The 57,671-nt window shown below is 41.3% G+C and carries 43 protein-coding genes and 1 pseudogene (2 of these 44 only partly in view); 28 read left to right on the top strand and 16 right to left on the bottom strand.

From position 1 onward, the window contains the following. The 12 genes from QQK05_RS10845 to lpxC all read left to right on the top strand — a co-directional run. Window positions 1–789: the 3' portion of a UDP-N-acetylmuramoyl-L-alanyl-D-glutamate--2,6-diaminopimelate ligase gene (locus tag QQK05_RS10845; RefSeq protein ID WP_284298460.1), read on the top strand. It extends 753 nt beyond the left edge of the window; 789 of the gene's 1,542 nt are visible here — the last part of the coding sequence; its start codon lies off the left edge, out of view; its stop codon occupies window positions 787–789. Continuing rightward, window positions 786–2,186 carry a UDP-N-acetylmuramoyl-tripeptide--D-alanyl-D-alanine ligase gene (locus tag QQK05_RS10840; RefSeq protein ID WP_284298458.1) on the top strand — a complete coding sequence of 467 codons (1,401 nt, stop codon included), beginning with the start codon at window positions 786–788 and terminating at the stop codon, window positions 2,184–2,186. Before QQK05_RS10845 ends, QQK05_RS10840 begins: the two co-directional genes overlap by 4 nt. Then, window positions 2,186–3,268, top strand: a complete 1,083-nt coding sequence (mraY, locus tag QQK05_RS10835) for a phospho-N-acetylmuramoyl-pentapeptide-transferase (RefSeq protein ID WP_284298456.1) — start codon at window positions 2,186–2,188, stop codon at window positions 3,266–3,268. Before QQK05_RS10840 ends, mraY begins: the two co-directional genes overlap by 1 nt. Before the next feature lie 13 nt (window positions 3,269–3,281). Continuing rightward, window positions 3,282–4,637 carry a UDP-N-acetylmuramoyl-L-alanine--D-glutamate ligase gene (gene murD, locus QQK05_RS10830; RefSeq protein WP_284298454.1) on the top strand — a complete coding sequence of 452 codons (1,356 nt, stop codon included), beginning with the start codon at window positions 3,282–3,284 and terminating at the stop codon, window positions 4,635–4,637. Window positions 4,638–4,645: 8 nt separating this feature from the next. Beyond that, window positions 4,646–5,818 (top strand): cell division protein FtsW, encoded by a 1,173-nt coding sequence (gene ftsW, locus QQK05_RS10825; protein ID WP_407704888.1) that lies wholly within the window; start codon window positions 4,646–4,648, stop codon window positions 5,816–5,818. Continuing rightward, a complete protein-coding gene (gene murG, locus QQK05_RS10820; protein WP_284298450.1) occupies window positions 5,818–6,903 on the top strand; it encodes an undecaprenyldiphospho-muramoylpentapeptide beta-N-acetylglucosaminyltransferase in 1,086 nt (361 codons plus the stop codon). Before ftsW ends, murG begins: the two co-directional genes overlap by 1 nt. Next, window positions 6,900–8,348, top strand: coding sequence for a UDP-N-acetylmuramate--L-alanine ligase (murC, locus tag QQK05_RS10815; protein WP_407704884.1), 1,449 nt, complete (start codon window positions 6,900–6,902; stop codon window positions 8,346–8,348). Before murG ends, murC begins: the two co-directional genes overlap by 4 nt. After that, entirely contained in the window at window positions 8,348–9,274 is a 927-nt protein-coding gene (locus tag QQK05_RS10810) for a D-alanine--D-alanine ligase (protein ID WP_284298446.1), read from the top strand. The genes murC and QQK05_RS10810 overlap by 1 nt, the downstream gene beginning before the upstream one ends. A gap of 2 nt (window positions 9,275–9,276) precedes the next feature. Further along, complete coding sequence (locus tag QQK05_RS10805) at window positions 9,277–10,044, top strand: cell division protein FtsQ/DivIB (RefSeq protein WP_284298444.1); 768 nt, start codon at window positions 9,277–9,279, stop codon at window positions 10,042–10,044. A gap of 3 nt (window positions 10,045–10,047) precedes the next feature. Further along, window positions 10,048–11,283, top strand: coding sequence for a cell division protein FtsA (ftsA, locus tag QQK05_RS10800; protein WP_284298443.1), 1,236 nt, complete (start codon window positions 10,048–10,050; stop codon window positions 11,281–11,283). A gap of 68 nt (window positions 11,284–11,351) precedes the next feature. Next, window positions 11,352–12,521 carry a cell division protein FtsZ gene (gene ftsZ / locus QQK05_RS10795; RefSeq protein WP_284298441.1) on the top strand — a complete coding sequence of 390 codons (1,170 nt, stop codon included), beginning with the start codon at window positions 11,352–11,354 and terminating at the stop codon, window positions 12,519–12,521. Between the two features lie 124 nt (window positions 12,522–12,645). Further along, window positions 12,646–13,563, top strand: coding sequence for a UDP-3-O-acyl-N-acetylglucosamine deacetylase (gene lpxC, locus QQK05_RS10790; protein WP_284298439.1), 918 nt, complete (start codon window positions 12,646–12,648; stop codon window positions 13,561–13,563). Between the two features lie 77 nt (window positions 13,564–13,640). Here the strand turns inward: lpxC and QQK05_RS10785 are convergent, their stop codons facing one another. Next, window positions 13,641–14,045, bottom strand: a complete 405-nt coding sequence (locus tag QQK05_RS10785; RefSeq protein ID WP_284298437.1) for a DUF721 domain-containing protein — start codon at window positions 14,043–14,045, stop codon at window positions 13,641–13,643. Window positions 14,046–14,134: 89 nt separating this feature from the next. Between QQK05_RS10785 and QQK05_RS10780 the strand changes: the two genes are divergently transcribed. The 3 genes from QQK05_RS10780 (at window position 14,135) to mutT (ending at window position 18,338) form a co-directional block, all read left to right on the top strand. Next, window positions 14,135–15,037, top strand: a complete 903-nt coding sequence (locus QQK05_RS10780) for a M23 family metallopeptidase (RefSeq protein WP_284298435.1) — start codon at window positions 14,135–14,137, stop codon at window positions 15,035–15,037. Window positions 15,038–15,137: 100 nt separating this feature from the next. Next, window positions 15,138–17,837, top strand: coding sequence for a preprotein translocase subunit SecA (secA, locus tag QQK05_RS10775; RefSeq protein ID WP_284298433.1), 2,700 nt, complete (start codon window positions 15,138–15,140; stop codon window positions 17,835–17,837). Window positions 17,838–17,945: 108 nt separating this feature from the next. After that, window positions 17,946–18,338, top strand: a complete 393-nt coding sequence (gene mutT / locus QQK05_RS10770) for an 8-oxo-dGTP diphosphatase MutT (RefSeq protein ID WP_284298431.1) — start codon at window positions 17,946–17,948, stop codon at window positions 18,336–18,338. 48 nt (window positions 18,339–18,386) lie between these two features. Here the strand turns inward: mutT and yacG are convergent, their stop codons facing one another. The 9 genes from yacG to QQK05_RS10725 form a co-directional block, all read right to left on the bottom strand. Then, window positions 18,387–18,623, bottom strand: coding sequence for a DNA gyrase inhibitor YacG (gene yacG, locus QQK05_RS10765; RefSeq protein WP_284298429.1), 237 nt, complete (start codon window positions 18,621–18,623; stop codon window positions 18,387–18,389). Between the two features lie 94 nt (window positions 18,624–18,717). After that, window positions 18,718–19,464 carry a cell division protein ZapD gene (gene zapD, locus QQK05_RS10760; protein WP_284298427.1) on the bottom strand — a complete coding sequence of 249 codons (747 nt, stop codon included), beginning with the start codon at window positions 19,462–19,464 and terminating at the stop codon, window positions 18,718–18,720. 98 nt (window positions 19,465–19,562) lie between these two features. Next, window positions 19,563–20,189 carry a dephospho-CoA kinase gene (coaE, locus tag QQK05_RS10755; protein ID WP_284298426.1) on the bottom strand — a complete coding sequence of 209 codons (627 nt, stop codon included), beginning with the start codon at window positions 20,187–20,189 and terminating at the stop codon, window positions 19,563–19,565. Between the two features lie 16 nt (window positions 20,190–20,205). Further along, window positions 20,206–21,093 (bottom strand): prepilin peptidase, encoded by an 888-nt coding sequence (locus QQK05_RS10750; protein WP_284298424.1) that lies wholly within the window; start codon window positions 21,091–21,093, stop codon window positions 20,206–20,208. Window positions 21,094–21,167: 74 nt separating this feature from the next. Continuing rightward, window positions 21,168–22,400: a type II secretion system F family protein gene (locus QQK05_RS10745; protein ID WP_284298423.1), complete on the bottom strand. Its 1,233-nt coding sequence runs from the start codon at window positions 22,398–22,400 to the stop codon at window positions 21,168–21,170. A 59-nt stretch (window positions 22,401–22,459) separates the two neighbouring features. Continuing rightward, window positions 22,460–24,163 (bottom strand): type IV-A pilus assembly ATPase PilB, encoded by a 1,704-nt coding sequence (pilB, locus tag QQK05_RS10740; RefSeq protein WP_284298421.1) that lies wholly within the window; start codon window positions 24,161–24,163, stop codon window positions 22,460–22,462. Window positions 24,164–24,280: 117 nt separating this feature from the next. Further along, window positions 24,281–24,700 (bottom strand): pilin, encoded by a 420-nt coding sequence (locus QQK05_RS18640; protein WP_322790570.1) that lies wholly within the window; start codon window positions 24,698–24,700, stop codon window positions 24,281–24,283. A 206-nt stretch (window positions 24,701–24,906) separates the two neighbouring features. Further along, entirely contained in the window at window positions 24,907–25,770 is an 864-nt protein-coding gene (nadC, locus tag QQK05_RS10730) for a carboxylating nicotinate-nucleotide diphosphorylase (RefSeq protein WP_284298419.1), read from the bottom strand. After that, complete coding sequence (locus QQK05_RS10725; RefSeq protein ID WP_284298417.1) at window positions 25,771–26,292, bottom strand: retropepsin-like aspartic protease family protein; 522 nt, start codon at window positions 26,290–26,292, stop codon at window positions 25,771–25,773. Window positions 26,293–26,324: 32 nt separating this feature from the next. On the opposite strand from QQK05_RS10725, the gene ampD reads away from it, so the two are divergent. From ampD to QQK05_RS10675, 10 genes and pseudogenes are all read left to right on the top strand, one after another. Further along, on the top strand, window positions 26,325–26,879 hold the full coding sequence (gene ampD, locus QQK05_RS10720; RefSeq protein ID WP_284298415.1) for a 1,6-anhydro-N-acetylmuramyl-L-alanine amidase AmpD: 555 nt from the start codon (window positions 26,325–26,327) through the stop codon (window positions 26,877–26,879). A gap of 156 nt (window positions 26,880–27,035) precedes the next feature. Next, a pseudogene (gene ampE, locus QQK05_RS10715) lies at window positions 27,036–27,770 on the top strand (regulatory signaling modulator protein AmpE); the annotation flags it as partial. A gap of 301 nt (window positions 27,771–28,071) precedes the next feature. Further along, a complete protein-coding gene (gene pdhR / locus QQK05_RS10710; RefSeq protein WP_284298413.1) occupies window positions 28,072–28,821 on the top strand; it encodes a pyruvate dehydrogenase complex transcriptional repressor PdhR in 750 nt (249 codons plus the stop codon). 96 nt (window positions 28,822–28,917) lie between these two features. After that, on the top strand, window positions 28,918–31,593 hold the full coding sequence (gene aceE, locus QQK05_RS10705) for a pyruvate dehydrogenase (acetyl-transferring), homodimeric type (RefSeq protein ID WP_284298411.1): 2,676 nt from the start codon (window positions 28,918–28,920) through the stop codon (window positions 31,591–31,593). Between the two features lie 17 nt (window positions 31,594–31,610). Further along, a complete protein-coding gene (gene aceF, locus QQK05_RS10700; protein ID WP_284298409.1) occupies window positions 31,611–33,278 on the top strand; it encodes a dihydrolipoyllysine-residue acetyltransferase in 1,668 nt (555 codons plus the stop codon). 167 nt (window positions 33,279–33,445) lie between these two features. Then, window positions 33,446–34,879, top strand: coding sequence for a dihydrolipoyl dehydrogenase (gene lpdA, locus QQK05_RS10695; protein ID WP_284298407.1), 1,434 nt, complete (start codon window positions 33,446–33,448; stop codon window positions 34,877–34,879). 479 nt (window positions 34,880–35,358) lie between these two features. Next, window positions 35,359–38,604: a TonB-dependent receptor gene (locus QQK05_RS10690; protein ID WP_284298405.1), complete on the top strand. Its 3,246-nt coding sequence runs from the start codon at window positions 35,359–35,361 to the stop codon at window positions 38,602–38,604. 73 nt (window positions 38,605–38,677) lie between these two features. After that, on the top strand, window positions 38,678–40,579 hold the full coding sequence (locus QQK05_RS10685) for an alpha/beta hydrolase family protein (RefSeq protein WP_284298403.1): 1,902 nt from the start codon (window positions 38,678–38,680) through the stop codon (window positions 40,577–40,579). A 371-nt stretch (window positions 40,580–40,950) separates the two neighbouring features. Next, the gene (locus QQK05_RS10680; protein WP_284298401.1) at window positions 40,951–44,202 is read left to right on the top strand and encodes a TonB-dependent receptor domain-containing protein; all 3,252 of its coding nucleotides are present in this window, start codon (window positions 40,951–40,953) and stop codon (window positions 44,200–44,202) included. A gap of 136 nt (window positions 44,203–44,338) precedes the next feature. Beyond that, on the top strand, window positions 44,339–44,692 hold the full coding sequence (locus QQK05_RS10675) for a hypothetical protein (RefSeq protein WP_284298399.1): 354 nt from the start codon (window positions 44,339–44,341) through the stop codon (window positions 44,690–44,692). A gap of 86 nt (window positions 44,693–44,778) precedes the next feature. On the opposite strand, the gene QQK05_RS10670 is transcribed toward QQK05_RS10675, so the two are convergent. Beyond that, window positions 44,779–47,592, bottom strand: coding sequence for a bifunctional aconitate hydratase 2/2-methylisocitrate dehydratase (locus QQK05_RS10670; protein ID WP_284298397.1), 2,814 nt, complete (start codon window positions 47,590–47,592; stop codon window positions 44,779–44,781). Between the two features lie 447 nt (window positions 47,593–48,039). Here QQK05_RS10670 and acnB point away from each other — a divergent pair, with 447 nt between their 5' ends. Then, a complete protein-coding gene (acnB, locus tag QQK05_RS10665; RefSeq protein WP_284298395.1) occupies window positions 48,040–50,628 on the top strand; it encodes a bifunctional aconitate hydratase 2/2-methylisocitrate dehydratase in 2,589 nt (862 codons plus the stop codon). Window positions 50,629–50,790: 162 nt separating this feature from the next. Further along, the gene (locus tag QQK05_RS10660; protein WP_284298393.1) at window positions 50,791–52,581 is read left to right on the top strand and encodes a choice-of-anchor I family protein; all 1,791 of its coding nucleotides are present in this window, start codon (window positions 50,791–50,793) and stop codon (window positions 52,579–52,581) included. Between the two features lie 64 nt (window positions 52,582–52,645). Here the strand turns inward: QQK05_RS10660 and ccmE are convergent, their stop codons facing one another. Genes ccmE through ccmA form a run of 5 tightly spaced genes read right to left on the bottom strand, consistent with a single transcriptional unit; the run spans window position 52,646 to window position 55,449 of the window. Next, window positions 52,646–53,131: a cytochrome c maturation protein CcmE gene (gene ccmE, locus QQK05_RS10655; RefSeq protein ID WP_284298390.1), complete on the bottom strand. Its 486-nt coding sequence runs from the start codon at window positions 53,129–53,131 to the stop codon at window positions 52,646–52,648. A gap of 18 nt (window positions 53,132–53,149) precedes the next feature. Continuing rightward, the gene (ccmD, locus tag QQK05_RS10650) at window positions 53,150–53,368 is read right to left on the bottom strand and encodes a heme exporter protein CcmD (protein ID WP_284298388.1); all 219 of its coding nucleotides are present in this window, start codon (window positions 53,366–53,368) and stop codon (window positions 53,150–53,152) included. Next, entirely contained in the window at window positions 53,368–54,111 is a 744-nt protein-coding gene (locus QQK05_RS10645; protein WP_284298386.1) for a heme ABC transporter permease, read from the bottom strand. The genes ccmD and QQK05_RS10645 overlap by 1 nt, the downstream gene beginning before the upstream one ends. A gap of 1 nt (window position 54,112) precedes the next feature. Further along, window positions 54,113–54,802, bottom strand: a complete 690-nt coding sequence (ccmB, locus tag QQK05_RS10640) for a heme exporter protein CcmB (RefSeq protein WP_284298384.1) — start codon at window positions 54,800–54,802, stop codon at window positions 54,113–54,115. Between the two features lie 2 nt (window positions 54,803–54,804). Beyond that, on the bottom strand, window positions 54,805–55,449 hold the full coding sequence (gene ccmA / locus QQK05_RS10635; RefSeq protein WP_284298643.1) for a cytochrome c biogenesis heme-transporting ATPase CcmA: 645 nt from the start codon (window positions 55,447–55,449) through the stop codon (window positions 54,805–54,807). Window positions 55,450–55,754: 305 nt separating this feature from the next. Between ccmA and QQK05_RS10630 the strand changes: the two genes are divergently transcribed. After that, window positions 55,755–57,671 carry the 5' portion of a heme lyase CcmF/NrfE family subunit gene (locus QQK05_RS10630; RefSeq protein WP_284298382.1) on the top strand. It continues 84 nt past the right edge of the window, so the window shows 1,917 of its 2,001 coding nt (coding positions 1–1,917); the start codon lies at window positions 55,755–55,757; the stop codon falls past the right edge of the window.

Raw genomic sequence — 57,671 nt, 5'->3', positions numbered from 1 at the left:
GGTGATGATGAATTTATTCAAACGTGGCTAAAGCACTCACAACAACGTTCACTAATCGTTTATGGCTCAACGGAATCGGTAAAACAGTATAGTCATTATTTATTTGCATCAAATATCGAGTGTCATGACGCAGGAACTCAGTTTACGTTAAGTACAGAAAGTGCTGAGTACGCAGTCAATTCACCATTAATTGGTCAGTTTAATGTTGAAAACCTTTTGGCTGCAATCGCAAGTTTGAGTGCACTAGGATTTGAGCTGGATAGTATTGTTAAAGCCGTTAGCAAGCTATATGCAATAGATGGCCGAATGGAGTTATTTGCCAAAGCGAATAAACCATCTGCAGTAGTTGATTATGCGCATACGCCAGATGCACTAGAAAAAGCACTTAAAGCGTGTCGAGCTCATTGTTCAGGTAAGCTGCATGTTGTTTTTGGTTGTGGTGGTGATCGCGACAAAGGTAAACGTAGTGAAATGGGCGAAGTTGCAGAAACTTATGCTGATAGTGTTGTTATCACCAATGACAACCCGAGAACTGAAGCGCCAGAGATGATTGTGGCTGATATTTTGAAAGGTTTAACTAAGCCAGAGAAAGCCATGATTGTGTTAGATAGAACACAAGCCGTAAACACCGCACTAAACCATGCTGCCGCTGGCGATATTGTGCTACTTGCAGGAAAAGGGCACGAAGACTACATCATCATTGGTGAGCAAAAAATTGATTATAACGAACGTAAGTTAGTTAGTGATTACTACGCAAATGATATCGATAATTTCGGAGCAAAATCATGATTCCATTATCATTAGCAACATTAGCCCAAATCACGAATGGAACATCAGTTGTCGCCAATGCGTCAGCTGATATCGATGATATTGACTCAATCGTGACGGATTCGCGTAGTTTAACTGAAGGTGATGTTTTCCTGGCCTTAAAAGGCCCTAACTTTGATGGTCATAAGTTTTGTCAGCAAGCAAAAGACAAAGGTTGTAGAGCCATTATTGTCAGTGAACAGCAGTCGATCGATATTGCTCAGGTTGTGGTTGAGGATACGCGTATCGCGCTTGGCCAAATTGGCGCATATATCAAAGCACAAGTGGCACCAAAAACGGTAGCAATTACAGGAAGTAGTGGTAAAACAACGGTTAAAGAAATGGTGTATGCCATCCTTTCTCGTTTAGGTAATGTGCTTGCAACTAACGGGAACTTCAATAATGACATTGGTGTACCGTTAACGTTAATGAGATTAGCACCAGAGCATGATTTTGCCGTCATTGAACTAGGCGCTAACCACTTAGGTGAAATTGCTTACACAACTAATTTAACTAAACCAGATGTCGCCGTAATCAATAACATCGCTGCTGCTCATCTTGAAGGCTTTGGTGATTTATGTGGCGTAGCTAGAGCAAAAGGTGAAATCTTTGATGGGTTAGATGAAGCTGGAATCGCTATTTATAACCAAGATACGCCTTATGCAGGTAAATGGTTGTGGCGTTTAGAAGATAAAAACGTCTTAAAAGTATCCTGTACCCAAGCATCTGACTTCTACCCAACTGATGTTGTGATTGATGACAACGGTTGTGCCAGTTTTAAATTGAATACACCCACTGGCGCAAGTTACATCGAGTTGCCAATTCCTGGTAAACATAATGTTTGTAATGCCCTGATGGCGGCAGCAATTGCAATTCAGTTTGGCGCAACAGTTGATGATATTCGTCTTGGTCTTATCGATATGGTGCCCGCTAAAGGTCGTTTAAACGTTCATACACCAAAAGCTAACTTTAAATTAATCGACGACAGCTACAATGCTAATGTTGAATCGGTCAAAGCCGCAACCGAATTACTATCGAACTTACCAGGCAAACGAGTCTTAGTGCTCGGCGATATGGGCGAGCTTGGTAAAGAAGCGAGGCAATATCACCATGAGGTCGGAGCATATGCAAAATCATTAAATGTTGATGGTTTGTTTACGTTAGGCGTGCTGAGCCAAGCCGCAAGCCATGCATTTGGTGAAAACAGTTTTCATTTTGATAATAGGGCCAACTTATTGGCTCAATTACAGCAGTATTTGAATAATGAGGAGCAAAGTATTTCTGTGTTAGTAAAAGGTTCACGCAGTGCGCGTATGGAGTTAGTTGTACAAGACGTACTTGAGTGGCAGACAAACTTAGCAGCAGAGGAGCAAGCATAATGTTACTTTGGCTAAGTGAATACTTAACGCAATATTACTCTGGCTTTAACGTTTTTTCATACCTCACGTTTAGAGCAATTGTCTCAACACTAACCGCTTTAACGGTATCACTGTATTTTGGTCCTAAGCTAATTCGTGCATTACAGAAAATGCAAATTGGTCAAACGGTACGTGATGACGGTCCAGAGAGCCATCTATCAAAATCAGGAACGCCGACTATGGGTGGTTTACTGATTTTAGGTGCTATTGTCTTTAGTGTCCTGTTATGGGGAGACTTGGGTAACTATTACGTTCTTACAGTACTCTTTGTCGTTGTAAGCTTCGGCGCTATTGGATTTGTCGATGATTACCGAAAAGTGATCAGAAAAGACTCAAAAGGGTTGATAGCTCGCTGGAAGTATTTCTGGCAAACCGTAATCGGCTTAGGGACCGCTATCTTTTTATATGCTATGTCTCAAGATCCAAATGAAACGGCGTTATTATTGCCATTTATTAAAGATGTAATGCCGCAACTTGGGATGCTTTATATCTTACTAACATACTTTGTTATTGTTGGAACCAGTAATGCAGTGAACTTAACAGATGGACTGGATGGTTTAGCCATTGTACCTGTTGTGCTTGTTGCTGGAGCCTTTGCTGTATTTGCGTATGTGACCGGTAACGTAAACTTCTCAGCTTATCTCCATATCCCTTATTTACCACTAACCTCTGAGCTTGTTGTTGTGTGTACAGCAATTGTCGGTGCGGGTTTAGGGTTTTTGTGGTTCAACACTTATCCTGCACAAGTGTTTATGGGCGATGTTGGCTCGCTAGCACTAGGTGCAACGTTAGGGATTATTGCCGTTTTAGTTCGTCAAGAACTCGTCCTATTTATCATGGGCGGCGTGTTCGTTATTGAAACCTTATCGGTTATTTTGCAGGTAGGCTCATATAAATTACGTGGTCAGCGCATATTCAGGATGGCACCTATTCATCATCACTACGAGCTAAAAGGCTGGCCTGAGCCACGTGTCATCGTTCGATTTTGGATTGTGTCATTGATGTTGGTATTAGTTGGTTTAGCAACTTTAAAACTCCGTTAGAAAAGAAGAACAAATGCTAGATTTACGCTTTTTACAAGACAAACAAATACTCGTACTGGGAGCTGGGCTCTCAGGGATGTCTTGTGCGAAATTTTTAGCAAATAATCAGCTTAACTTTGATTTAAATGACTCACGTGCTAACGCTGTGGATAGAGAACGTTTTATCAACGAATTTCCGCGTGCGGGCCTAGTGTTAGGCAAGTGGGATACCGAGTTAATTGCCAAAGCGGATATTATTTTAGTCTCACCTGGTATTGATACGTCTATTTCTGAAATAGAAAATAATGTGTCACCTGCATGTGAAATGTTTGGTGACGTCGAGCTTTATTATCGACTGAAGCAAACGCCAACTATTGCGATAACGGGCTCTAATGGCAAATCAACCGTCGTAAGTTTAGTTGCGCACATTGGTAATGCATTAGGCGTTAACACACAGTTAGCCGGCAATATCGGTGTGCCACCACTTGATCTTATTGAACAAGAAATTGACTTTATAGCGCTAGAATTGTCTAGTTTTCAGTTAGAAACGCTCGCTAGCATGAATGCAGTATCGGCGACATTGCTTAATCTGTGTGATGATCACCTTGATCGTCACAAAACCATGGCGAATTACCGTAACATCAAGCAACGTATTTACCAGCAGACACAAACTGCCGTCGTTAATCGAGATGATGAAGCCAGTGCTTATGATGGCGACAATAAAACGTTGAGTTTTGGCACTTCTGCGCCAAATGATGGTGCGTTTGGCTTATCTGAAGTCGAGGGCAAAACCTACCTAATGTTTGGCAGTGAAGCATTAATTTCGACTGATGAACTGCCGGTAACCGGTAAACATAATGCGGTTAATTGTTTAGCTGCGTTAGCATTAGGTTTTGCTGCAAATTGGCCGCTAGATAAGATGGTGCAGGCACTTACCAGCTTCGAGGGCTTAGCACATCGATGTCAGCGTGTTATGACAACAGACAGCAAGCATTGGATAAATGATTCTAAGGCAACGAATGTAGGTGCAACAATCGCTGCCATTGAGGGCTTAGCAAACGATGAGCATAAGCTGATTCTTATTGCCGGAGGGCAAGGCAAAGGCGCAGACTTTTCTCCTCTAACCGAAGTGCTCAACAAACACATCGATAACATCATTGTTTTTGGTGAAGACAAGTCACTACTAGCGGCGGTTGTTCCTCAATCAATAGCGCTTACAGATGTCGCTTCGCTTGATGAAGCGGTGTCCGTTGCCAATAACATGACGGAAACTGGTGACACAATATTGTTTTCACCAGCGTGTGCAAGTTTTGATATGTTCAAAAACTATGTTGAGCGTGGTAATGCATTTACTCAACTAGCGCAGGAGGTAAGCCAATGCAAAGCTTAGTTTCTGCAATGAATATGCCTGCGCTACCGAAGTGGTTAGGACAAAGTGCCAATACTGTTACCTTCGATCGCCATTACATACTGTTGGCTGTTGCTATGTATACCATCGGATTAATTATGGTGGCTAGTTCGTCGATGCCTGTTGCAGAGCGACTATTTGATAATCCATTCCATTTCGTTATCAGGCATGGCGTATACATTGTTCTTAGCTTATTTATTGGTGCGGTGGCGTTGTTTATTCCTATGTCACAGTGGCAGAAACAAAGCGGTTATATGTTACTTGCGGCCATAGGTTTATTAGTACTCGTTCTACTTATTGGGCGCACTGTTAACGGCTCACAGCGCTGGATTGTACTAGGGCCGATTACCGTGCAAGCAGCGGAACCTGCAAAATTGTTTTTCTTTGCATATTTAGCTGCCTATTTAGTGCGTCGTCGTGAAGAAGTCATGGAGAATATTAAAGGCTTCGCAAAACCACTTATTGTCTTTGGTGTTTTGGCATTCTTGCTGTTGATGCAGCCTGATCTGGGCACCGTGATCGTGATGTTTGTGACGACTTTTGGTTTATTGTTCTTGGCCGGTGCTAAGTTATGGCAATTTATCGCCATTGCAGGTGTCGGTGTGATGGCGATTACCGCCCTAGCGGTATTTGAAGAATATCGTTGGCGTCGTATTACCAGTTTCTTAGATCCTTGGGCAGACCCATTTGGTAGTGGATACCAGTTAACACAGTCGTTGATGGCGTATGGACGAGGTGAGCTCACAGGACAAGGTTTAGGCAACAGTATTCAAAAGCTTGAATACTTACCTGAAGCGCATACCGATTTTGTTATGGCGGTTCTAGCGGAAGAGTTTGGCTTTTTCGGCGTCGCAATCGTTTTATGCCTGAGCTTATGGTTGGTTTTTAAAGCGCTTTATTTAGGTCGTAAGGCGATTACGAAAGAAAAATATTTTGAAGGCTTTTTTGCATTTTCAATTGGTATTTGGATGAGCTTTCAAACCGCAGTAAATATAGGTGCTAGCGCGGGAATCGTGCCAACAAAAGGTTTAACAATGCCGTTAATTAGTTACGGCGGTAGTTCGATGATTATTATGACGTTGGCGTTTGTTGTTTTAATTCGCATCGATCATGAAATTAGGTTGCAGAGTATTCAAGCAACGAGTAAAGGAGGGCGTAAGTAGTGGCAAAACGTCCTACAATTTTAATTATGGCTGGTGGTACTGGCGGGCACATCTTCCCGGGTATCGCTGTAGCACAAGCTTTACAAGAAAAAGGCTGGCAAGTGCATTGGTTAGGCACGTCTGACCGAATGGAGGCTGACATCGTGCCGGCACATGGTTTTGATATTTCATTTATCAATATTGCGGGTGTTCGAAACAAAAGTTGGTCTGAACTGGTTAAGGCACCATTTAAGATCATGCAGTCGGTTATTCAGTCTTGTAAGATCATAAGAAAAGTACAACCTGATGTTGTATTAGGCATGGGAGGCTACGCGAGTGCACCAGGTGGTGTTGCGGCGTGGTTAATGAGTAAGCCTTTAGTTTTACATGAACAAAATGCTGTCGCAGGCATGACAAATCGCTATTTAGCGAAAATGGCGTCTAGTGTGTTAGCCGCTTTTCCAGGTGCATTTGCAAGCCATAAAAAGGCGATGGTCGTCGGTAATCCGCTACGTAGAGATATTGTTGAGCTTGAACCGAGTATCCCTGAGCAGGCGAGTGAAACGAAAAAAGTATTAGTTGTTGGTGGTAGTTTAGGTGCAAAGATTTTAAACGATACAGTGCCGCAATCCCTTGCTCAAATTAAGGTACAAAATATTCAGGTTTGGCACCAAAGCGGTAAAGGTCATTTATCGGCAGTTGAACAAGCTTACGAGAAAAGTGAACTACCGATAGAAAACTTTAAAGTGACAGAATTTATTGATGATATGGCGGAAGCTTACCAATGGGCTGATGTTGTGATTTGTCGAGCGGGTGCATTAACTGTATCTGAATTAGCAATGGCTGCGACACCGGCGATTTTTGTTCCGTTACCGCATGCCGTTGATGATCATCAAACAAAGAATGCTATGTATTTGGTTGATCGAGGGGCTGCTAAGCTGCTGCCACAAAAAGATTTAACCAGTACGCAATTAGCGCAAATGCTAAATAGTTTATTTATCTCGGACAAAGTCATTGAGAGTATGTCTAAAGCTGCCCATGATGCAGCTCATGCTGATGCAACGATTAAAGTCGCTGATATTTGCGCAGGGTTTTATAAAAAATGAGTACACAAATGAATAAAAACGCCCCAATTAAAGTGCCAGAAATGCGCCGTGTAAAACGCATTCATTTCGTAGGCATTGGTGGCGCAGGCATGGGTGGCATTGCTGAGGTTCTATTGAATGAAGGCTATCAGATCTCGGGATCTGATATTGCACGAAATGCTGTTGTTGAGCGCTTAACTGGGTTAGGTGCGCAAGTTGAGATCGGTCACAAGGCAAGTAACATTGATCAGGCAAGTGTTGTCGTAGTCTCTACCGCGATAGACACAAACAACCCTGAAATTATTGCAGCACAAGAAAAGCGTGTCCCTATTGTTCGCCGTGCAGAAATGCTTGCCGAGCTAATGCGTTTCAGACACGGTGTCGCGATAGCGGGTACTCATGGTAAAACAACGACGACCAGTCTAACTGCTAGTATTTTCGCACAAGCAAATTTAGATCCGACATTTGTTATCGGTGGACTTTTAAATAGTGCCGGCACTAATGCGCGTCTTGGTACAAGCCGCTACTTAATTGCTGAGGCCGATGAGAGTGATGCGTCATTCTTGCATTTACAACCTATGGTTGCTGTCGTTACAAATATCGATGAAGACCATATGGAAACCTATCAAGGTGACTTTGAAAAATTAAAAGATACCTACATTGAGTTTCTACATAATCTACCATTTTACGGTTTAGCTGTGGTGTGTATCGATAACCCGGTCGTAAGAGAGTTATTACCGCGTATCAGTAGACAGGTGATTACTTATGGTTTTAGTGAAGACGCTGATGTAAGAGCAGTGAATTATCAACAGTCAGCGGATGTCACAGGTTTTGAAGTGATTAGAGAAGGGAAAGAGAATCTATCTGTGTCACTAAACCTGCCTGGTAAACATAATGTGTTAAATGCATTAGCGAGTATTGCTGTGGCAACCGATGAAGGTGTTGATGATGCCTCAATTATTGGTGCATTAAGCCAGTTCCAAGGTATTGGTCGCCGCTTTGAACAGCTTGCACAATTAAAAACGAAAGTTGGTGAGATTACATTGGTTGATGACTATGGTCATCATCCAAAAGAAGTTGAAGTGACTATTGACGCCATGCGCAAAGGATGGCCAGAAAAACGATTAACTATGGTTTTTCAACCACATAGATATTCACGTACGCGTGATTTATACGAAGAATTCGTCGAGGTGTTATCGAAGGTCGATGGTTTGTTATTACTTGATGTATACAGTGCTGGCGAAGCGCCAATTGCTGGTGCAGATAGCAAGTCTTTAGCACGTAGCATTCGTCAACGTGGTCAAGTAGAACCAATTTATGTCTCTGACTTAACTGAGTTACCTGAGTTGTTAGATAACCAATTAACCGCTGACGACATGGTGATTACTCAAGGTGCGGGTAATATTGGCGCAGTTGCGCGAAACCTTGTTAAAGATGCTCGATTTAATCTTAAGGGGGGCAAATAATGGCCAACCTATTAACTCAAAAATTAGCTGTACTATTTGGTGGCAACTCTGCTGAGCGTGAAGTGTCTTTAGCCTCCGGCGAGGCTATTGCGAAGGGATTAGCGGAAGCTGGTTTTAGTGACGTGAATCTTATCGACACCAAAGATTTTGATCTACACAGACTTGTCGAAATGAATGTTGACCGTGTATTTATTGCGTTGCACGGCCGAGGAGGTGAGGATGGTAGTTTACAGGGAGCACTTGAATTTTTAGGCATTCCATATACTGGTTCTGGTGTTTTAGGTTCTGCGCTTGCAATGGATAAGATAAAAACCAAGCAAATTCTTCAATCTGTTGGTTTACCAACGGCCGCTTTTGCCATTGTTGAAAAAGCATCGTTTACCGAAGCAGAAGCTAAACACGTACTTGAAACGCTTGGTGGAAAAGTGATGGTTAAGCCAGCGTGTGAAGGCTCTAGTATCGGTATGTCGATAGCATCGACTGATGCGGAGTTAACTTCAGCATTAGAAAATGCGTTTCAATTTGATGATGAAGTATTAGTTGAAGCTTGGATTGATGGTTTGGAATATACAGTTGCAATACTGGGCAGCGAAGCGTTGCCGGCTATTCATATGCAAACTCCGAATGATTTTTATGATTACCAAGCTAAATACCAATCGACAGAAACGCAATATCATTGTCCGGCAGGTTTAAGTGATGATGATGAAAAGGTACTCAGAGATTTGGCTGAACGAGCCTTTAAAGCGGTAGGAACGTCAGGTTGGGGGCGTGTTGATTTTATGCGTAATCGAGAAGGAGCTTGGCAGATTTTAGAGGTTAATACGGTACCAGGTATGACTGAAACATCTTTAGTGCCTAAGGCTGCTAAAGTGCATGGTTTGAGTTTCAGCCAACTAGTTAGACGCATTGTAGAGTTGAGCGAGTAAAGATGACAGCAACAACATCAACAAATAAAAAAGCTGTGCACTGGTCATTTTGGCTAGGCTTTGGCTTTTTCATTGCTGTTGTTGTCGGCTTAATTAGCTTTTGTATTTACTTCGTTGAAGAGATGTCAAAAGACGAAAAAGTGCCTGTAACAAATATTACCGTAATAGGTGAAATGCCTTATACGACGAATGCAGACATTGACTCAGCATTAGAAAATGTAAATTTAAGCAACTTCATAAACTTGGACGTTAACCAAGTTCAAGCCGTTGTGAGTAAGTTGCCTTGGGTTTACTCGGTTTCTGTCCGTAAACAGTGGCCTAATTCATTGAATATTTATGTGGTTGATCAGACACCGGTAGCGTTATGGAATGCTGATTTTTTGATTAATCAATACGGTGAAGTATTTCAAGCTGACAGTGCGCGCCTTACGAGTAAACTTCCGTCTTTTTTTGGACCAGAAGGAAGCGAGCAAACTGCATTAGCAAACTTTAGGAATTTTAATAAGTTGCTAGCGTTTAGCGACTTGGCAATTGATGAGTTGGTGTTAACCGAGCGTTTTTCATGGCAACTGACATTAAATGATGGCATTAACTTAAATTTAGGTCGTGAAAACAGAATTGAACGCATTCAACGATTTGTTGATGTTTACCCTCAAATAATTGAGCAAAAACAAGAAAATCAACAAGTCGATTATGTAGATTTAAGATATGACACAGGGTTAGCTGTAGGCTACAAAACTGTGCTTGATAATAAGAAACAAAGAGCTTAACAAATGGCAAAAGTAACAGAAAGAAATTTGGTTGTTGGCCTCGATATCGGGACTTCAAAAATTTCTGTCGCGGTGGGCGAAATTACTCCAGACAACAAATTAAGTATTGTTGGTGTAGGCAATCAGCCGTCGCGTGGCATGGATAAAGGTGGCGTTAACGACTTAAACCTCGTTATTCAGTCGATTAAACGTGCGATTAATGAAGCAGAATTAATGGCTGATTGTCATATTAGCTCAGTTTATCTTGGTATTTCTGGCAAGCACATTAGTTGTCAGAATGAAAATGGTATGGTGCCAATCAATGATAAAGAGGTTACACAAGAAGATGTCGATAATGTAATTCACACTGCTCGTTCGGTACCTATTTCAGCAGAACGCCGTTTATTGCATGTATTGCCTCAAGAATTCAGCATTGATGTTCAAGACGGTATCAAGAGTCCAATTGGCATGTCTGGTGTTCGTATGGAAGCCAAAGTGCATATTGTTACGTGCGCTAATGATATGGCTAAGAATTTAGTGAAGTGTGTTGAACGATGTGAACTGAATGCGGATCAATTGATTTTTTCTGCCTTAGCTTCAAGTTATGCGGTAGTCACAGAAGACGAAAAAGAACTAGGTATCTGTGTTGTTGATATTGGTGCAGGAACAATGGATATCTCGGTTTTTACCGGTGGTGCATTGCGTCACACCGCGGTGATACCTGTTGCAGGTAATCAAGTAACGAGTGATATTGCAAAAATCTTTAGAACACCGTTAAGTCATGCTGAAGATATTAAAGTCCAGTATGCGTGTGCATTAAGAAACTTGGTTTCAATGGAGGAAAACATTGAAGTTCCGAGTGTAGGTGGACGTCCTGCACGTTCAATGTCACGCCACACCTTAGCTGAAGTTGTAGAACCTCGTTATCAGGAGCTTTTTGAGCTTATTCACGAAGAGTTGCGTGAAGCGGGATTAGAAGAGCAAATCGCAGCAGGTTTTGTATTAACTGGTGGTGCAGCCAAAATGCAAGGTGTCATCGAGTTTGCTGAAGAAATTTTCCAAATGCCTGTGCGTTTGGCTCAACCTCATGAAGTGGTTGGATTAAAAGAATACGTTAATGATCCGACGTATTCGACTGTTGTTGGCTTGTTGCATTACGGCGTTCTTGCTGCTGAACAAGACAACAAAGAAGGGAAGGATTCAGAAGGTGTGACAGGGTTGTGGTCACGCCTGACTGCCTGGTTTAAAGGCGAGTTTTAATAACGCTTAGGCGTAAAAGAATAATTTTGATTTTGGTAGAAACGTTGTAAAAAACGGAGAGAGTAAATATGTTTGAATTAATGGAAGAACATAACGAAGAAGCAGTAATAAAAGTCATCGGTGTAGGTGGCGGCGGTGGTAACGCTGTTGAACACATGGTGAGTCAAACCATCGAAGGTGTAGAGTTCATTACTGCAAATACGGATTCACAAGCACTGAGAAATTCTTCAGCGAATGTTACATTGCAAATGGGGAGTGACGTAACTAAGGGTTTAGGCGCTGGCGCTAACCCTGAGATTGGTCGTCGAGCTGCAGAAGAAGACCGTGAAACAATTAAACAAACCCTAGAAGGTGCCGATATGATTTTTATCGCTGCCGGTATGGGTGGTGGCACAGGTACAGGTGCAGCACCAGTAGTTGCTGAAGTTGCAAAAGAAATGGGCATTTTAACTGTTGCTGTTGTGACTAAACCATTCCCGTTTGAAGGCAAAAAGCGTATGAACTACGCAGACCAGGGGATTGAGTTCTTATCAAAGAATGTTGATTCATTGATTACTATACCTAACGAAAAACTATTGAAAGTTTTAGGTCCTGGTACTTCATTATTAGATGCATTTAAAGCGGCGAATAACGTTCTTTTAGGTGCGGTTCAAGGTATTGCTGAATTAATTACGCGTCCTGGTTTGATCAATGTTGACTTTGCTGACGTAAGAACGGTGATGTCAGAAATGGGAACGGCAATGATGGGCTCGGGTATCGCATCAGGTGAAGATCGAGCTGAAGAAGCTGCAGAGGCCGCTATTTCAAGCCCTCTATTAGAAGATGTTGATTTGGCAGGTGCGCGCGGTATCTTAGTAAATATTACGGCTGGCATGGACATTTCGATTGATGAATTTGAAACTGTCGGTAACGCTGTCAAGGCTTTTGCATCTGAAAATGCAACGGTTGTAGTGGGTGCTGTAATTGATCCTGAAATGAGCGACGAACTTCGTGTAACTGTTGTTGCTACAGGTATTGGCGCAGAGCGCAAGCCTGATATTACGCTAGTTAATCCAGCGCCAGCGGTTGAGCCAGTAGCAGTAGGTGGAGATTTTGTTCCTAGCCCACAACCTGAGACGGCACAAGCGCCAGTAACGATGGCTGAGCCAAATGCTCAAGTACAGCCACAAAAAGTGACAGCGCAAGAGCTTGATAATTACTTAGACATTCCTGCGTTCTTACGTAAGCAGGCTGACTAAAAAATTAGGCCAATCGGTTAAGTTTTGATCTTACTGGTTGGATCTGTTATATTATGCGACCGCTAAATTTTGGCGGGGTAATTGCTTTGTATTTTGCAAAGCTATTGAAGCGAAAAGGTAACAAATGACTAAACAACGTACTTTAAAAGATAGCGTTTCAGCAATCGGTGTGGGGTTACACAAAGGCGAGAAGGTGCAGATCACTCTCCGTCCTGCTCCTGCGAATACTGGTATTGTATTTCGTCGTGTCGATCTAGATCCTGTTGTTGATATTAAAGCCACTCCAGAAGCTGTGGGTGAGACGACGCTGTGTACCTGTTTAGTTAACGAGCAAGGTGTTCAAATTTCTACCGTTGAGCATTTGCTAGCTGCAGTTTCAGCGATGGGCTTAGACAATTTAATTGTCGACGTAGATTCGCCTGAAATTCCGATTACGGATGGCAGTTCACTACCTTTTGTATATTTGATCCAGTCAGTAGGTATTGAAACCTTAAATGCACCGAAACGTTTCTTGAAAATCACGAAACCAATTCGTGTTGAAGAAGGTGATAAGTGGGCTGAGTTAACACCTTATGAAGGTTTCAAAGTTAATTTTGCGATAGACTTCGATCACCCAGTTATTGCTAATACAACGCAAACCATGACAATGGATTTATCGAGCTGCTCGTTTGTGAAAGAAATTTCACGTGCAAGAACGTTTGGCTTTATGAAAGATATCGAGTTTTTACGTTCGCACAACCTAGCGTTAGGCGGGAGTTTAGAGAATGCTATCGTACTTGATGAGTACCGCATGCTTAACCCTGATGAGTTGCGTTACGACGATGAATTCGTAAAACACAAAATTTTAGACGCAATCGGTGATTTATACATGGGTGGCGTAAGTATTTTAGGTCAACTTAATGCATTTAAATCTGGCCATGCGTTAAATAACATTTTATTGCGAGAAGTATTCAAACGTACTGACGCATGGGAATGGGTTACGTATGAAGAAGATGCGCCGTCGCCTATTACATACCAAGAAGTAAATCCTTCAGTTATTTAACAAGGATTAAGAAAAAACCGCTAATCAGCGGTTTTTTTAGTTTATGAGGCTGGTATTGGACTACATTTAGCTAGTCATTATTTTGATTTGTTGGCATGAGCCGCTAATCGTTCTAGTTTCTGTTTTAGACCATCTGGTGCATTCTTTGCGACTTCAATGAGTTCCGAAGCCGATTGTTTCGACATTTGTTTTTGAGGTTTTTCAACTTCTGGCTTTTTGACTGGCGCTTTGTTTAAAAATGGCATAACAGAAATTTCTACTTTTGAAATTTTGCCATGAGTTTGTTGGCTAAATGCCTGCGCAATTTGAAAGCGCTCAAATTGAAACCGTTGAGACCATACTGACGATTTAACTTCGATGACAATGGTGTCTTCTTTAATATTGCCAAGGTGCCACGCATCGAGTGGAATATCTGGGCAGATATCTGAAACTATGTCAGATAAACAGGCTAAAGAGTTGGTTTTTGAAGCAATTTGTGCCAAAGTGCCCTTTGAAGAATCAAACAGAGATGATAAATCGACGGGTTGCTTTGTTTTTCGGTACATTGCATAAGAAGTAAGAAAGTTATTTTATGAGTTTAACACTACTATATCGTGGAAAAAACGTTAGATTTAATGTCAAGTTAAATAAATTACATTGGCTGTCTGCACTGGCTGCATTCGCTCTTGTTTCTGGCGCTGTTTTACACCTGGTTATTACTTCGAATGACGAACCTATCCAGAGTACGTTACCAAAGTTGGCAAAAGCGCCAGCAAAACCGTTGCCGACAAGTAAGCAAGACCAAGCACAAATCACCGCATTAACGATGAAACTAGCTGAATTGCAAAGCCAAGTTTTACGTTTAAATGCGTTGGGTGAACGCCTTGCTGATGAAAATGAAATACCTGAAAAAGAATTCAATTTCGAAGCTGCGCCACCAAGCGGTGGGCCAATGCAATCGTCGCCACCTCCCGGTAAATCTCTCGCTCAACTTCTAAATGAAATGACTCAGTTGCAATCTGAGCTTGATCATGAAGAAAAACAACTTAAAATGCTTGAATCTTTGACTTTGGGTCACCATATAACTAATACAAGTTATTTATCTGGTCGTCCGATAAAGAAAGGTTGGCTTTCTTCTTATTACGGAACGAGAAAAGATCCATTTACAGGTAAGCCAGCACTTCATAAGGGAGTTGACTTTGCCGGCAAGGAAGGGGCTGCCGTTATAGCAACCGCTTCCGGCGTAGTAAGTTGGTCTGGTGAAAGATATGGCTATGGCAATTTAGTGGAAATCAACCATGGTAATGGAATGAAAACTCGCTACGGCCATAACAAAACACTTTTGGTAGACGTGGGTGATGTCGTAAACAAAGGCGAGGTCATTGCACAAATGGGTAGTACAGGACGTTCAACCGGACCTCATGTACATTATGAAATTCTGCGAAATAACAAGCAGATTAACCCGATTAAGTACGTATATCGCAAAGCGAAATAGCGATTACATAAACGAGATTATGTGATCGGTTTTTACCGATCATTTTTATTTTTAATAATGCAAATTGTAGAGATTCCTCTTCACAACATGGTTTGACAAGATGTTTTTAAAGTTAGCAACAAAAATTTTTGGTAGTCGAAATGACCGACTTATCAAACGAATGCGTAAAGATGTTAAAAAAATAAATGCGCTAGAATCTGAGTTTGAAGCACTCAGTGATGAGGAATTAAGAGCGAAAACCGCTGAGTTTCAAGAGCGAGTTAAAAATGGTGAAAGCCTAGAGGCTATTTTGCCTGAAGCATTCGCAGTTGTTAGAGAGGCAAGTAAACGCGTATTTGGTATGCGTCATTTCGACGTACAAATGATCGGCGGTATGGTGTTAAACCAAGGTAAAATCGCTGAGATGCGCACAGGTGAGGGTAAAACCTTAACTGCAACATTACCTGCATATTTGAATGCGTTGTCAGGTAAAGGTGTTCATATTGTTACCGTCAATGACTATCTAGCAAAGCGTGATGCCGATTGGTCACGCCCATTGTTTGAATTTTTAGGCCTAACCGTTGGCTGTAATATTCCTGGCATGATGGGGCAAGACAAGCAAGACGCATATCAAGCCGATATTACCTACGGTACGAATAATGAGTTTGGCTTTGATTATCTTCGTGACAATATGGCGTTTTCTCCAAGTGAGCGTGTTCAGCGCCCACTTAACTTTGCAATTGTTGATGAAGTCGACTCAATATTAATTGATGAAGCAAGAACACCATTGATTATCTCAGGTGCCGCTGAAGATAGCTCTGAACTATACAAAAAAGTGAATGGCATTGTGCCAGAGCTTGAGCAACAGAGTGAAGAAGACAAAGACGAAGAAACAGGTCAGTCAGAAGACTTTGTTGAAGGTGACTTCACCGTTGATGAAAAATCAAAACAAGTATACTTGACTGAACGTGGTCAGGTACGTGTCGAAGAATTGATGCAGAAACTTGGATTAATTCAAGAAGGCGAATCTTTATACGCTGCTGCGAACATTTCTATTTTACACCACGTAATGGCCGCATTACGTGCTCACAAATTATTTACAAAAGACGTCGATTACATTGTTAAAGACAATGAAATTGTCATTGTTGACGAGCATACAGGCCGCACAATGGAAGGCCGTCGTTGGTCTGAAGGTTTACACCAAGCTGTTGAAGCAAAAGAAGGTGTAAATATTCAAAATGAAAACCAAACATTAGCGTCTATTACATTCCAAAACTTTTTCCGTATTTACGACAAGCTAGCGGGTATGACAGGTACAGCTGATACCGAAGCATTTGAATTCAATCATATTTACGGTTTAGAGACGGTAATCATTCCAACCAACAAGCCTATGGTTCGTGATGACCGCGCCGATTTGATTTACCTTACTCAAGAAGAAAAGTTTGAAGCGATTCTAGAAGACATCAAAGATTGTGTTGATCGTGGTCAGCCTGTCTTAGTTGGTACAATCAGTATCGAAACCTCTGAATTCTTATCTAGCTTCCTGAAAAAGTCGAAGATTAAGCATAAAGTACTGAATGCAAAATTCCACGCACAAGAAGCTGAAATCGTTGCTGATGCAGGTAAAGTTGGTGCGGTAACTATTGCTACCAATATGGCTGGTCGTGGTACAGATATCGTGTTGGGTGGTAACTTGGATTCTATGATTGCTAAGTTACAAAACCCAACAGAAGAACAAATTGAGAAAGTGAAAGCAGAATGGCAAGAGCAGCACGACAAAGTGCTTGAGCTTGGTGGCTTACATATTATCGCAACAGAACGCCATGAGTCTCGTCGTATAGATAACCAATTACGTGGTCGCTCTGGTCGTCAAGGTGATAAAGGTTCAACACGTTTCTACCTTTCAATGGAAGATGGCTTAATGCGTATCTTCGCTTCTGAACGTATTGCAAATATGATGCGTAAGCTTGGTATGGAGCGCGGTGAAGCAATTGAGCACCCTTGGGTAACGCGCTCAATTGAAAATGCGCAGCGCAAGGTAGAAGGCCGTAACTTCGATATTCGTAAACAATTACTTGAGTTTGACGATGTATCAAACGACCAACGTAAAGTTATTTATGAACAACGTAATGGGTTGATGGATGAAGAGTCAATCGAAGATGTTATTGAGTCTATCCGCCATGACGTTTTAGATGGCATTATCAGTCAACATATTCCGCCTCAGTCTTTAGAAGAGATGTGGGATGTACCAGGCTTAGAAGAGCGCTTAAAAGGTGAATTAACGCTAGATTTACCAATTGCTCAATGGCTAGAAGAAGATAAAAAGCTGCATGAAGAAACATTGCGTGAAAAGATTATTCAAATAGCTGATGAACAATACGCTGAGAAAGAAAAAGCAGTGGGCCCAGAAGTCTTACGTCAGTTTGAAAAAGCCGTTATGCTTCAAAGCTTAGACTCTCACTGGAAAGAGCATTTAGCAGCGATGGATCACTTGCGTCAAGGTATACATTTACGTGGCTATGCACAGAAAAATCCAAAGCAAGAATACAAGCGTGAATCATTTGATCTATTCTCAGAGATGCTTGAAAACTTGAAATTTGATGTAGTCGGTATTCTTTCTAAGGTTCAAATCCGTGAAGAGTCTGATGTTGAAGCTGTAGAAGAGCAACATAGAAAAGCCGAAGAAGCGCCTAAGGAATATAACCATCAGGAAGCTGAACCAGCAACGGTTCAACAGCGTCAGCCGCGAGTTGGTCGAAACGATCCATGTCCTTGTGGTTCAGGTAAGAAGTACAAACAATGTTGTGGTAAGTTAACCTAAAACGACTTTGTTAATGAATCTTAATGCCAGTCTTTGACTGGCATTTTTATGTCAGGCCGGACGTAATTAATGTCAGGCTTTCTACTCGAAAATTAAATAGGACGATATATGTCATTAGTCCACGTTGCTGTTGGTGTAATTAAAAGTGGTGAACAGTATTTCTTAACTAGGCGTTTAGAAGGTACCCACCAAGGCGGTAAATGGGAATTTCCAGGCGGTAAGGTTGAGAGTGGTGAAAGTGTTTATCAAGCACTTCATAGAGAGCTTGAAGAGGAAGTTGCCATTGATGTTTTAAGCTGTATACCACTTATAACGATTGAACATGATTATGGTGATAAGCATGTTAAACTTGAGGTCTTTGTCGTCGATAATTTTAATAATGAACCACAAGCGCAAGAAGGGCAGGAAGAAGGGTGGTTTAGCTATCAGGAAATGCTAGCGCTCGACTTTCCAAATGCGAATGTTGATATCTTGGAAGCCTTAGCAAAATATCACGATTAGTTAATGTAAATCCCCTGTGTATATTCAGGGGATTTATACTCTGAAACGCTACTCGGGCTCTACAAAAAATTTGTTGTGTTGTAAAAACTCACCTTCAAGTGCATCTAACATTTCTTCAGTCATTTCAACTTCGGGCGTAACTTGCTGAGAGATTTTATTGCTCTCGTCTGCCCACTCACCTAAATCAATCAATTGACAGCGTTTTGAACAAAAAGGTCGAAACTCATTTTCGGGCTGCCAAGTGACTTTTGTTTTACAGGTTGGACAATCTACGATCAATGTCATTGTTTGATCCTATGAAATAAAACTATGGGCATAATTATAACGTAATAAGGTGGTGCACTAAAGCAGTCGATGGGTGGGAATTAATGATTGATAACTAGCATTTTGCTAGGTAAAACTTCGTCGCACTGTTGGAGTAACGTCTACCGCTCTGCTCGCATGGCAGCATAAATCGAATTGAGTATCTAAAGCGATTACCACTTACCGTTGGGTAGAATTGAGCGTTAGCATCTAGTTCAATACGCAAAAGGAGCAGTCCTTCTCCACTGTCTTGGTAAAAACCGCTCTCTGTTTCGACGCATTCAAAGCCACTTCGTTGCCTAATAAAAACTAACACTAAAGCAATGGCTTCTTTGAGTTGCATTAGGGTTGAAAGCCAAGCTTCTATTGTCTTTGTTGATGTTGTCGCAGGTTGGTGTAGGAAAAACTGTAATTGCGGTAAGTCGAAACTAGCACTACCACCTTGAATTGCAAACCGTTGCTTTACCGCAGAGAGGAATTTGTCATCTTTTAATTGCCACCAGGGTAGTTTAGTACTGCGCAATTGATTGACTAAAGCAACGGTTTTTCGAAGATTTTGCTCTAACGCTGACGCATCAACATCTGATCTTTGTGACCAAAGAACAAGATTTTGCTCAAGCTTTTCTAAATCTTTGATTAAATCACCGCGAATATCATTTCTTTCGAGACTATCAAGAATTGCAAAAAGTGAGGTAAATAGAACGGAGTAACCTTGCTGCAATTCGAGCTGTTGAGCACTTTCTACCTGGCCAAAGAGATGCTCTAGCTTTAGGTAGTTTCTTATTCGCTCGTTGAGCGGATGCTCGTATAAAATTCTCGACATAACAAGGTGTTAATTAAAATATTGCAGTTATATTAACCATTAACGAAAAAAATCGCTAATCTTTATTTTATCCAATAAATTTAAAAGGACAATCCTTGTTATTTTAGCAGTTCTATCTTGCTTTGGGCTTGTTGAGTGAATAATTGATTGAGCTCATCAACTTGTTGCTGAATATTTTCAACAGTACAATCCTGATTTCTGATTATATAATCGGCCTTTGCTAGTCGTTTCTCGCGGGTTATTTGGCTTGATATAATACTTTTTATCGTGGCTTCGCTAGAGCCATCCCTCTTAGTAGTTCGATTGACTTGAGTGGCTTCATCTACGTCAATAACTAGGACGTTGTCGACATATTTCTCTAAACCATTCTCGAGTAATAATGGTGCCACTAATAAACAATAAACACTTTGGGTCTTTGAAAGTTGCTCAAGCATTTCGTGTCGAATCGCAGGATGGAGTAATGCGTTTAACCATTGTTTCGCGTGCTCGTCGCTAAACACTTTTTCCCTTAACTGTGTCCGGTTAAGTGAGCCATCTGCGAGCAAAATATTGTTACCAAACTTTTCAACAATAGCAGCTAATGCTGGCTGACCTGGCTCTACTACTTGGCGGGCGACTTCATCAGCGTCAACGACGTCTATTTTTTTGTTGATAAACAGGTTAGCAATGGTTGTTTTACCACTGCCTATTCCACCTGTTAACCCTACGATATATTTGTTATTCATCGATTCTTATAATGTGTTATTGGACGATAAAGCCTAAATACCATTGCCAAATATCATTACCCCACAATAATGTGATCCAGCCCGCTACAGCAAGGTATGGACCGAATGGGATTGGCTTTTCCCGACTGTGTTGTTTAAACGCAATTAAACTTAACCCTATGACTGCTGCAACGACAGATGCCATTAAAATGTGTAATGGTAATAACTGCCAACCAAACCACGCACCGAACATCGCAACCAATTTAAAATCGCCATGCCCCATACCTTCTTTACCGGTAAGTAATTTAAACACCCAGAATACTGAAAATAAGCTCATGTAGCCTGCAACCGCTCCGATGACAGCATCACTCAATGAAATAAAGGTACCATCTATATTCACTAGCAAGCCTAGCCACAGCATGGGGTAAACAAGCTGGTCGGGAAGGAGCATATGGTCAAAATCAATCATGGTGAGACAGATTAAGTACCAGGTTAGCAATATTACCCAAAAGCTTGTCCATGTTGGGCCAAAGTGATACGACACGGCAACGCTTAGTAATGCTGTCGCTAATTCAATAATTGGGTAACGGCTCGAGATATTAATTTTGCAGTTGCTACATTTACCTCTTAACCATAACCAACTAATAACAGGTATGTTTTCATAAAATCGAATTTTATGATTACAGTTCGGACAGCTAGAATCCGGTTTAGCTAATGTTAGTTCAGGAAACTTTCTCTTAGGAATATTCTTGACTTCATCACCAAGAAATTCTCGACAATCGTTGTACCATTCTTTTTCCAACATTTTGGGAAAACGATAAATAACGACGTTCAAAAAACTACCGACCATTAATGAAAAGACAAAAACCAAGGTGTAAAAAAAACTCGGAGATTGCTCAAGCAGAGCAAGGGTTTCAGAAAACATAGGTAAACTCATAGTGTATTCGGGTAGTAAAAAGGGCTAGCGGCACGCCCTAGCCCTTCAATTAATGTTATTAGTTAAACAACTTGACCAATTTGGAAGATTGGCAGGTACATAGCGATAATTAGGCCGCCAATTACCACACCTAATACAGCCATAATCATTGGCTCTAATAAGGCCGTTAAATTGTCTACGGCATTATCAACTTCTTGTTCGTATACTGAGGCTACTTTTGCCAACATGTCATCGACAGCACCAGATTCCTCACCTATCGCAACCATCTGAATAACCATATCTGGAAAGATATTACTGTTACGCATCGCTAAATTCATTTGCATCCCCGAAGAAACTTCAGAGCGTATGTCTAATATTGCTTCGCGAAAAACCGCGTTACCAGACGCGCCAGCAGCAGATTCTAAAGCATCGATCAAGGGTACACCTGCGGCAAAGGTTGTCGCCAATGTACGCGCGTATCGTGCAATAGCAGCTTTATGCAAAATGTCACCAACGACGGGAAGTTTAAGGATATTTTTATCTACATTGTCACGAAGTTTTTGGCTTTTTCTGTGTGCATTTTTAAATGCCCAACTAAATGCAAAAAGACCGGCTAGTACTATATACCAGGTAGATTGGAGCACTTCAGAAACCTTGATGACCAAAAGTGTAAACGCAGGTAACTCAGCACCAAAGCTGTCAAAAATCTCCTTGAAAGTAGGTACTACGAAAATCAACAATATAGCTGTAACGATAACGGCGATAACGACAACGGCAATTGGATAAGTAAGTGCTTTCTTTATTTTGGCTTTAAGTGCTTCTGCCTTTTCTTTATATGTTGCAATACGGTCGAATATAGTCTCTAACGCACCTGATTGTTCGCCAGACTTGACTAAATCACAGTATAGGTCATCAAACTCGGTAGGATACTCGCGTAAACACTCTGAAAGCGGTAAACCTGATTGTAATTTATCACCGATGTTCGCTAGCAACTTTTGCATATTACCATTTGCATGGCCTTTACCAATCATTTCAATGGTTTGTACTAACGGTACACCTGCTCCTAGCATAGTTGCAATTTGTCGGGTTATGGTTGTAATGTCAGCAGAGGTTAGCTTTTTGTCTCCACCACCAAGTAATGGCTTGCTCTTCTTCCTTATTCGACCTGGTGTTACACCTTGCTTTCGTAGCTGAGCTTTTAGCTCCATAATGCTACTAGCTGAAAGTTCACCGCTAATTTTTTTGCCTTTACGGTTAACCCCTTGCCATTGAAATACATCAAGCGTTTTTACATTTTTGGTTTTTGCTACAGCCATATAATTACCTAATGCTTATTTCCTATAATCGAAAGTAGCTACTGCTGCTCGAGCGTTAGCTAACCACTTGTCACTCGGTTGACTTCTTCTAGACTTGTCACACCGTGCATTGCTTTGAGCAAGCCTGATTGTCGAAGATTGTTAAATCCTTCTTTTTGACATTGTTCAGCAATATCTAATGAATTACCACCTTCCATTATAATCGATGATAATCGTTCGCCTATTTTTATGACTTCATAGATACCCACACGGCCTTTATAGCCGCCAGTACACTGATCACAGCCCACCGCTTTGTATAATTTTACATTAGGTAATTGCTCGTGAGTAAACCCTTGCTTGAGAAGTTCCTCTTCAGGGATGTCTTCTGGCTCTTTACAGGCCATACATAATCGACGTGCAAGTCGTTGAGCGATGATGATACTAACTGAACTCGCTACGTTGTATGACGGTACACCCATATTGAGTAAACGCGTCAATGTCTCTGCAGCTGAATTCGTATGTAACGTAGATAATACCAAGTGACCAGTCTGTGCAGCTTTAATTGCTATCTCAGCGGTTTCAAGGTCACGAATCTCACCAACCATGACAATATCGGGATCCTGACGCAAGAATGAACGCAATGCACTAGGAAAGGTTAAGCCTGCTCTTGTATTTATTTGTACTTGGTTGATACCTTCAAGGTTAATCTCTACAGGATCTTCCGCCGTTGATATATTTCTCTGGTCCGTGTTGAGTATATTTAAACCCGTGTACAACGATACGGTTTTCCCTGAACCTGTTGGACCTGTAACAAGAATCATCCCCTGAGGTTGCGCAAGTGCATCCATATAGATTTTCTTTTGTGCAGGTTCATAACCCAGCATATCAATACCTAGCATCGCACTGGAGCTATCCAGGATACGCATTACGATTTTCTCACCCCACATGGTTGGGAGTGTACTAACACGAAAATCGATTGATTTTTTCTTTGACAATGCAAGCTTTATGCGACCGTCTTGTGGTACACGTCGTTCCGCAATGTCGAGTTTTGACATAACTTTTAAACGTGCCGCCATTCTTGAAGATAGGGTTACAGGTGGCCTAGCAATTTCTGTTAAAATGCCATCGATACGAAAACGAATCCGATATGATTTTTCATAAGGCTCGAAATGTAAGTCTGAAGCACCTTTTCTTATAGCATCTAATAAAATTTTATTAATATATACAACGATAGGGGCATCATCTTTGCCATCTTCGCTACCATCATCGTCTTGACGCTCTTCTTCAACATCGATTCCCGCTAATTCCTCGGTATCCATGTCTGATATATCAAGCGCATCGGTGTCTTCTTCTAAAATTCTTTCTATAGCGGTCGACAGACTGTTTTCATCTGCCAAGATTAATTCCGTGGTATAGCCTGTGTTAAACTGAATTTCTTCTAATGCGTCCAAGTTCGTTGGATCAGACATGGCGACAAAAAGGACTTTGCCACGCAAATAGATCGGCAGGGCATTATGCTTTCGAATAAGTTTCTCGTTACGAATACCTTCGGGAATTAAACTGGTATCGAATGCATCCAGGTCGATATATGGATAACCAAAGCTCTTTGAGAATATGTTAGCAACTTGACCTGCATTTAAATGCTTATCTTCAATTAAATAGCGTACGAAGGGTTTCTTTTGACTAATAAACCCAGAGCTAATGTCGTCAAGTTGTTCATCTGTAACTAGCTGATGTTTAGCTAACGCAGACAATAAACTAGATTGTTGATGAAGTCCTTTCATTTTTAGTTATTGATCTTTGAAAGATTTAATCTTGATTGTGACATAAAAATGTCAATTAGACGATATCTAGACACAAAAAAAGCAGCCGTAGCTGCTTTTTATCAGAAGTTTGTTTTGTTAGTTACACTCTATCCAACCTTCAGTACAAGCATTTGTACCAGCACCAGTGCCTGTAACTGCCCATGTGATTCGTGTAGCTTCTAAAGTAGGTGTTACGTCAACTGTAGAGTCACCATTACCGTCAATGTTGCCTAAGTTCATGCTAATTACACCGTCTGCAACTGCAGTCACAGCGCCGTTAACAGCTGGAATGCCTTCAGCGCCAGCGTCACATGTGCCTAACTGACCACCGCTAACCTGTGCACATAATGCAACAGCAGTCTTGTACGTTTGTACTTCATTAAATACACTTTGTGCGGTAGCGCTACGAGTGTACTGTTGATATTGTGGAATAGCTACTGCAGCTAAGATACCGATGATCGCTACAACAATCATCAATTCAATAAGAGTAAAACCCTTGTTGTTTTTGGCTTTCATTAAGTTTTTCATAATAGTACTTCCATTATTTATTACGGGGGCTTTCGCTATAGTGATACAAAATTTTTAAAATGTAAAATTTTGTGACGCATTTTTTATCATTTTTTTCTATTTGTATTAAAAACAACCGAAAAGCATCGAAAAATCTCAATTTTTAGGGGATTTACTCTAATATTGTGCCGGTGATTGTAAGAAATTTCGGCAAATTAACTAAATCTCATCGACAAATCTACTGCTTGAACATGTTTGGTTAGTGCACCAACAGAAACAAAGTCGACACCAGCTTGTGTGTATGTTCTTAGCTTTTCAAGCGTCATGTTGCCGGAAACTTCGAGTTTTGCCTTGCCTCGTGTCAAGGTAACTGCCTCTTCGATCATAGTCGGCGTAAAGTTATCTAACATAATGATATCTGCGCCTGCAGTAAGGGCTTGTGTTAATTCATCAAGTGACTCTACTTCAACTTCAACGTTTTTATTTGGGTGGTTTGATTTAGCTGTAGCTACAGCTTTATCGATACCACCACACGCGGCAATATGGTTTTCTTTAATTAAAAACGCGTCAAATAACCCGATGCGGTGATTAACACCACCGCCACATTTGACTGCATATTTTTGAGCGCTTCGCATGCCTGGAAGTGTTTTACGAGTATCAAGTAGTTTTGTTACGCTACCTTCAAGTTGCTCAACGTACTTACTAACGACCGTAGCTGTACCTGATAATGTTTGCAGGAAATTAAGCGCTGTTCTTTCACCTGTCAGAATAAGGCGAGCGTTACCCGTTAATTCGAATAATGTCGTATTGGCTTTAACGACTTGTCCATCGTTTACATACCATGTGATTTTAGTCGTTGTCCCAATTGATTCATCAAGTTGCCTAAACACTTCATTTACCCAGTCAACACCGCACACGATACAATCTTCTCGTGTGATAACTGTCGCATTTGTTTGATTGTCTTCAGGGATTAAACACGCAGTGATGTCAGCGTTAGCATCCACCTGTCCACCCAAATCTTCTTTTAGTGCCCATGTGACGGTTGTAGAGATGTCGTTTTGTAGCTCTGGGGTTTGCATTTATCTTTGCTCTCGTATGATTAATTGGTTACCAGTCTGGCTAAATTCAACTTGCTTTAGTGCACTCATGCCTAGCAAGATTTCTTCCGAATCCATTCCCGGGTTAATATTAGCCGCGACATTATACAGAGTTATCTCGCCAATACTAAGGGTAGATAAGGTGGTGCGATAAACTTTTATTCGGCCATTTGCGGTATTTACCATGTAGCTGCCTTGTGGTTCTAAATATAGCTGGTCTGCAATATGTGCAGGGATGGAAACTGACGTTGCGCCAGTATCCAATAGAAATGTAACAGGCTGCTGATTAATTTGGCCGTTAAGTACATAGTGACCATAGCGATTTTGAAGTAACTTGACGCTTACTTGTCCCCTTGAAGAATAGTTGCTTTCTACTGATTGATTAGGGTTGTATTGTTGGCCAAGCAATTCATCAAATAAAAATGCAACTAGACCAAGGGCAATAATCCAACTTAGCCAAGTGAATGCCCGTCCAATTTTGTTTGTATCTGGCTCTTGGTTCATAATATATTCTTTAAAACTTTCAATTACTTTAAATGATGACAAGCTTAATAATCAACAATGGTTGGATATCAGACGTCGAACACCAACCTTCACCTCATTATACGCCCAGAGAGACAAAAGAAGAGATTAATTTACTTGTTGTCCATAACATTTCATTACCACCCAATGAATTTGGCGGATCATATATCACAGACTTATTCTTGGGGACATTAGATCCCCAAGCGCATCCTTATTTTGGGTCGATATACAAATTAGAAGTTTCAGCGCACTGTTTAATTCGGCGTGATGGTCATATTATTCAATACGTCTCCTTTGATGATAAAGCTTGGCATGCAGGTATTTCTAGTTTTAATGGTCGCGACAAGTGTAATGATTTCTCTATCGGTATTGAGCTTGAGGGAGCAGACGATATTCCTTATACTTCTCTTCAATATCAACAGCTTGCACTTCTTACTAAAGCGTTGCAAAAGCACTATCCTATAGTGGACGAACATATCGTTGGTCATAATGATATCGCACCAGGAAGAAAAACTGATCCTGGAGATGCATTTGATTGGCAAAAGTTTTATCAATTATTATCTGATTAACGCTAAAATAGTATTAGAGCGTTATGGAACCTACTTATGAATTTAATTAGTTTGTTAATTGCATTATCAGCGCAAAAAAGTCTGTCTTCAAAAGTTTGGCAGTTTAGTTTTTACTTTGAGCACCTACTCGACATTTAAAAAAAGCTAGGCGTCGTTAGTTCGAGTAATAAAGAATTAAATAATTTCCAAGTTTGTGTCATCGTCTTGCTACCAGTCATTATTTGCTATTTATTGTTAGCCTTAATTGATGACACGATATTATATTTAATCGTTTCAACCGTATTACTTATCATCGCCTTTGGCTGTGTAAAAACGCGAGCGGCGTATAAATGCTTTTTACAAGCAGCAAATCGTGACGAACCAACCACCTGTGAACTTACCTTATTGCAGCTGCAAGAAGATAAAAATCTACCTCGAATGCCATTCGGTGAGACCATGGTGTGGTTAAACTATCGTTATTATATTGCACCCATGTTGATTTTTGTTGCCTTTGGCGCAACAGCAGCTTTGTTATATCGTTTACTTATCACAATTCATGAAATGACTGAACGTGACGATCAAGAGTCCTATTATGTAGCTGATGACACACACAGTAAGTTTCGATCATTATTTGCTGTAATAGATTGGCCAATGGTGCGCTTAGTGTCATTTGCTTATATGTTAGTAGGGCACTTTTCGAAAGCGATGCCAACCTATTTGGAATCTTTTTTCGACTTCGACCTTCCTGCACATAGATTGCTAACTAATGTCGCCAAACAGTCTGAAGACTTCATGGTCGATGAGGATGATTGTGTGTCAGAGCCATGCTTATTAGTTAAGCTTGCAAAACGAACATTGATGTTAATGCTATCAATTGTTGCCGTTCTGACCATTACTGGCGTAATCAATTAAACGCTCTGCTCATAATAAGGCAACATACTCATGTTGCCTTCCATTGAAAGTCCACTAAAAATCGCGCTGTATATTACATTTTATAATGCTTTCCTCAATGGTCTGACCATTCGTTGTAGATGCTTTTTTAGCGATAGATTTAGAGTAATTTGGATAATTACTCTAAAAAAGTCATTGGCTTTGTTGTTAAGTTAAGGTAGATTAGCAAAAATTTTTAGGCGTATTTGCCGATTTTTTTATCGATAATTCCAAATGGTAAGACCAATTTACCATTTGTGTATTTGAGCCAATAGGTAACGCTATGTCACTGAAACAAGCTAAATTGTCTGATGTCATTCAAGAGAAACTTGAAGCCATGATTATTGAAGGTAGCTTGGAAGCTGGGCAAAAGTTGCCTCCGGAACGTGAATTAGCAGCTCAGTTTGAAGTATCTAGACCCTCATTGCGTGAAGCTATCCAAAAGCTAGAAGCAAAGGGATTAGTTACCCGTAAACAAGGTGGTGGGACATTTGTTGCCAATAACATACTAAGTGGCTTATCTGATCCGCTTTTTGACTTGATGTCGAAAAACCCTGAATCTCAATTCGATTTGTTGGAGTTCCGACATGGAATTGAAGGAATGGCAGCCTACTACGCCGCAATGCGAGGCACAAAAGCCGACTTTGAACTTATCGAAAAAAAGCATTTGGCTATTGGTGACGCTCAAATTGAAAATGATTATCGCGCTGAAGCTACTGCGGTTTTTGAATTTTATAGTGCAATTTGCGCAGCGTCACACAACGCAATCATTTTGCAGATGGCGAAATCAATGGCGCCACTGTTAATTGATAATATTGCTAAAAATTTAACAATATTGTCGAAAAGACCAGATACATTTGAACGTATCGCTGATTACCGAAAACGGTTACTTGAAGCAATTGTCAGTGGCCAGCCTCAGAAAGCATGGGGTGCAAGCCATAGACACCTTGCTTTTATAGAAGAAGTACTATTAAAGCTCACTCAAGAGCAAAGTCGTATGGAGCGCTCAATGCGCCGAATGCAAAGATATTAATAAAACATGATAAAGATTTGAGATAGCTTGAGAAAAATTGTCTATCTTTAAACTATTTATCACGACTACATAAACAAACGGAGACTAAGTAAAATTATGTCTGAGCTCCCTAAACACGATATAGATGCAGCAGAAACTCAAGAATGGCTTGAGTCAATTGAAGCTGTATTAGAAAACGAAGGTGCGGACCGCGCTCATTTCTTATTAGAGAAATTAATTGACCGTGCTCGTCGTGGTGGTACTCATTTACCATTTGATGCGACAACAGCCTATGTAAATACCATTCCTCCAGGACAAGAGCCTCACATGCCAGCTGATCAAACAATTGAAGCACGTATTCGTGCCGCAATTCGTTGGAACGCAATGGCGTTAGTATTACGAGCATCGAAGAAGAATCTTGAGTTAGGTGGTCACATTGGTAGTTTTGCTTCGTCTGCAATGTTATACGATGTTGGTTTTAATCACTTCTTTAAGGCAGCAACGCCTGAAAATGGTGGTGACTTTATTTTTGCTCAAGGCCACATTTCTCCGGGTATTTACGGTCGTGCATTTTTAGAAGGTCGTTTAACTGAAGAGCAAATGGATAACTTCCGTCAAGAGTGTGACGGTAAAGGTTTATCTTCATACCCACACCCACACTTAATGCAAGACTTCTGGCAGTTCCCAACAGTTTCTATGGGCTTAGGTCCACTACAAGCTATCTATACTGCTCGTTTCTTAAAGTACTTAACTAACCGTGGCATTAAAGACTGTTCAGCTCAACGCGTATACTGTTTCCTAGGCGATGGTGAGTGTGATGAGCCAGAATCATTAGGTGCTATTGGTTTAGCGTCTCGTGAAGGTTTAGATAACCTAACGTTTATCATTAACTGTAACTTACAGCGTTTGGACGGTCCTGTTCGTGGTAATGGTAAAATTATCCAAGAACTTGAAGGCACATTCCGTGGCGCTGGTTGGGAAGTGATCAAAGTAATTTGGGGTTCATACTGGGATGCTTTATTGGCTCGTGATACTTCAGGTAAGTTATTACAGCTTATGAATGAAACCGTTGATGGTGAATACCAAAACTGTAAAGCAAAAGGCGGTAAATACACGCGTGAAAACTGGTTCGGTAAGTACCCAGAAACTGCATCTATGGTTGCTAATATGTCTGATGAAGACATCTGGCGTTTAAACCGTGGTGGTCATGACCCAGTTAAAGTTTACGCAGCTTACGACAAAGCCGTAAACACTAAAGGTCGCCCAACGGTTATTTTAGCTAAGACAGTAAAAGGCTTTGGTCTAGGCCAATCTGGTGAAGCGCAAAATGTTGCTCACAATGTTAAGAAAATGGACATTGAATCAATTAAGCAATACCGTGACCGTTTCAACATGCCTATTTCGGACGATCAAATTGAAGATTTACCATTCTTCAAGTTCCCTGAAGATAGTCCTGAGTACCAATACATGAAGTCTCGTCGTGAGGCGTTAGGCGGTTCATTACCAGCGCGTCGTGAGCAATCTGAAGATGAATTAGAAATTCCTTCAATGAAGGCGTTCGAAGCGATTACTAAAGGTAGTGGCGATCGTGAAGTTTCTTCAACAATGACTTTTGTTCGCGTATTAAATAGCTTATTAAAAGACAAGAAGATTGGTAAGCGTATCGTACCAATTATTCCTGACGAAGCACGTACCTTTGGTATGGAAGGCTTATTCCGTCAAGTAGGTATTTACGCTAACGAAGGTCAAAAATACGTTCCACAAGACGCTGACCAAGTTGCTTACTACCGTGAAGACAAGAAAGGTCAGGTACTACAGGAAGGTATTAACGAGTTAGGTGCAATGGCATCTTGGGTAGCGTCAGGTACGTCTTACTCAACATGTAATGCAACGACTATCCCATTCTATATCTACTACTCAATGTTTGGTTTCCAACGCGTTGGTGACTTAGCATGGGCAGCAGGTGATAGCCAAGCACGTGGTTTCTTATTGGGTGCAACGGCAGGTCGTACAACACTTAATGGTGAAGGCTTACAGCACCAAGATGGTCATTCACACGTTCAAGCAGGTTTGATTCCTAACTGTGTAACTTACGATCCAACTTACGGTTACGAAGTAGCGGTTATCGTTCGCGATGGTTTACGCCGTATGTATGAAAATAATGAAAATATTTTCTACTACTTAACGTTAATGAACGAAAACTACCAACACCCAGCGATGCCTGAAGATAAAGATATCGAAGATCAAATTATCAAAGGTATTTATAAGCTTGAAACCGTTGATGCGAAGAAGGCATCGGCAAACGTTCAGCTTATGGGTTCAGGTACTATCTTGTTACAAGTGCGCGAAGCGGCTCAGATTCTTGCTAACGACTACAACATCTCAAGTGATGTTTACTCAGTAACTTCATTCAATGAATTAGCACGTGAAGGTCAAGAAGTTGTTCGTCAAAACATGCTTAACCCTGAAGCTGACCAGCAAGTGCCATACATTGGTAAAGTGATTACTGCGGATAAAGGTCCAGCAATTGCTGCAACAGACTACGTTAAAGCATACTCAGACCAAGTGCGTGCATTTATTGACACAGATTACCGTTGTTTAGGTACTGATGGTTTCGGTCGAAGCGATAGTCGAGCAAACTTACGTACACACTTTGAAGTTAATGCTGGTTACATCGTAGTAGCAGCGTTATACGAATTAGCAAACCGTGGTGAAGTTGACCGTAAGGTTGTTACTGAAGCCATCGCTAAGTTCGACATTGATGTTGCTAAAGTGAACCCACTTTACGCATAAGGCTAGAGGATCAAATAATGTCAGATATTCAAGAAATTCTAGTCCCAGATGTTGGTGGCGAAGAAGTTGAAATTATCGAAATCTGTGTTGCTGTAGGTGACACGTTAGAAGCCGATGAAGGTATTGTTACGGTTGAAACAGACAAAGCTTCGATGGATATCCCTGCTCCAATTGCAGGTGAGTTAGTTTCATTAAGCGTTAGTGTTGGTGACAAAATCAAAGAAGGCGACAAAATAGGTGAGATGAAAGCTGAGGGCGCAAGTGCACCTGCAGCAGAACCTGAAGTTGAGCAAGCACCAGCGCCTGTGGCAGCAGAACCTGCTCCAGTGGCTGAGCCTACGCCAACAGCAGCGCCTGCACCAACTTCTGGTGGCGCAAGTGAAGTCATCACGATTGAAGTACCAGATATTGGTGAAGATGGCGAAGTTGACGTCATCGACGTTATTGTTGCGGTTGGCGATGAAATTGCTGAAGAAGACGGTTTAATCACATTAGAGACTGATAAAGCAACAATGGACGTACCTTCTACGCATGCAGGTACAGTTAAAGAAGTACTTGTATCAGTAGGTGATAAGGTAAAACAAGGCTCACTTGTTATTAAACTTGAAACAGCTGGCGGCTCGCCTGTTGAATCTGCACCAGCGCCACAAGCTGAAACGCCTGCACCAGCAGCTCCTGCACCTGCACCAAAAGTTGAAGCGCCTAAAGCTGCACCGGTACCACATCATCCACAAGCAGGTGATGCAAAAGGTAATGGTAGTATCTTTACATCACCGTCAATTAGACGTTTAGCTCGTGAGTTCGGTGTTGATTTAACACTTGTCAAAGGTACTGGTCGTAAAGGTCGTATCTTGAAAGAAGATGTTCAGTCATACGTTAAATATGAGCTTTCACGTCCGAAAGCCAATGCTGGTACTTCAGTTGCAGGTGGTTCTGGTGGTTTACAAGTTATTGAAGGTCGCAAGGTCGACTTCTCTAAATTTGGTGAAATTGAAGAAGTACCGTTAACACGTATTCAGAAAATTTCAGGTCCAAACTTACACCGCAACTGGGTAACTATTCCGCATGTTACACAGTTTGATGAATGTGATATTTCTAACGTTGAAGCTTTCCGAAAAGAGCAAAACGTTATCTGTGAAAAACAGAAAATGGGCTTTAAGATCACACCATTAGTGTTCATTATGAAGGCTGTTGCAGACGCACTTCGTGCTTATCCTGTATTCAACTCAAGCCTAAGTGACGATGGCGAAAGCTTAATCATGAAGAAGTACTGTCACATTGGTGTTGCCGTAGATACGCCAAATGGTTTAGTGGTACCAGTTGTTCGTGATGTCGATCAAAAAGGTATTTACCAACTATCAAAAGAGTTACTAGAGATTAGTGCAAAAGCGCGTGAAGGCAAGTTAAAAGCAGCTGACATGCAAGGTAGCTGTTTTAGTATCTCAAGTTTAGGTGGTATCGGTGGTACTGCATTTACGCCAATTGTAAATGCGCCAGATGTTGCTATTTTAGGTGTATCTAAATCTGAGATGAAACCTAAGTGGAATGGTAAGGACTTTGAACCACGCTTAATGCTTCCTTTATCATTATCATACGATCACCGTGTGATTGATGGTGCGGTTGCCGCGCGCTTTATCGTACACTTATCATCGGTAATGTCGGATATCAGAAAACTAGTACTTTAATTCAAAGTGTTGTTTGTTGACTGAAAAGTTTACAAACAACTTTTGTTTTTATTGATTAAAAGATGGCGAACAGTCGAGAGTTTCAGTAAACTGCTCGCCAGCAAAAGACGAATCGTTACCGCGAAAAATAATAAGGTAACAGTGAAACACAAAATATTGAGGTTAGCATGAGCAACGAGATTAAAACTCAAGTCGTAGTTTTAGGTTCAGGTCCTGGCGGTTATTCTGCAGCATTTCGTGCGGCAGACTTAGGTTTAGACGTAGTATTGGTAGAAAAGTACAGCAGCTTAGGCGGTGTATGTTTAAACGTTGGTTGTATTCCATCTAAAGCGTTATTACACGTTGCTAAAGTGCTTGATGATGCAAAAGATATGGCATCACATGGTGTGACTTTCGGTCAACCAGAAATCGATTTAGAAAAAATCCGTCAATGGAAAGATAAAGAAGTAGTTGGCAAGCTTACACAAGGTGTAGGCGGTATGGCTAAAATGCGTAAAGTTAACGTTGTTACGGGCTACGGTAAATTCACTTCAGACAAAACAATTGAAGTTGAAGGCGCAGATGGCAAAACAACAGTAACATTTGACAACGCGATTATCGCTTGTGGTTCTTCAGTAGTAAACTTACCTTTCATTCCAGAAGACGACCGTATCATCGACTCAACTGGCGCACTTGAACTTAAAGACGTTCCAGGTGAAATGTTAGTACTTGGTGGTGGTATTATCGGCTTAGAAATGGGTACGGTATACAGCTCTTTAGGTGCAAAAGTTTCTGTTGTTGAATTTGCTGACCAATTAGTACCTGCAGCAGATGCTGACGTTGTGAAAATTTACACGAAATACAACAAGCCACGTTTCGAATCAATCATGCTTTCAACTAAGGTTGTAGCAGTAGATGCGAAAGAAGATGGTTTATATGTCACTTTCGAAGGCAAGAACGCACCAGAAGGTCAGGTACGTTACGACAAGATCTTAGTTGCTGTTGGTCGTAAGCCAAACGGTCACTTAGTTGATGCTGATAAAGCTGGTGTTAACGTAGACGAGCGCGGTTTCATTAACGTATCTAAAGAGATGCGAACAAATGTTCCACATATCTTCGCTATCGGTGACGTTGTTGGTCAACCTATGCTTGCTCACAAAGCGGTACACGAAGCACACGTTGCTGCCGAAGTAATTTCTGGTAAGAAGCACGAGTTTGACCCACGTTGTATCCCTTCAATTGCTTACACAGACCCTGAAATTGCATGGGTTGGTGTAACTGAGCGTGAAGCAAAAGAGCAAGGCTTAAACATTGAAGTTGCTAACTTCCCGTGGTCTGCATCTGGCCGTGCAATCGCTTCAGCACGTACTGAAGGTAAAACGAAGTTAATCTTCGATAAAGAATCAGGTCGTGTATTAGGTGGTGCTATTGTAGGTATCAACGCTGGTGAAATGTTAGGTGAAATTGGCCTAGCAGTTGAAATGGGTGCTGATGCTGAAGATGTAGGTTTAACAATCCACGCTCACCCAACATTAAACGAATCAATTGGTTTAGCGGCTGAAGTATTTGAAGGTTCAATTACTGATTTACCAAATGCTAAAGCAGTTAAAAAGAAAAAGTAAGCTAGCAGTATATAGCTGAAATTAGTTACCTGCAGTTGGTAACCTAATGTAATTTTAAAGCATCGCTTAGGCGATGCTTTTTTGTTACTAAACAGATTGAAATTAATCAAGTGTGCTCGCCAAATAGCCAATTTTGTCTGTCTCTATGAAAACTTTCTGCTTATCTGCATGAAATTTATTCATTCATAATTTTTCCTTACTTCCAGCCCAAGTCAGTAAATATCTAGCTCTTAGATAGTAGCGTCTAAAAAATAACGTTTTTATGAATAAATATACGGCTTTTTTAGCTTGTTATTGATGTAAAAATAACGTTAAATTAATGTGAAAATAAAAGTTACAAATTTTTAACATTTATGTCAGAATTGTGCTTTAACAATTAATTAACAATATTGTTAGAGTCATAAATCGATACAAATCGATAACCGTGTAAAAGCAACTTTTACACAAAATAATAAAAACGTTCAGGGAGTAATAACTATATGAACAAGCTTAATAATGTCGCTAAGGGTATTAAATTAGCGCTTATGCTTGGTGCCGCATGTAGTGTCAATGCTTACGCTCAAGATGCTCAAGAGCAAGCAATTGCCGTTCAAGCTGCAGCAAATGAAGTTAATGAAGATCCATTACTAGAAGAAGAGTCGGAAGAGCGCATCGTCGTTACCGGTTCTCGTATTCGTCGTAGTGAATTTGATACAGCTTCTCCAGTACAAGTCATTAGTGGTGAGATTTCGCGCGAATTAGGTCTATTCGACGCAACAGAAATGTTACAAAACACTAACCAAGCTGCTGGTAGTCAAATTGATAACACCTTTGGTGGTTTTGTTTTAGATAATGGTCCAGGCGCTGCAACTATCGGTTTCCGTGGTTTAGGTGCAGACCGTACGTTGGTTCTTATCAATGGTCGTCGTATGGCACCAGCTGGTGTTGGTGGCGCGCCAACAGTACCAGATTTGAACTTGATTCCAGCAGTAATGATCGAGCGTATTGAAAACTTATACGACGGTGCATCAACTGTTTATGGTTCTGATGCAATCGCTGGTGTAGCTAACGTAATGTTACGTCAAGATTTCGAAGGTTTCGAAATTCAAGGTTCATACAACCAACCTAAAGGTGATGGTGGTCAAGAGTCTGTATTATCTGCTATGTGGGGTAAAACTTCAGACAATGGTTACATTTCGATCGGTGCAGAATACTATGACCGTAAATCTCAATCGTTAGCAGACAACCCTTTTGTTAAAGGTTGTGAGGAGCGTATTTGGGAAACAGAAAGTGGTGATATCATCACTCGTAACAGTGGTTACGGCCCAGTAGCTCGTGGCGACGATACATGTGACATTTTCCCATTAACAAACCGTATGTTCATTGAAAACGGTTTCTGGGGTTCTGTATACAGCACACCAGGTTACACAAATACTGGTATTCCAGGTTGGACTGAATCAGGTGTCCCAACTTCATTAATCGGCTTCCTTCCTACGTGGATTGGCGGTGACTCGGATGGTGACGGCATTGACGATACAGCATTCCCTGATGGTAATGGTGATGGTTACCGTGACGTAGATTTCCAAGATCCACGTTATGCTTTCGAACAATCTGATTACTACAAATCAGGTGACTACTTAGGTAAAAATGAGCGTATCTCTGTTGTTGCAAATGGTGAATACAACTTCCAAGATGAAAACGATACAACTGTATACTTCGATGCATTATATGCAGAGCGTAACTCAGATCAGTTTTCTCCAGGAGCTCAATTATTCCAGTTTGTAGGTGCAGATAACCCATACAACCCTTGTAACCCTAATGGTATCGACGGTATTGATTGTTTTGGTGTGTTAGGTGTAGGACCTGCTGGCCCACTACGTGTTCAACCAATTATCAACATCCGTGGTGACCGTGATTCACATAAAGTTGATGTATCACAATACCGTTTAGTTGGTGGTGTTACAGGTAACTTACCTGGTCTAGAGTCTATTGGCCTAGAAAACTGGTACTACGACTTCTACGCTTCATACAGTGCATCTTCTGGTGATTACGTTACACGTGGTATTAACGAAGAGCGTTTAATTTACTCTTTAGACACATCTGTATTGAACGCTGATGGTTCAGTAACTTGTGGTACTGGTTCTGATGGTTGTGTACCAGTAAACTTATTCGCTGACAACATTTACCAAACTGGTGGTGGTACATTTACTGCTGCTGAATACGATTACTTAATGTCTGATCGTGTTGTTAACACTAAAGTTAACCAGTTTGTTGTTAATGGTTTTGTTGGTGGTGATTTATTCACATTACCGTGGAATAACGAAATTGTTGGTGGTGTATTTGGTCTTGAATACCGTAAGGACGAGATTGAATCTAACAACAATGAAGTTGCTCGAGAAGGTCAGTTATGGGGTTGGTTCTCTGATAAGGGTGCTAACGGCGATCGCGACTTAAAAGAATTCTTTACTGAAATCGAAATGCCACTAGTTAAGGGCAGACCAGGTATTGAAGAGTTCACTTTCACTGCATCAGGTCGTTTATCAAAAGAGACTTACTACGATACAGCTGAGACATACAGCTTAAAAGCTATCTACCGTCCAGTTGAGTGGTTCACTTTACGTGGTACAAAAGGTACTTCTTACCGTGCGCCGAACTTACGTGAACGTTTCTTAGAAGGTACTACTGGCTTCAACACTGTATCGGATCCATGTGTGGTTCCATCAGATGCGCGTGATTCTGACCCATTGGATCCAAATGCACCTGATACATACAATGCTTCTAACGATAGCCGTTCACAAGGTACTTTAGATGCGTGTTCTGCTGATGGTGTAGATCCTACAACATTAGGTTTAGGTCAAAACGGTACTGAGAAGTTCAATTCAAATAACAGTGCTGAGATCGTAACTGGTGGTTCAACTGTACTTTCAGAGGAAACGTCTACAGCGAAAACATACGGCTTTGTATTTGAACAACCGTTCAGTGAAGAGTTTGACTTAACATTCTCAATCACTCGATTTGATATTGAAGTTAAAAACTCAATTGCTGAACCAAGTGCAGGCTACAGTATCGGTCAATGTTACTCTGCAGACGGTAATGATGCTTTCTGTTCGCGTTTAAATCGTGACGAAAACGGTCAAATTAGTTTTGTTGACGCTAGCTTCATTAACGTTGGTTTAGAAACGTCTAAAGGTATGGACTACAACATTTACTATGCTCAAGATTTCTTAGTAGGTGAGCAGAACTTAAGTGTTTCTTTAGACTTACAAGCTACACGTATGACAGAAGCGTTATTCTCAGTATTAGATACTGTTGATGATAACCAAGGTGAGCCAGAGTATCCTGAATGGCGTGCAAGTGCACAACTTTCAATTGGTTACGATGACTTCCGTTTCAACTGGTTCACTCAGTTTATTGGCGAAGGTCAAGATGACTGGTTAAGTGATCCAGAAGAAAACCAATTTGAAGAAGGCACAAATGGTTGTCGCGGTCTATATACTGATGCAGCACAAACACAACCGTTGTTATGTCGTCCAGTTGGTTACACAGAAGACTACTTCTTACACAACATGTCAATCAGTTACTCAACAGATGACTTCCGTGTAGCAGTAGGTGTTCGTAACGTGTTCAACGAAGCTCCACCTAAGGTAGATCCGAGTGGTTCATTCTCTAACACTAACATTCCGTTAGGTGTTGGTTATGACACATTTGGTCGTATGCCGTACATTAACTTCTCGGCAGTATTTTAAGCATTAGCTTAATTCGGATAAATGGCCTCGTATGAGGCCATTTATATATTTTGAAGAAAAAGTGAAGCAGGTTATGAAAAAAGTTTTTCATTTAATTTTAACTGCCGCTCTGTTATGTGGCACTTCAACTCAGGCATTAGCGACTTCAGCAGAAGAAGCAGTAGAAGCATTTTCTATTTTGCCCATGATACGCAGCGTGTCGGTTTCTCCTGATGGAAAACAACTCGCGATTGTAAGAGCAAGCACCAAAAATGGTGATTACTACATCGAAATTAGACAAACCAAAGACCTATCGAAAGAGCCAGTTAAATTAGGTGCAAGTAAAATGTTGGTCTCTGGTGTTAGTTGGTTAAACAACGAAAAAATTTCTGTCTCATTCAGACAAATTTTAAGAGATGGCGCCCGTAGTTATTGGGTAAACCAATTTGCGATTACCGATACTGATGGTAAAGGCGGCTGGTTAGTACCATTCCAAAGTAAAAAGAATATCCGTGGTTACAATATCATTGATTCTTTACCAAATAACCCGGATGAAGTACTTGTTGAAGTTGATATCAACAATAACTTTATCCCTGATGTTGTTCGTATGAACATCAAAACAGGCCGCACAAAAACCATCATGCGTGGTAACACTAAGCGAAGTGGCGGTTTCTCAGCGGATGCTGACGGTGAAATTAGAACCGCAACCGGTTGGAACGCGTCGGAAGGCACGATTGATTTATTCGCTAGAAAGAAAGGCGATGAAAACTGGCAATTAATTTTCCAAAACTCACCAAAAGATCGTGAGAATTTTGATTTTGTCGGATTTAACGATGAAAACCCAAATGAGATTTGGGTGAATGCTAACCGAGGTGAAAACACCACTGGCATATACTTATACAACTTGGAAACAAAGCAATACTCTGACCGTTTGTTTGGGTTAGAAAGTGTTGATGTTGGTGGCGTAATGTTTGACCGTTTTGGCAAGAGCTTAGGTTTTTCTTATACAACCAAACAGCCAAAACGTTACTTCTTAGACGCTGAAATGAAATCAATTTATCAAGGTATCGAAGACCTATTCAAAGGTGAATTCGTTTCTATTTCTAGCTACTCAGATGATTTAAACCAATTAGTTATTCGAACAGCGTCGGCAAAAAATCCAGGTACGTACTATTTATTAAGTTACCAACAAAAGCTTAATAAAATTGGTGACGTTTCACCACAAATCAAGCCTGAGATGTTGTCAAACGTTAAGTATATTTCATATAAAACTCGTGACGGCTTAAAACAAAAAGCCTATGTAACATTGCCTTCTACAGGTAAAGCACCATATCCAACAGTGGTTATGCCACATGGTGGCCCATGGTCTCGTGATGTAAACATTTATGACGAGTGGACGCAGTTACTTGCTAGCCAGGGTATCATGGTTATTCAACCTCAATTCAGGGGTTCTGAAGGCTACGGTATGAAGCACTGGAAAGACGGTGACAAAGAGTGGGGCCTTAAAATGCAAGATGATATGGACGACTCTGCGTTGTATCTTGTTAAGAAAGGTCTAGCGGACAAAGATAAACTAGCGATGTTCGGTTGGAGTTACGGTGGTTACTCTGCGTTTGTAGCATCACTTCGTGACAACAATATTTATCAATGTTCAATTGCTGGCGCAGGTGTAAGTAACTTAGACCGTATTAACTCTACGTTGAACGAAAGCCGTTTCTTACGTGAACTACAACGTCCAACAATTGAAGGCATTTCACCAGTTAACCACGTTGACAAAGTGAATATTCCAATTCTTGTTGTTCATGGTGATATCGACATTCGTGTGCCAGTCAAGCACAGTCGTGAATTTGTTGCTAAGCTGGAGAAGCTTAATAAAGATCACAAATATGTAGAATTGAAAGACGCTGATCACTTCTCAGATACATTATTCTACGATCACAAGAAAGAGTTTTATGGTGAGATGTTAAGCTGGTTTACCAACAAGTGTAACTTCTAATACTAATGAATCTTCTGTAAAAAAGCTGGCTGATGCCAGCTTTTTTGTTTTCTGCACCTCACATCTATTTATTTACCGCACATTTTTTTTATTCGTATATCCTTCTCTAAGTTTCATGATTTAGCTATTTAAAACAATGCTTTGCATTGGGTTTTGTTGTTATTTATGAAAGTTATCTCCAATTAATTGCTTAAAAATTGATAGTTTTTCTTGAAATTGTCTATTGTATACAATCTAATGTATACAGCTGATAACTTGTTATTAACATTTTGCTGTCGTTAATTGAAAGGAATCAGCCCTACGTCAAATAAATAGATAAATGCACTATGCGTGCAAAAAATAATAAAAATCGTTCAGGGAGTAATAACTATATGACCAAGTTAAACGATGTAGCTAAGGGCATAAGGCTAGCTATTGTGCTCGGTGCTGCGTGCAGTACAAACGCAATTGCAAACGCAGATGACGAGCAAGCTATCGCTGTACAAGCTGCTGCACAAGAAACTTCACAAGATTCAAATGACTTGTTAGAAGAAGAATCGGAGGAACGAATTGTCGTTACTGGTTCGCGTATCAGACGAAGTGAGTTTGATACTGCTTCACCCGTTCAAGTTATCAGTGGTGAAATCTCACGTGAAATGGGACTTTTTGATGCAACTGAAATGCTACAAAACACAAACCAAGCAGCTGGTAGTCAAATTGACAACTCATTCGGTGGCTATGTATTAGATAACGGTCCTGGTGCAGCGACAATTGGCTTTCGTGGTCTTGGCGCAGATCGCACGCTTGTGCTTATCAATGGCCGAAGAATGGCACCGGCTGGTGTGGGTGGTGCGCCTACCTCTCCAGATCTCAACTTGATACCTGCTGTAATGATTGAGCGTATCGAAAACTTGTATGATGGTGCTTCGACTGTTTATGGTTCGGATGCTGTTGCTGGTGTTGCCAACGTGATGCTAAGACAAGATGTTGAGGGTTTTGAACTTCAAGGTTCATACAATCAGCCTAAAGGAAACGGCGGCGAAGAAACTGTGCTGTCAGCAATGTGGGGTAAAACGAGTGATAATGGCTTCTTTACTATCGGTGCTGAATATTACGACCGAAAGCAGCAATCACTCGCAGACAACCCTTTCGTGAAAGGCTGTGAAGAGCGTATTTGGGAAACTCAACACGGTGATATATTAACGCGTAATAGCGGCTACGGCCCAACAGTTGATGGTGATGATACCTGTGATATCTTTCCATTAACTAACCGTATGTATATAGATAACGCATTTTGGGGGTCGGTATATAACACACCAGGTTTCACTAATACAGGTATTCCGGGCTGGAGTGACCACTTTGTACCATTCGATTTAGCAGGTTTATTACCTACATGGGTAACAGGTGATTCAGATGGTGATGGTATCCATGACACCGCGTTCCCTGATGCCGATGGAGATGGCTTTAAAGACTATGATTTGCAGGACCCAAGATATGCATTTCAACAGTCAGATTACTATAAATCCGGTGATTATCTAGGCAAAAATGAGCGAATCTCAGTTGTCGCTAATGGCGAATATAACTTCCAAGATGAAAATGACACGAGAGTATATTTTGATGCCTTATACGCACAACGTAATTCAGATCAATTCTCGCCTGGCTATCAAAACTTTGAATGGGTTCCACCAAATAACCCGTATAACCCATGTAACCCAGATGGTTTAAATGGTGTTGACTGTTACGGCGTTCTTGGTTTTGGTAATGACGGTGCTAAGTGGGTTCAACCTATCATTAACATCCGTGGCGATAGAGATAGCCACAAAGTGGACGTATCACAATATCGTTTAGTGACGGGAGTTACTGGTAACCTAACAGGATTAGAATCCGTTGGCTTAGAAAACTGGTATTACGATTTATACGCATCGTATAGCGGCTCGTCTGGTGAATACATTACGCGCGGTATTAATGAAGCAAACTTAGTTCACTCATTGAATACCTCAGTGTTAAATGATGATGGCTCAGTGACTTGTGGTAACGGCTCAGATGGTTGTGTGCCAGTAAACTTGTTTGCAGATAATATCTATCAAGTTGGTGGTGGTGAGTTAACACCAGCTGAATATGATTACTTGATGTCAGACCGTATTGCTGATACCGAAGTTAACCAATTAGTTGTTAACGGCTTTATTGGTGGTGACTTATTTACACTACCTTGGAATGACAACATTGTTAGTGGTATTTTCGGTATGGAATACCGCCGAGATGAAATTAAAACTAACAGTAACGATGTTGCGACCGAAGGCCTTTTATGGGGCTGGTTCTCAGATAAAGGAGCAAACGGTTCTCGTAATTTAAAAGAGGCATTTACTGAGATCGAACTACCATTGATTTCTGGTCAAACAGGCATTGAGGAATTGACGTTAACTGCATCAGGACGACTTTCTAAAGAGTCTTATTATGACACCGCTAGCACATATAGCCTTAAAGCGATTTATCGCCCTGTAGAATGGTTTACATTACGCGGTACTAAAGGTACATCGTATCGTGCACCAAACCTAAGAGAGCGCTTCTTAGAGGGCACAACTGGCTTTAACTCAGTGACTGACCCGTGTGTTGTTCCTGACTCTGCTCGTATTTCCGATCCACTAAACCCTGGTGCGCCGGATGTATATAATGCTGAAGAAGATACACGTAGTACTTCAGTCCTTGAAGCCTGTATTGCTGACAACCTTGATCCTACGTCACTGGGTTTAGGCCAAGATGGCACAGACAAGTTTACGTCGTCTAATAGTGCTGAGATTGTGTCTGGTGGTTCGACATTACTGACTGAAGAAACATCAACAGCGAAAACGTTTGGTTTTGTCTTTGAGCAACCGTTTAGTGAAGAGTTTGATTTAACATTCTCACTGACTCGTTTTGACATTGAGATCAAAAACTCAATCGCAGAACCAAGCGCTGCATACAGTGTTAACCAATGTTATTCAGCAGACGGTAACGACGCATTCTGTTCTCGATTAACACGTGATGAAGATGGCAAAATTAATTTTGTCGATGCAAGCTTCATCAATATTGGTTTAGAGACGTCAAAAGGCTTCGATTACAACATCTATTACGATCAAGACTTCCTTGTTGGCGAGCAAAACTTGAATGTAACGCTAGATATTCAAGCAACTCGAATGACAGAAGCGATTGTCGATGTTTTTGGCTCTGTTGATGATAACAAAGGTGAGCCGGAGTTCCCTGAGTGGAGAGCAAGTGCTCAATTGTCGTTCAAGTATGATGACTGGAGATTCACCTGGGGTACACGATTTATCGGTGCTGGTCGTGAAGACTGGTTAGACGATCCTGAAGATGGTGAGTTCATCGCCAATACTCGTGGTTGTCGAGGTTTATATAATGACGAAGCGCAAACAGACCCACTATTATGTCGTGAGAAAGCATTTACCGAAGATTACTTCTTACACAATGCATCTTTAAGCTACAGTAGCGGTGATTATCGTGTTGCAATTGGTGTACGTAACGTATTTAACGAAGCGCCACCAAAAGTTGATCCTAATGGCTCATTCTCAAACACCAATATTCCATTGGGTGTAGGGTATGACATTTTTGGACGTACGCCTTATATCAACTTCTCGGCGGTATTTTAATTTAGCATGATGTATAAAAATGGTGCCTTTGGGCACCATTTTTAATTAACCGCTTATACACTCTGGCTTCTCGTCAGTTAACTTTTTATAATCAAAACCAGCATCATGCTGGTTTTCTTTTATTTAGGAGCTGAAAATGAAGAAAGTTGTTGTTGGTATTCTCTTCACCGTTTTACTTTCATCTTGTAGCCAAACGATTACTCCATCGAATGGACAATCTCAGTGGGACTTTGATCACCAAGTTCAATTTAAACAGACTAAACTAGAAGATAATTATTATCATATTGAAGTCATCCCCAACTCCAATATTGGATTTGATCGACTTGCAACCTTTTTGATTCGTCGTTCATTGGATGTTTGTAATGCTTATGGCTTTAAGCTTGAGGTGCTAACAGGAGTGGAATCTTTTACTGATAGAAAGGCTCATCCAAACAAAATATTTGGCTCTTTAGCGGCTAATTTAGCGTGTCCAGTTAAACAGGATAACTAGGATTTACGAGATAAAAATTAACGATATTGTCGGCAACAAAAAAGGCTACCAGAGGTAGCCTTTTTTAGTTATTCGATAGAATAAACTTAGCTTGGATCTGCAATTTTCACTGCAACAGCGCCAGATGCTGGTACTGTCATCGCTTCCGTTGGTGGAGCGAAGCGTGTTAAATCGATACCTTCAACAGCCGCTGTGTACTCATCCATCGTCGGGAAACGACCTAAGATAGTTGAAAGTACAACTAATGGTGTTGAACCTAGTAAAGATTCACCTTTCTTCTCAGCGCTATCTGCTACAACACGGCCTTGGAATAGGCGAGTTGAAGTAGCAATAACTGTATCACCTGGTTCAGCTTTTTCTTGGTTACCCATACATAAGTTACAGCCTGGGCGCTCAAGGTATAAGATGTTTTCGTAAGTCTTACGAGCTTCACCTTTCGGGTTCTCATCATCGAATACGAAACCAGAGTACTTAGCTAAGATATCCCAATCACCTTCAGCTTTTAACTCGTCAACGATGTTGTACGTTGGTGGAGCAACAACTAATGGTGCGTTGAATTCAATTGAACCGTTTTGCTTCTCTAAGTTACGGAACATTTGCGCGATGATTTGCATGTCACCTTTGTGAACCATACAAGAACCAACGAAACCTAAATCTACAGGCTTGCCGTCGTAGTATGAAACAGGGCGAATTACGTCGTGCGTGTAACGCTTAGAAACGTCTTCGTTGTTTACGTCTGGGTCAGCAATCATTGGCTCAACGATTGTGTCTAAATCAACAACTACTTCTGCGTAGTACTTAGCGTTTTCATCTGGTGCTAATGCTGGTGTTTCACCAGACTTGATACCAGCGATACGCTCATCAGCTAACTTGATAAGACCTGCTAATGTTTGCGCTTCGTTATCCATACCTTTGTCGATCATGATTTGGATACGAGATTTCGCAAGCTCGATAGACTCAATTAATGTTTCATCGTTTGAGATACAAACAGACGCTTTCGCTTTCATTTCAGCTGACCAGTCAGTGAATGTGAACGCTTGGTCTGCTAATAAAGTACCAATGTGTACTTCGATTACGCGGCCTTGGAATACGTTTTCACCTTCGAACTGCTTAAGCATTTGCGCTTGAGTTGCGTGAACGATATCACGGAAGTCCATGTGATCAGCCATTTTACCTTTGAAGGTAACTTTTACTGATTCTGGAATTGGCATTGCAGACTCACCCGTTGCAAGTGCAATTGCTACTGTACCTGAGTCAGCACCGAACGCTACACCTTTAGACATACGCGTATGCGAGTCACCACCAATGATAATTGCACGGTCGTCAACTGTGATGTCATTCAATACTTTGTGAATAACGTCAGTCATAGAGTGGTAAACGCCTTTCGGGTCACGTGCTGTGATTACACCGAATGCGTTCATAAATGCCATTAGCTTAGGCGTGTTTGCTTTAGCTTTGCTATCCCATACTGAAGCCGTGTGACAACCTGATTGGAATGCACCGTCAACAAGTGGAGAAATCGTCGAAGCAGCCATCGCTTCTAATTCCTGACACGTCATAGGGCCAGTAGTGTCTTGAGAACCTACGATGTTTACTTTAACACGTACGTTAGAGCCAGCGTGTAATGGAGCATCTGATGCAACACCTACCGCGTTACGGTTGAAGATTTTCTCTACCGCTGTTAAGCCTTGGCCTTCGTGTGAAATTTCTTTAGCAGCAGCGTATACCACTGGTGCTTCAACACCTAGTGTCTCTGCAGCGAATGTTTGTAATTTCTTACCAAAAGTAACCGCGTAAGAACCACCAGCTTTCATGAATTCTTGCTTTTGTGGTGTAAATGCAGAAGCAACGTCAGCTACTTCTTCAGCGCCGTTGTATAACTTCTTAGCTTTCGTATCAATAGTTAAAACAGTACCTGTAGCTACAGAGTATGCTTCTTCTAATACCGGGTCACCGTTTGCATCAACAACTGTGTTACCGTTAGCGTCTACTTTCTTCACCCAGTTTTTAAGGTCAAGACCGATACCACCAGTTACGTCAACTGTCGTTAAGAAGATTGGTGCGATACCGTTAGTACCAGCAACAACAGGTGCGATGTTTACGAATGGAACGTACGGAGAAGCTTGTTCACCAGCCCAAAGTGCAACGTTGTTAACACCAGACATACGTGATGAACCAACACCCATTGTGCCTTTTTCAGCAACTAGCATTACTTTTTTGCCAGGGTGCTCTTTTTGAAGTGCAACGATTTCTTGTTGTGCTTCAGGCGTAATCATACATTGGCCGTGTAATTCACGGTCAGCACGAGAGTGAGACTGATGACCTGGAGATAATAAGTCAGTAGAGATATCACCCACACCTGCAACGTAAGTAACAACTTCTACTTTTTCTGCAACGTCAGGTAATTTTGTGAAGAATTCTGCGTTTGCGTAGCTTTCTAAAATATCTTTAGCAATCGTGTTGCCTGCTTTGTATGCATCAGCTAAGCGAGCAGTGTCAGCGTCGTATAAGAATACTTGCGTTTTTAAAACGTCAGCAGCTGGCGCCGAAACAGAAGCATCGTCGCTTAATGCAAGGTCAAGTAGTACTTCAATTGAAGGACCACCTTTCATGTGAGAAAGTAATTCAAACGCAAACTCTACTGAAATCTCAGCAACAGTTTCTTGGCCTAAGATAATTTCTTTCAAGAATTTTGCTTTAACGCCTGCTGCGCTAGTCGTACCAGGAAGCGTATTGTAGATGAAGAAGTTTAATGAATCTTCACGGTGCGCATTCGCTTGGTCTTTAATTTGCTCAATAATTTCCGCTAGTAAATCAGCGCTATCAATTGGCTTTGGTGCTAAACCAAGCTCTTCCTTGCGGGTTTTAATTTCCGCTAAATATTCTGAATAAAGGCTCATTCGATACTCTCTTTTATTTAAAACTACTAATAGGGGGTACTAGCAGTATGAAATGTGGCGCATATTCTACCTTATTTTTCCAAAACGAGTAATCATTTGCCTAAATAAGCACTATTCATGCGGATTATGAATGATAGAAGTTTTGGTGATAATGGTTATACCAGTTGTATGAGACTGCAGTTTTAGGGCGTTTTCTGAGTAGGAGTGGGGCGGACGTGTTCATTTTATTGTACTAAAGTTTGATTTTATCAAAGAAGATTATTCTTTATATTGATTCAAACAAGCTTAAATCGTTTTTAGCTAATGTATAGTTAGCTTGCTAATGCACGGATAACAGTGCAATGAAATAAGGTATTTACTTTCGCGCCTTGCTCAGGTTCGTCTATAAATACTATTTATACAATTATTAATGTGTATCAAACACGTCGTTCATGTAGGGTAAAAGACATGCTACAAGACTATCGCAAACACGTTGAAGAACGTGCAACAGAAGGTTTAGTACCTAAACCACTAGATGCTGAACAAGTGGCTCAATTAGTTGAGCTAATTAAAACACCACCTGCTGGTGAAGAAGAATTTATTTTAGATTTGCTGGTAAATCGCGTGCCGCCTGGCGTTGATGATGCAGCTTATGTTAAAGCAGGTTTTCTAGCTGCTATTGCTAAAGGAGAGACAAATTCTCCGGTTCTTGATGCAACACGCGCCACTGAATTGTTAGGAACAATGCTAGGTGGTTATAACATTCAACCTATGATTGATTTGTTGGATGATGCAAAGTTATCTGAAACAGCTGCAGCTGGCTTAAAGAATACGTTATTAATGTTTGATGCTTTTTATGATGTTAAAGAAAAAGCCGATGCAGGTAACCAAGCTGCCAAAGATGTAATGACATCTTGGGCTAACGCAGAATGGTTTACGTCGCGAGATGCTGTTAGTGAAAAAATTACGGTTAAAGTTTTTAAAGTGACGGGTGAAACGAATACCGACGATCTTTCCCCTGCGCCTGATGCATGGTCACGTCCTGATATTCCGGTTCATGCCAAAGCTATGTTAAAAATGGCACGCGAAGGCATTACTCCTGATGAGCCCGGTGTTGTAGGTCCAATTAAACAAATTCAAACATTACAAGAAGATGGTATTCCTCTCGCATATGTGGGTGATGTTGTTGGTACTGGTTCAAGTCGAAAATCAGCGACTAACTCAGTGTTGTGGTTTATGGGAGAGGACATTCCATATATTCCAAATAAGCGAACAGGTGGCGTATGTTTAGGTGGTAAAATTGCGCCAATTTTTTACAACACCATGGAAGACTCGGGCGCTTTACCTATTGAGCTCGACGTGCAGAAAATGGATATGGGGGACGTAATCGACATTTACCCATATGAAGGCGTTGTTAAAAAAGGGAATGACGTTATTTCAACCTTTGAGTTGAGTCCAGTGTTATTAGACGAAGTGCGAGCAGGCGGTCGTATTCCACTCATTATTGGTCGTGGTTTAACGGGGCGTGCGCGCGAAGCGTTAGGGCTAGGAGAAACGGATCTATTTGCTAAACCTGTAGATGCAACAGATTCAGGTAAAGGCTACACGCTAGCTCAAAAAATGGTGGGTAAAGCGTGCGGTGTTGAAGGTGTTCGTGCCGGTCAATACTGCGAGCCTAAAATGACGACCGTAGGCTCACAAGATACCACTGGGCCTATGACACGCGATGAGTTGAAAGATTTAGCGTGTTTAGGGTTTTCAGCAGATTTAACCATGCAGTCTTTCTGTCATACTTCTGCTTATCCAAAACCTGTCGATGTTCATACTCATCACACTTTACCTGATTTTATGATGAATCGTGGTGGTGTTTCACTGCGCCCTGGTGATGGTGTTATTCACTCATGGTTAAACCGCATGTTATTGCCTGATACTGTAGGGACTGGTGGTGACTCTCATACACGCTTCCCATTGGGGATTTCATTTCCCGCGGGCTCAGGCCTTGTCGCCTTTGCTGCGGCAACAGGTGTTATGCCATTGGATATGCCTGAATCTGTACTTGTTCGCTTTAAAGGCGAAATGCAACCAGGAATAACCCTGCGAGACCTTGTTCATGCGATACCGTATTACGGAATTAAAGCAGGTATCTTAACCGTTGAAAAAGCAGGAAAAGTCAACGAGTTCTCTGGCCGAGTGCTAGAAATTGAAGGCCTAACTGGTTTAACGGTAGAGCAAGCATTTGAGTTATCTGATGCGTCTGCTGAACGTAGCGCAGCCGGCTGTACCATTAAGCTCGAAGAAGATGCCGTTAAAGAATACCTTGAGTCTAACATTGTTATGCTTAAGTGGATGATCAGTGAAGGATATGGTGATGTGCGCACAATAGAGCGCCGCATTCAATCGATGGAAAATTGGTTAGCTAATCCATCATTGATGGAAGCTGATAAAGATGCAGAATATGCGCACGTGCTTGAAATTGATCTAAACGACATCAAAGAGCCAATTGTATGTTGTCCAAATGACCCTGATGATGCTCGTTTATTATCTGAAGTTGCTGGAGATAAAGTTGACGAAGTGTTTATCGGTTCATGTATGACTAATATCGGTCACTTCCGTGCTGCGGGCAAGTTGTTGGAAAATTATGGTGGTGTACTGAGCACCCGCATGTGGGTGGCACCGCCAACGAAAATGGACCGCGATCAGTTAACCGAAGAAGGTTACTACTTTACCTTTGGTAAAGCGGGCGTGAGAATAGAGACACCTGGCTGTTCATTGTGTATGGGTAACCAAGCACGTGTGGCTGAAAACTCGACCGTGCTGTCTACTTCAACACGTAATTTTCCAAATCGTCTAGGCACTGGAGCGAATGTCTATCTGACCTCTGCTGAACTAGCAGCAGCTGGCGCTATTTTAGGTAAGCTGCCAACGCCAGCGGAATATATGGAATATGCAAAAACGATTGATGCAACAGCTGCCGATACCTATCGTTACTTGAATTTCCACAAAATGGAGCAATATACTAAAAAAGCAGGTACTGTCATTATTCAAGAGCCAGCTTAAGCAAGCTATTTGCTTAAATAAATGAAAAAGGTCGGCATATACCGGCCTTCTTTTTTGTCAAAAATATGTAACCTGTCAGTCAAAAAACCTTCCTTTTCAAGTCACTAAAAATTCATATTTGCTCTCTAAGCTTTGTCCAATTTCTTTTAACTGGACAGAAAAATGAAAAAAACAAAAATTGCGCTAATGCTTTCTGCCACCCTTGCTCTTGGTGGTTGCTTTTCGGATGGTGACGACGGTGCGGCAGGTGCTACTGGACCGCAAGGCCCACAAGGTGAACAAGGTATCCCAGGCGATAAAGCGCCAATTGGTATTGATGTATCCATGGTTGGTCGAGCGGTACTTAATGCAGAAGATGCCGAGGGTGCAGCAGAAATCGTTAGCTATCAGTTATCTAAAAATTGGTTATATGCAATCAATAGTTCTACAGCGTCTCCTACCGTTAATATTATTGACTTAACCGATGTGAATGCTGATGAGTTAACGGCTGACGATGAAGGTGTTATTACAAATACCAATCTAGATGTAGCCATTACGCTTGATGTATCTTCAAATACGCCAGGCGATGCTAATAGCATTGCGATTAATAATACGTTTGAAATTTTAGCGGTTGCGATGGCTGCGGATGAGACGGGCACTAAGGGCATGATCGCTTTCTATGATATTGCTGGCGCTCAACCTGCTTTCATTAAGAATGTTGAAGTTGGCTACTTGCCAGATGCCGTAGCATTCTCTCCGAACGGTCGTAAAGTTGTCGTTGCTAACGAAGGTGAGCCATCAGGTGATTATACTGTCGATCCAGAGGGCAGTATTTCGATCATTGAGTTAGATGAAAATGGTGTTATTGCTAATTCTGCATCTCACATTACCTTTGAGTCTTTTAATATGTCGCAAGCTGCACTTGAAGCGCAAGGTATTAAGTTCACAAACCCTACTGGTCGAACAATCAAAGGTCAGTTGCTCGATATTACGGTAGCAATGGACTTAGAGCCAGAGTATGTGACTATTTCGGCTGACAACAAAACAGCATTTGTTAGCTTACAAGAAAACAATGGCATTGCGATTGTTGATATCGAATCAGAAACTGTTGAGATTAAAGGCCTAGGCTTCAAAGACTGGAGTGTTTATGGCTTAGATGCTTCTGATAAAGATGATGCGGTAAATATTCGTTCATACCCAAATTTAATGGGGTTATATCAACCTGATACTGTTGCGACATTTAATTGGCAAGGTGCTGATTTTGTGATCACAGCCAATGAAGGTGATGGTCGCGAATACTTCTTTGATTCAGCTGACGAGGCAAGCTGTTTAGTAGATGGTGGTTTAGAGTACGATGAAGATGATGGCTGTTTATCTTACATTGATGAGATTCGCGCTGAAGATCTGACGCTTGGTGAAGCATTTGATAGCATCAATAACGATGATAGTGATTTAGGACGTTTAAAAGTCATTGCACCGTTGGGTGATGATGATAACGATGGTACACATGAAGCACTTTACACCTATGGTGGTCGCTCGTTCTCAATTTTTGATCAAAACGGTAATTTAGTATTTGATTCAGGCGACGACATGGAGCGTATTACGGCATCGATTCATGGCGCGAGCTTTAACAATGATGAAGATGAAAACAAAGGCGACACACGTTCAGACGCAAAAGGTCCAGAACCGGAAGCATTAGCGGTTGGTGAAGTAGGCGGTAAGCGTTATGCATTCATCGGTTTAGAGCGTATGGCGGGTATTATGGTGTACGACATTACTAACCCTTATGATGTGAACTTTGTTGATTATTTTATTAACCGAGGTTTGAACGAAGACCAAGAAATCACAGGTGATTTAGCACCTGAAGGTATGGCGTTCATTAAAGCGGAAGATAGCCCTACAAATGAAGCGTTATTGGTTATTGGTAATGAAATTAGCGGTAGCGTGAGCGTTTGGCAAATTAACCAAAAATAAGTTACGCAAAACAAAAAGGGCTACGTTGCATTACGTAGCCCTTTTTTCTTGGGTTAATTTATTATTAATACTGAGGCTTAGAATGTGCTTTACCTGCTTCTTCAGCAAGCTCTTTAGGCATATAGTTCTCATCATGCTTAGCGAGAACTTCGCTGGCATTAATAACAAAGCCTTCAGCTAATGTACCGTTAGCGACAATACCTTGCCCTTCACGAAAAAGGTCCGGCAAAATACCATCATATTTAACTGTTACTGTCGGGTCACCTTCATTAAAGGCGATAGGCATACGCATATCAGCTAACTTAAAACTCACCTTTAAACTTGCTTCATCACGCTTAACACTGCCTGGCACCACCAGCCCACCAATACGGATACGTTGGCCAATTTGCGCCTTCATACCTGTGTCTTCTTTGCCTTGATGGATTTCGGATGGCTTAAAGAATAAATCGATATTTTGACTTAACGCGTACAGCACTAAACCAGCAACGACACTCAAACCAATGAGGACAGATAAAATAATAGTTAAGCGTTTTTTTCTTCTCGGGTTCATCTCTTTACCTTGGATAGACTAAGTTGATTCTGACAGCTCTTTTTGTTGTTGAGCTGCTCTTTTTAACTTTTCTTGGCGAATATGTTGTTTGGCAATACGCTGTTTCACGCTTTTGTGACTCGTTAAGCTGTTAAAGACCAAACCGGCAAGTAGCAAAAATGCCAAACCAAATGACAGCCAGACGTAAAAGCCGTAACCGCCCATATTTAAGAACTCTGCAAATGATGAAAACTGCATTATTTGCTCTCCTCTTGCACTAACTGCTTGACCCAAGGGCGCATGCTGTTTCTGCTTAAAATTTCTGTTTTAAAACGAACACAGGTAACCGCTGCCACAAAAAATGCAAACCCAAAGAAGCACATAACAAATGGCCAGTACATATCCATGCTCATTGCGGGTGCGTCAAGGCGAGATACCGTTGCGCCTTGATGTAATGTATTCCACCATTCAACTGAATACTTGATAATAGGGATGTTAATGACACCAACAATAGCCAAGATTCCTGCTGCTTTGCCCGCAAGCGCTTTGTCGTCAAAGGCATTGTGCAAAGCAATAACGCCAAGATATAAGAAGAGTAATATTAGCTCCGACGTTAGTCGCGCGTCCCATACCCACCATGTGCCCCACATAGGTTTACCCCATGCGGCACCGGTAATTAACGCAATTGCGGTAAATACTGCACCAATAGGGGCGAGTGCTGCGGTTGTTGCGTCAGCTAACTTGAGCTGCCATACCAGGCCACAAAATGCTGCTATCGCCATCCCAACATAAATACTCATTGATAATATGGCTGAAGGCACATGAATGTAGAAAATACGAAAACTCTCACCTTGTTGGTAGTCTGCTGGCGCAAATAATAGTGCCCAAATTAGACCGACTGACAATAATAAAATACTTAGCCAAGTAAACCACGGAGTTAACTTACCAGTGAAGTGATAAGTGGTTTCTGGGTTCGCGTATGGGTGTAACCATTTCCACATTTTAGTTAGTACTCACTTTTAATGCCGCGCTCACTGCAAATGGCGCAAGGGTGAATGATGTAAAAAATAATGCGCCGATTATAGCAATTTGCCCTGAGTAAGGTAAATTCATCGCCGCGGTGTCAATTGCACTGGTGGCAAATATTAACACGGGAATATACAAGGGGAGTACGATCAAGCTCAATAAAACCCCACCTTTTTTTATTCCTACGGTTAATGCTACGCCAATCGCACCAATAAAGCTCAATACCGGAGTGCCAATAAGCAGTGTAAGCATTAATGCGCCATAGCTATTTTCATTTAGATGTAGCAATACAGCGAGTAATGGTGCAATGAAAATAAGCGGTAAGCCAGTAATCAACCAATGAGCGACGATTTTAGCAAGCACAATGACAAACAATGGCTGAGGCAATAGCATCATTTGTTCGAGTGAGCCATCGGCGTGGTCTGCTTTAAATAACCTATCGAGTGATAGAAGTGTTGCTAATAAAGCTGCGACCCAAATAATGCCGGGAGCAATTCGGCTGAGTGTATTAGCCTCTGGGCCAATACCTAATGGAAACAGTGTAACAACGATGATAAAGAAAAGTATTGGATTAAAAATATCATCTTTGTGACGCAAGGCAATGGTTAAATCACGTTTGAGCATTAACATGAATGCTTGGCTGTAAGATGGAAAGTTACTATTCATGATTACACCAGCTGGTAGGCAAGTTCGATTGTCTTGATGCGCGAAGCATCAATCGATAAGTCTTGGTGTGTCGTTAAAATAACACAGCCTCCGTTATCGGCGTGTTCGATAAACAGGTTTTCTAAATTCTTCACGCCTTGTTTATCAATTGCCGTGAACGGCTCGTCCAGAATCCAAATCGGTTTTGGACACTGCCATAATCTTGCTAAGGCGATACGACGATGTTGGCCTGCACTTAAATGAGAGGCAAGCGCATCTTCAAAGCCTAACAAATTTACATTTGCTAACGTATTTTCTGCTTCAGAGGCTTGTTGACCGTGCATTGCCAGATAAAACTCAAGGTTTTCTTGTGCACTCATTTCACCTTTAACACCAGCTAAATGCCCGATATACGTTAGGTTTTGATTGTATAGCTCAATATTTTTGCTTAACGGTGTGTTTTTATATAACACCTCGCCCTCATATGGCTGAGAAAGGCCGGCTAAAATTCGTAATAGGCTTGTTTTTCCGGCGCCGTTTGGTCCAGCAATTTGAACTATATCGCCCGCATCAAACTGACAACTAAGCTCTTCAAATAAAATGCGATCTTCGCGAATGCAGGTTAACTTTTCTGCATGTAATAATGCGTTAGAATTAGACAAGGCAATCTCTACTAAAGTTTTGCTTTTACCAGTTGAAAATAAACTGGGTAAATTTTAACCTAAAAATTATAATAATGGTCGCTATCATACACTAAGAAACAGGTTGATTCATGAGCTTTTGTGCAACAAAAGATGTCCCTGCGAAGTTTCCTTCGTGTCAGACGCTATCATGGCAAAAAATAAATTATTTCATTTTGTTTCAAATCAAGGCTTTCACTATTCACTCGATAATAAAGTCTTTATAATCGACGAAATATGTTTTTTGTACGTATAAAAAACAAAAATAGCTTTCGTATTGCTTGGAGTACTAAATGTTACCTGAACTAGGTCACTTTTCTTTAATCATTGCTACGGCGTTTGCCTTATGCTTGAGTATTGTTCCTGCTATCGGGATTTTTACTCAGCATGACAAGTTAACTGCTTATGCTAAGCCACTTACGTTTGGCATGTTCATCTTTACCGCAATCAGTTTGTTTATCCTAGCTTATAGCTTCGTACTAGATGATTTCTCTGTTAAATATATCGCGGGCCACTCAAATAGCTTACTGCCTTACTATTTTAAAATTAGTGCGGTGTGGGGTGGTCACGAAGGGTCATTGCTACTATGGGTATTTTCATTAACCGCTTGGACGATGGCTGTTGCTAAGTTTAGCAAAGGTATTGATGAAGGCTTTATTGCTCGCGTATTAGTTGTACTTGGTCTTGTTTCACTTGGCTTCATGATTTTTACCTTATTAACGTCAAATCCTTTTGAACGTTTGTGGCCAATCGTGCCAAGTGAAGGTCGCGATTTAAATCCATTACTTCAAGATATCGGCTTGATTATCCATCCTCCTATGCTTTATATGGGCTATGTTGGTTTTAGTGTTGCTTTCGCTTTTGCGGTTGCCGCACTATGGTGTGGAAAATTAGATGCAGCTTGGGCTCGTTGGTCTCGACCGTGGACCGTTGGCGCATGGATTTTCCTAACACTGGGTATTGCATTAGGTTCTTGGTGGGCATATTACGAACTTGGCTGGGGTGGCTGGTGGTTCTGGGACCCAGTTGAAAATGCATCATTCATGCCTTGGTTAGTTGGTACCGCACTTATTCACTCTTTAGCGGTAACCGAAAAGCGTGGTACATTCAGAAACTGGACCGTGTTACTCGCTATCTTTGCTTTTAGTTTGAGTTTGCTAGGTACATTCTTAGTCCGTTCTGGCGTGATTACATCTGTTCACTCATTTGCCGCTGACCCGACTCGTGGTGCGTTCATCCTTGTGTTATTAGCGATTGCGATGGGTGGTTCATTAACACTTTATGCGTTCAGGGCAAGCAATGTTCAAAGCTATAGTCGCTTCTCGTTTTACTCGAGAGAAACAGCATTATTGGTTGGTAATATCATTTTAGTGACGTCGTGTATCACTGTTTTACTTGGAACACTTTATCCACTATTTATTGATGCATTAGGGCTCGGCAAGATTTCGGTAGGTCCTCCTTATTTTAATGCCGTATTCGTACCATTAATGGCATTGCTATTTATCGTGATGGGTATTGGGCCATTAATTCGTTGGAAGCGAGCTAAAAAGGGTGAGTTAAGAAAACACATCACTGTTCAATCGGTTGTTTCTATCGTTTTTGGTTTGGCATTTCCAGTGTTATACGGCGGAGAGTTCGATGCGTTAGTTGCCATGGGGATGGCACTTGCAATGTGGGTCGCCTTAGTTGTGTTGAAAGATTTTTACAATCAACTTAGGAGCAATCACAAAATTAGTTTAAGCCAGTTAGGTATGACGACTGCTCACTTGGGTATTGCTATCACAGTCGTTGGCGTGACATTAGTGTCTACTTATGAAAATGAAGTTAACGTTCGAATGAGCCAAGGTGATACGGTTAATGTTTCGGGTTATGACGTAACGTTTAACGGTGTTATTCCTGTCAAAGGCCCTAATTACAGTGCCGAACAGGGGCAACTAGAAATATCGAAAGACGGTGAGTTTTTAAGTCTATTGAAGCCAGAACGCAGGACATATCTGGTACAAACCATGGGAATGACTGAAGCGGGTATCGATCCTGGTTTCTTCACTGATGTTTATGTGGCGCTAGGTGATCCGCTCTCAGGTGGCGCTTGGGCTATTCGAGTGCATATCAAACCGTTTGTTCGCTGGATTTGGCTTGGCGCAATCTTTATGGGCTTAGGTGGTCTATTTGCAATGTTGGATAAACGATATCGCCGCAAGAAAGCACCT

This window comes from Thalassotalea loyana (genome assembly GCF_030161435.1).
Lineage (GTDB): Bacteria > Pseudomonadota > Gammaproteobacteria > Enterobacterales > Alteromonadaceae > Thalassotalea_G > Thalassotalea_G loyana.
The sequence above is the reverse complement of the archived record's forward strand: the minus strand, read 5'-3'. Positions and strand labels throughout refer to the sequence as shown.

Excerpts from the sequence above, each read along its gene's own strand:
- QQK05_RS10840 (WP_284298458.1), top strand. The coding sequence starts at position 786 with ATGATTCCATTATCATTAGCAACATTAGCCCAAATCACGAATGGAACA.
- mraY (WP_284298456.1), top strand. The coding sequence starts at position 2,186 with ATGTTACTTTGGCTAAGTGAATACTTAACGCAATATTACTCTGGCTTT.
- murD (WP_284298454.1), top strand. The coding sequence starts at position 3,282 with ATGCTAGATTTACGCTTTTTACAAGACAAACAAATACTCGTACTGGGA.
- ftsW (WP_407704888.1), top strand. The coding sequence starts at position 4,646 with ATGAATATGCCTGCGCTACCGAAGTGGTTAGGACAAAGTGCCAATACT.
- murC (WP_407704884.1), top strand. The coding sequence starts at position 6,900 with ATGAGTACACAAATGAATAAAAACGCCCCAATTAAAGTGCCAGAAATG.
- QQK05_RS10810 (WP_284298446.1), top strand. The coding sequence starts at position 8,348 with ATGGCCAACCTATTAACTCAAAAATTAGCTGTACTATTTGGTGGCAAC.
- QQK05_RS10805 (WP_284298444.1), top strand. The coding sequence starts at position 9,277 with ATGACAGCAACAACATCAACAAATAAAAAAGCTGTGCACTGGTCATTT.
- ftsA (WP_284298443.1), top strand. The coding sequence starts at position 10,048 with ATGGCAAAAGTAACAGAAAGAAATTTGGTTGTTGGCCTCGATATCGGG.
- ftsZ (WP_284298441.1), top strand. The coding sequence starts at position 11,352 with ATGTTTGAATTAATGGAAGAACATAACGAAGAAGCAGTAATAAAAGTC.
- lpxC (WP_284298439.1), top strand. The coding sequence starts at position 12,646 with ATGACTAAACAACGTACTTTAAAAGATAGCGTTTCAGCAATCGGTGTG.
- QQK05_RS10780 (WP_284298435.1), top strand. The coding sequence starts at position 14,135 with ATGAGTTTAACACTACTATATCGTGGAAAAAACGTTAGATTTAATGTC.
- secA (WP_284298433.1), top strand. The coding sequence starts at position 15,138 with ATGTTTTTAAAGTTAGCAACAAAAATTTTTGGTAGTCGAAATGACCGA.
- mutT (WP_284298431.1), top strand. The coding sequence starts at position 17,946 with ATGTCATTAGTCCACGTTGCTGTTGGTGTAATTAAAAGTGGTGAACAG.
- yacG (WP_284298429.1), bottom strand. The coding sequence starts at position 18,623 with ATGACATTGATCGTAGATTGTCCAACCTGTAAAACAAAAGTCACTTGG.
- zapD (WP_284298427.1), bottom strand. The coding sequence starts at position 19,464 with ATGTCGAGAATTTTATACGAGCATCCGCTCAACGAGCGAATAAGAAAC.
- coaE (WP_284298426.1), bottom strand. The coding sequence starts at position 20,189 with ATGAATAACAAATATATCGTAGGGTTAACAGGTGGAATAGGCAGTGGT.
- QQK05_RS10750 (WP_284298424.1), bottom strand. The coding sequence starts at position 21,093 with ATGTTTTCTGAAACCCTTGCTCTGCTTGAGCAATCTCCGAGTTTTTTT.
- QQK05_RS10745 (WP_284298423.1), bottom strand. The coding sequence starts at position 22,400 with ATGGCTGTAGCAAAAACCAAAAATGTAAAAACGCTTGATGTATTTCAA.
- pilB (WP_284298421.1), bottom strand. The coding sequence starts at position 24,163 with ATGAAAGGACTTCATCAACAATCTAGTTTATTGTCTGCGTTAGCTAAA.
- QQK05_RS18640 (WP_322790570.1), bottom strand. The coding sequence starts at position 24,700 with ATGAAAGCCAAAAACAACAAGGGTTTTACTCTTATTGAATTGATGATT.
- nadC (WP_284298419.1), bottom strand. The coding sequence starts at position 25,770 with ATGCAAACCCCAGAGCTACAAAACGACATCTCTACAACCGTCACATGG.
- QQK05_RS10725 (WP_284298417.1), bottom strand. The coding sequence starts at position 26,292 with ATGAACCAAGAGCCAGATACAAACAAAATTGGACGGGCATTCACTTGG.
- ampD (WP_284298415.1), top strand. The coding sequence starts at position 26,325 with ATGATGACAAGCTTAATAATCAACAATGGTTGGATATCAGACGTCGAA.
- pdhR (WP_284298413.1), top strand. The coding sequence starts at position 28,072 with ATGTCACTGAAACAAGCTAAATTGTCTGATGTCATTCAAGAGAAACTT.
- aceE (WP_284298411.1), top strand. The coding sequence starts at position 28,918 with ATGTCTGAGCTCCCTAAACACGATATAGATGCAGCAGAAACTCAAGAA.
- aceF (WP_284298409.1), top strand. The coding sequence starts at position 31,611 with ATGTCAGATATTCAAGAAATTCTAGTCCCAGATGTTGGTGGCGAAGAA.
- lpdA (WP_284298407.1), top strand. The coding sequence starts at position 33,446 with ATGAGCAACGAGATTAAAACTCAAGTCGTAGTTTTAGGTTCAGGTCCT.
- QQK05_RS10690 (WP_284298405.1), top strand. The coding sequence starts at position 35,359 with ATGAACAAGCTTAATAATGTCGCTAAGGGTATTAAATTAGCGCTTATG.
- QQK05_RS10685 (WP_284298403.1), top strand. The coding sequence starts at position 38,678 with ATGAAAAAAGTTTTTCATTTAATTTTAACTGCCGCTCTGTTATGTGGC.
- QQK05_RS10680 (WP_284298401.1), top strand. The coding sequence starts at position 40,951 with ATGACCAAGTTAAACGATGTAGCTAAGGGCATAAGGCTAGCTATTGTG.
- QQK05_RS10675 (WP_284298399.1), top strand. The coding sequence starts at position 44,339 with ATGAAGAAAGTTGTTGTTGGTATTCTCTTCACCGTTTTACTTTCATCT.
- QQK05_RS10670 (WP_284298397.1), bottom strand. The coding sequence starts at position 47,592 with ATGAGCCTTTATTCAGAATATTTAGCGGAAATTAAAACCCGCAAGGAA.
- acnB (WP_284298395.1), top strand. The coding sequence starts at position 48,040 with ATGCTACAAGACTATCGCAAACACGTTGAAGAACGTGCAACAGAAGGT.
- QQK05_RS10660 (WP_284298393.1), top strand. The coding sequence starts at position 50,791 with ATGAAAAAAACAAAAATTGCGCTAATGCTTTCTGCCACCCTTGCTCTT.
- ccmE (WP_284298390.1), bottom strand. The coding sequence starts at position 53,131 with ATGAACCCGAGAAGAAAAAAACGCTTAACTATTATTTTATCTGTCCTC.
- ccmD (WP_284298388.1), bottom strand. The coding sequence starts at position 53,368 with ATGCAGTTTTCATCATTTGCAGAGTTCTTAAATATGGGCGGTTACGGC.
- QQK05_RS10645 (WP_284298386.1), bottom strand. The coding sequence starts at position 54,111 with ATGTGGAAATGGTTACACCCATACGCGAACCCAGAAACCACTTATCAC.
- ccmB (WP_284298384.1), bottom strand. The coding sequence starts at position 54,802 with ATGAATAGTAACTTTCCATCTTACAGCCAAGCATTCATGTTAATGCTC.